Raw genomic sequence first — 56430 nt, 5'->3', positions numbered from 1 at the left:
GCCACATCGGACCGGGCGGCGATCCTCGCGGCCGTGCGGGAGTGGGAAGCTACCCCGCCGGTCGAGATCCACCATCTGTTCTCGCGTCTGCTCTATCCGATCCTCCGCTGGAGCGCCGGTGAGTCCCTGCCGCGCGACGGCTTCACCGCGTCCCGGATCGGAGCGTTCAAGGGGATCTCCGCGGGGCCGACGGGCCTCGGCCGACTGCCCTGGGCGCACGGGCTTCTCATGGCCAAGGCCCACGTGGACGACTACAACGGGCGAAACGCCGCGCTGATCGCGCACGGTGCCCTTCCTCCGCTGGAATTCCCGTTCCAGCTGACCCAGCCCGTCATCGACGGCGAGATGTTCTTCCGCCTGGTGCGCCACTACACCCGGCTCGCGAGGGCCCTCGGCGTCTCCGCGACGGACGCGGAGCAGACCGCCGGGGACGACGCCCGTCGTGGGAGGGAGAACAGGCGATTCCAGACGATCACCCGGCTCGTCCGGGCCACCGGTACCGGCGCTGGCTACCGCTACACACAGGAGCTCTACGGAGCGCTGCTGCTGGCCTACGCGGACCGGTTCGGCGACCACGACATCGAGCGCGCCGCTCTCGTGCTCGCACGGCATGCCTTCGCATTGAGAACGCGGTTGACGCGGGTCTACCCGCGTTCCGTGGAACTTCACGCGCTGGGCCAGCACGGGGCGCCGGACCTGGAGGACCGGGTGAACCTGTTCCGTCTGATGAGGAGCAGCCTGGACCCCGCCGCCGTCACCGGGCGCGTGGCGGCCCTCCCCGGGCCGTACGTGGACGAGGCCTCCCCGGTGGAGCGTCTCTACTCGGACACGCCCTGGGACACGGAGGAAGCCCACGATGCAGACTGAGAAGCACGTGCCGGAGGCGCTGACGATCGAGGAGGTCTTCACCGCCGCCCGGCACTACCGGGTGCCGGTCTACCAGCGGGCCTACGCCTGGACGCAGGTCGAGATCTCGACACTGCTCGCGGACGTGCGCCGCGCTCGCCTCCGCTCGGAAAAGCCGGATACGCAGGGAGCCTTGTCCGACTACTACCTCGGCTCGCTGGTGGTGAACCGAGCCACGACTCCCGAGGGCGTGCCGATCGACGAGGTGGTCGACGGGCAGCAGCGCCTGACCACGCTGACGGTGCTGGCGGCCGTCGCGGAGCGTGTCATCCGTGCCGGTGTCCTCGACCCCCGGGCGTTGGCCGTCCTGGATTACGAAGGGCGCCCCGAGGCCGGGGAGGACCTCGCGACCCTCCGCCATCGGGGCGCCCCCGCCGGGACGTCGTTCCAGGTGGACGCCATCGGGGTGGCCGTCGAGACGATCGCTGCGGCCTGCCGGCGGGCCATGGACCGGCAAACCCCGGCAGACGATCAGGAGGTGATGTTCGACGGCGACGACCTCGCGTACCTCTGGAAGCATGTCCGGTTGCTGCGCACCGAACTTCCGAAGGGCACGGACCTCAACCACTATTTCGAGGTGATGAACACCCGCGGTGAGCAGCTCGCCAAGCACGAGATCCTCAAGGCCACATTGATGCGGCCTCTCCAGGACCCCACGGACCGGAAGGTGTTCGCACACGTCTGGGACGCCTGCGCCGTTCTGGACCGCCACGTCCAGCTCCAGTTCTCGACGGAACGGCCGAAGGATGGCGGTGAGGCGGCAAGAGACGCAGTCTTCGGAGCGTCCTGGTCGGCCCTCCTCACACGGGATTTCGCGTCGCTGCGGGCAGCTCTCGCGCCGAGCCTGACCGCGACGGTGTCGGGCGCCCGCACCATCATTGGGGCTCTGCGGGCCGCCGGGCAGACCACCGTGGAGTCCGGGCCCTCGTCCGACCAGCGTCAGGACGACGCCGATACCGGCGCCTACGGGACTATCGTCGACTTCCCGAACTTGCTGCTGCATGTGCTGCGCGTGATGCAGGAGAAGGGTGAGGGGGCCGAGCCCGGCCTGCCGCGATGGGGCCAGGACTCAACGGGGGCCGTGCGGCTCGAGGACGGCTCCCTGCTGGAGCAGTTCGCCCAGCACGGCCATGTCGACGCGGCCTGGTCTCAGCGCTTCCTCGTGACGCTGCTCCGTATGCGCCTTCTGCTGGACACCTATGTGATCAGGACTCTGGCGACGACGGGAACACAGGCGGACGAGGAGAACTGGGTGCTCAGCCGAGCTCAGAAGCTCGAGACGGAGGCCGGCGAGCGCTCGCCGCGCCGACGGCTGGGTGTGAAGAACACCTTCCAGGATCCGCAGGTCCAGGACGCCGTCCGGAACCTTCAGGCCATGTTCCAGGTCACCGACACGCGCCGCACGTCCAAGTACTTCCTGTACCGCATCCTGCGATGGCTGGATGCGCAGCCGGTGGACTGCGTGGACGGCGAGGCCTTCCAGCGCATGCTGGAAGATCTGGCGCGGGAGCGCCTCCGCGCCTATGAGGCGGACAAGACCTGGGATGCCGGCGTCAACGTCCCCAACTTCGTCTTCAACGCCCTGGACTACATCCTCTGGGACGCAGGCCGGACATCGCCCATGGAACGGGAACATCTGCGGGAGCCCCTCAGCGATGTCGAACAGGAGGTGCTCCGCAGGCGCGCCGACGCCTTCCGGTTCCGGTACCGAACCTCGGTGGAGCACTTCTACCCCGTGGTTCCGGGTGAGGAGCAGGAGGCCTTGACCGCGGAGGACGTCAACCGTTTCGGGAACCTGTGCATCATGGGCCGACGCGAGAACTCCCAGCGGAACAACCTGATGCCCGTATCGAAGGTGAAGCAGTACTCTTCGGACGAGCAGAGCCTCAAGTTCCAGCTCATGGCCGGCATCCTTCACGCCGAGGGCGACTGGGACGTCCCTCAGATCAAGGAACACGGGAACAGCATGCGGCGGGTGATCCAGGAGTGGCAGGGCAAGCGGCCCTGACACCTCGGGACGATCTGGCCTCAGGGCCCCCGTTACGCTCGCCCCATGAAGATCGGTCTCCGCAAGCCCAGCCTGAAGAAGTCCATCAAGGCCCGCACCACGGGCCGCGCCAAGCGTGCGATCAAGCGCAAGGTCATCCCCGGCTACGGCCGCAAGGGGATGGGCTGGCTGCGCGATCCGAAGCGCGCCGCCTACAACGCCGTCTACCGGCGCACCACGGTCGGCCTGGGCGACGTCCTGAAGATGTTCAAGTGACCTCCACGCCCTCGCGGACCCGGCCGGGGTCGGCCCGCTGAACACGCGCCGCCGGCCTGGCCACTCACGGCCCGGGCTGTCGTCCGCCCCTCACCGGCCCGCGAACGCCTCCACCCGCCGCACGGCCTCCGGGTGCTCGGACGCCGCCGCGATCGACGCCGCCTCCTGCCGCACATGCGCGCGCAGCGCCTCGACGTCGGCCCCGCGCGCCAGCGCCTTCGTCGGCCCATAGGTGTGCGCCGGACCGGCCACCAGATCGTCCTCGAGCTCCGCCAGACGCGCCGCGAACGCGCCGCCGGCCACCGCCTCGGTCGCCAGGCCCCACGCGACGGCCTCGGTCCCGTTCAGGCGCCGCCCGCCGAGTAGCAGCTGCGTCGCGCGCACCGGCCCCAGCACCCGCGGCAGCCAGTAGGACACGCCCGTGTCCGGTGTCATCCCGAGCGCGGAGAACGCCGTCACCAGCTGCGCATCCTCGCGCACCAGCACGACGTCGCCGCCCAGCATGAGCCCGAGCCCCGCCCCGGCGGCCGTCCCGTTGACGCCGGCCAGCACCAGCAGGCGAGAGCCCGTCAGCGCCACCGCGACCTCGCCCGCCGCCTCGCCGAGCTCCTGGATCATCGCGCGCCGCTCCGGCCCGGCAGGCGCGGCGGCCATGGCCTGGACGTTCCCGCCGCCGCAGAAGATCCGTCCCGCGCCGGTCAGCGTGAGCACGTGCACGGACTCGTCCGCCTCGGCCGCGGCGATCGCCGCGAGCACCTCGCGCGCCATCGTCAGCCCGAGCGCGTTGCCCTTCGCGGGCCGGTTCAGCGTCAGCCGCACGACGCCGGGCCGCGTCTCGACGAGGACGGCGGGGGCGTCGTCGTGGGGGGAAGGGGTGGGTGCGGTGGTCATGTCAGCTCCTGGGGTCGGAAGGTGGGGGGCGGGTGCCGGGCACGAGAGCGGCCGGCCGGGGCTCACGCGAACGCGCTCATCCCGGTCAGGTCCCGGCCGAGGATCAACGCCTGCACGGACTCGGTGCCCTCGTAGGTGTGCAGCGCCTCGACGTCGGCGAAGTGCCGCATCACCCGGTGTTCCAGGAGGATGCCGTTGCCGCCGAGCATGTCCCGGGCGATCTGCGCCACCCGCCGCGCACCCCGGGTGCAGGCGTACTTCAGCAGGGAGGCCTGCTCGTCACGCAGCCGCCCCGCCGCCTGCAGGCGGGCCACGGCCACGCAGCGGGTCTGCATGGCGGTCACCTCGTCCAGCATCTGCGCGAGCCGTTCCTGCACCATCTGGTGCGCTCCCAGCGGCTTGCCGAACTGCTCGCGCTGCCGGGCGTAGGCGAGCGCGGCCTCGAACATCGCCGTGGCGTGGCCCAGCGCGGACCAGCCCACGTTCACGCGGGTGGCCACCAGCACGCGCGCGGCGTCCTTGAACGTCGCCACGTCCGGCAGCCGGGCGTCGTCGCCGACCCGCACGTCGGTCAGCGTGATCTCCGCCTGGTGGATGGCCCGCAGCGCGCTCTTGCCCGTGATCACCTCGGCCTCGTAGCCGGGCGTGGACTGCTCCACCACGAACCCCTTGACCTGGCCGTCCTCGGTGTCGCGCGCCCACACGATCGTGATGCCCCCGGCGGCCCCGTTGCCGATCCACTTCTTGGCGCCGTTCAGCACCCAGCCGCCGGCGCCGTCGGGCCGCGCGGACGTCTCGAGGGACACCGAGTCCGAACCGTGCAGCGGCTCCGTGAGCGCGAACCCGCCCGGCAGCGTGCCGCGCGCCACCGGCTCGAGGTACCGCTCCTTCTGCTCCGGGCTCGCGCAGTGCACCAGGGCGCGCAGCACGAGCCCGCCCTGCACCGCCGCCGCGGCCGCCATCGACCCGTCCGCGCGGGAGATCTCCATCGCCACCAGGCCCGCGGCCAACGGCGACATCACCGCGTGCCCCGGCACCTCCAGCCCGTCGGTGAGCAGGTCGAGCTCGCCCGCCCGCGCCACCAGGTCCAACGGGTACTCCGCCCGGTCCCAGTGCCCGTCGATCCGCTCGAGCACCTCCCGGCCGTAGGCACGGGCGCGGTCCCAGTGCGCGCGGTCCTCCTCCGTCGCCTCCCCGAACGCGTCCAGGTAGTCGACGTCCAGGGGCGTGACGACGTCGTAGGTCGGCTTCTGCCTGCGCGTCACCGGGCCTCCTGCGTCCGCTCGGCGCGCAGCGCGCGCTTGAGCAGCTTGCCCGACTGGTTCCGCGGCAGCTCCGCCACGAAGTCCACGCGCTTGGGCACCTTGAAGCCTGCCAGGCGCTCCTTCACGTGGGTGCGCACGGTCTCCGCGGTCAGCTCGGCGCCCTCCTTGAGCACGACGACGGCGGTCACCGCCTCGATCCAGCGCTCGTCCGGCAGGCCGATGACGGCGACCTCGGCCACCTCGTCGAGCTCGTAGATCGCGTCCTCGACCTCCCGCGGGGCGACCAGCACGCCGCCCGTGTTGATGACGTCCTTGATGCGGTCCACCACCTGGATGTAGCCGGCCGCGTCCTGGGTGACCTGGTCGCCGGAGCGGAACCAGCCGTCGTCGGTGAAGGCGTCCGCGGTGGCGTCCGGGCGGTTCCAGTAGCCGGAGAGCAGCTGCGGCGAGCGGTACTGGATCTCGCCGGGCTCGCCGGGCGCGGCGGGGGCGCCGTCGGCCGTCATCACCCGCGCCTCCACGTGGAACACGGGGCGGCCGCATGAGGCCGGCCGCGCGTCGTGCTCCTCGGGGCGCAGCACGGTGCACAGCGGGCCCAGCTCGGACTGGCCGAAGCAGTTGTAGAAGCCGATGCCCGGCTGACTCTGACGGAGGCGCTGCAGCACGGTCACCGGCATGATCGAGGCCCCGTACTGGGCCTTGTGCAGCGAGGAGAGGTCACGCGTGGCCAGGTCCGGATGGTTCGCCAGCGGCACCCAGACGGTGGGCGCCAGGAACAGGGAGCCGATGTGCTCGGTCTCCACGAGCTCGAGCATCCGGGGGATGTCCGGGGCGGCCAGCAGGCGCACCGTGGCGCCGAGGCTCAGGTAGGGGAGCAGGAACACGTGCATCGCGGCCGAGTGGTACAGCGGCATGGCCACCAGGGGGCGGTCCTCGGCCGTGAAGTCCAGCGCGATGATCGAGGAGAGGTACTCCGCCACGAGCGCCCGGTGGGACATCATGGCGCCCTTGGGGGTGGAGGTGGTGCCGGAGGTGTAGAGCAGCTGGGCCAGGTCGGTGGCCGACACCTCCGCCTCCGGGGCGGCGGCGTCCAACGTCTCGTCCTGGGCGGTCTCCAGCACGGAGGGCTCGGCGTGGCCGGCGGGGAGCATGGTCCACACGTGCCGCAGAGCCGACGCGCGGCCCTCGGCCCGGACCTGGTCGACCCGCTCGAGCATGCCGGCGTCGGCCACGAGCAGCTCCGCGCCGGAGTCCTCGAGGGCGTGGGCGAGCTCGCCGCCCTTGAGCGCGAAGTTCACGGGCACGTGCACGTAGCCGGCCGTGACGCAGGCGAGGAAGAGCAGCGCGTAGGCGTCCGAGTTGGTGGCGTAGGCGGCCACCCGGGTGCCGGCCGGCAGGCCGGTGTCCTGGAGGCGGCGGGCCACGCGGTGCGCTCCGTCCCGGAGCTGGGCGTAGGTCCAGTCGCGGTCCTCGAAGCGCAGGGCGACGGCCTGCGGGGAGCGGGCGACCGCGCGTGCGAACACGCGGCCGATCGTGTCCTCCGGGGCGGGGGAGAGGTGGCCGGCGTCGGTGGGGTGGGTGATCTGGTCGGGCATGGAAACCTCCGGGGGATGGGTCAGAGACGTTCGATCACGGTGACGTTGGCCTGGCCGCCGCCCTCGCACATGGTCTGCAGGCCGTAGCGGCCGCCCGTGCGCTCGAGCTCGTGCAGCAGGGAGGTCATCAGGCGGGCGCCGGTGGCGCCGATGGGGTGGCCCAGGGCGATCGCCCCGCCGTTGACGTTGACCTTCGCCGGATCGGCGCCGGTCTCGGTCAACCAGGCCAGCACGACGGCGGCGAACGCCTCGTTGATCTCCACGAGGTCCATGTCGTCGATGGTCAGGCCCATGCGGTCGAGCGCGTACGCCGTCGCCGGGATCGGGGCGGAGAGCATCATGACGGGGTCGGCACCGCGGGCGGAGAGGTGGTGGATGCGGGCTCGCGGGGTGAGGCCGTGGCGGCGCACCGCCTCCTCGGAGGCGAGCAGGAGGGCGGCCGCGCCGTCGGACATCTGGGAGGCGGTGGCGGCGGTGTGCAGCCCGCCGGGGACGATCGGGTCGAGCGAGGCGATCTTCGTGGCGTCCGGGGTGCGGGGGCCCTCGTCCGCGGTGAGGCCGGCGAGGGGTAGGATCTCGCGGTCGAAGCGACCGTCGGCCTGGGCGGCGAGCGCACGCTCGTGGGAGCGCACCGCGAACTCCTCCAGGGCGTCACGGTCCAGGTTCCAGTGCCGGGCCATCATCTCGGCCCCGCGGAACTGGGAGATCTCCTCGCTCCCGTAGCGGGCGGCCCAGGACTCGGAGCCGGTGAACGGGTCGGGGAAGCCGAGATCGCGGGCGGCCGTGTTGGACCGGGAGAGCGGGATCGCGCTCATGGACTGGACGCCACCGGCGACGACGAGGTCCGCCGTCCCGCTCATGACGGCCTGCGCGGCGTAGTGGACCGCCTGCTGGCCGGAGCCGCACTGGCGTTCGACCGTGGTGCCGGGGACGTCCTCGGAGAGCCCGGCCGCGAGCCAGGCGTTGCGCGCCACGTCCATGGCCTGCGGGCCGAGCTGGTCGATGCAGCCGAGGATGACCTCGTCGTATTCGGCTGAGTCGATGTCCTGGCGGCCGACGAGCTCGCGCAACGGCGCGGCCGCCAGGTCGAGGGGATGCACACCGGCGAGCCCCTTCCCTCGGCGACCCACGGGGGTGCGGACGGCGTCGATGATGTAGGCCTCGGGCATGGGGGCTCCTCCGGACGGCGGGGACGTGACGCCGATCACGCTATTGCTTGGACATCCAACGATCAAGAGTGTGACGGGATCCGTCGCGGCGGCGTGGAGGAGCGCCGTTTCGTCAACGAAAGCGGCTCGGGGCGCGCCGTTTCGGCTACGAAAGCGCCGGGGCGGGCGTCGCCTCGCCCTGGTCAGGACCCCCTGCCCCGGGCCTACCCTGAGGGCCAGCGGCACGCACCCGTGCCGCTGAGACGAGAGGAGCCGGCCATGGCCACCCCGCACACCCCCGACCCCCAGGACGCCCGGCGCGCACGCGAGGCGACGGACGAGACCTCCGGCGTCGCGTTCGACGGCGACACGCCCCCCGCCGAGGGCGCGGGCGTCGGCCCGGACAACCCGGGCATGGACGTGGAGCAGACCGGCGAGCGCTCGGCCGGCAAGATCGTCCTTGGGCTGATCATCGCCCTCGTGGTCATCGGCGTCCTGCTGTTCATCCTGGGCCGCGTCGCCGGCCTCGGCTGAGCCGCGGCGCAGACCCCTCGGGCACGCCACCGGCCCACCACGACCACGGGGCGGGCACCGATCCGTCGGTGCCCGCCCCGTGCCGTGTCCGCTCCGCGGTGATGGTGTTCAGCGGCGACTCCGCACCGTCGCAGCGGTCAGAAGCCGCCGCCCACGGTCCGGCGTCCGCCCGCCGTGCGTCGGCCGGCGGCACCGGACCGGCCGCGGGAGGCGAGGGCCCCGCCGAGCAGCCCGCCCAGCAGGCCGGTGCCGAGGCCGCCCGTGGACCGGGCCGAGGGTCCGAAGCCGCCCCGGTACGCACCGGAGCCGCGTCCGCGCGTCGTGCCCCCGGCGCCGCGGCGCGAGAGCTCACGCAGCGCCAGACCGCCGAGGGTGCCCACGAGGGCACCGCCCAGGCCGCTGGAGCGGCGTCGCTGAGAGCGGGCCTGTCGGCCGAAGCCGGGGGACCGGCCGATGTGCGCACCGATGGTGGGTCGGCTGGAGCGGCGGCCGCCGCCACCGAGGGTGCGGGTGATGCTGGAGAGGATGCCCATGGTGTCCTCCTCGGACGTCGTGCCGGCCACTCGTGCGTGGCCGGTCGGGTGCGCCTCAACCTAGGCGCCGACCCCCGCACGGTGTCCAGACCGGGCCTCCTCATGCAGCGAGGCGGGATATCCACCCCACGGCCGCCCGCGGCAGCCGGATGAGGTCGATATCCCGCCTCGAAACGCGCGGGCGGGGGCGTCAGTCCTGGAGCGGGGAGGTCTTCGGCTCGTCCCTCCAGAGGGCCACGTTCCGCGCCTCGGGCAGGTCGGAGATGTGGAAGCCCGGATCCATGCCCGCCTTGAGCTTGCGCTCGTAGTCCCGGAGCAGCTTCACGGCCAGCCCGCCCAGCGGGATGATCGCCACGAGGTTGATGGTCGCCATGAGGGCCGCGAACGTGTCCGCGAGGTTCCACACCAGCGCCACGGAGCCGAGCGCGCCGCCGACCACGCACACCAGCACGAGCACGCGGAACACGCTGATGGCCCGACCCGCGTGGCGGCCGGCCAGGTACCGGATGTTGGCCTCACCGTAGTAGGTGTTGCCCAGCACGGAGGACCAGGCCAGGAAGAAGATGATGACGGTCAGCGCCGGGCCGGCCCACGCGCCCACGGCCTGCTGGAGCGCACCCTGGGTCACCTGCATGCCGAGCGCCTCCCCGCGTCCGTAGGCCGGGTTGGAGAGCAGGATGACGAACGCGGTGGCCGAGCACACGATCAGGGTGTCGAAGTAGACGCCCAGGGACTGCACGAAGCCCTGCTTGGCCGGGTGGGAGACGGCCGCGGTGGCGGCGGCGTTCGGGGCGGAGCCCATGCCGGCCTCGTTGGAGAACATGCCGCGGCGCACGCCCTGCATCACCATCGTCATGCCGACGGCGGCGCCCGCGACCTCGCGCAGGCCGAAGGCGTGGCCCACGATCAGCGCGATCATGCCCGGGACCTCGGTGATGTTGACGACCATCACGATCAGGGCCAGGAAGATGTAGAACGTGGCCATCACGGGGACCAGCACGTTGGTCACGGCCGAGAGCCGGCGCACGCCGCCGAAGATCACGAGGCCGGTGAGGGCGGCCAGGCCCAGGCCCACGATCCACGCGGTGGTGGAGGACGCGCCCCAGTTGGCCTGCACGGACTCGGAGATCGAGTTGGACTGCACGGCGTTGAACACGAAGCCGTAGGTCACGGTGATGGCGACGGCGAACACGGCCGCCAGCCACTTCGCGCCCAGACCGTCGCGGATGTAGTACGCGGGCCCGCCGAAGTAGCCGTCCGCGCCCTTCTGCTTGTACAGCTGGGCCAGCGTGGACTCGACGAACGCGGTGGCGCCGCCGATGATCGCCAGCAGCCACATCCAGAACACGGCGCCCGGGCCGCCGATCACGATCGCGATCGCCACGCCGGCCACGTTGCCGGTGCCCACGCGCGAGGCCGCCGAGATGGTGAAGGCGCGGAACGGGCTCACGCCGTCGTTCTCGAATCCGGTCTGGGACTTGGCCGTCACCGACCGCAGCATCTCCGGGAGCATGCGCACCTGCACGCCCACGGTCCGGATGGTGAACCACACCCCGGCCACGAAGAGCAGCGCCATCACGACGTACCAGTACTTGTCGTTCAGGGCCGTGATGGCCGCTGTGATCTGTTCCACTGTCGCTTCCACAGCCCCACCTTAGAGGCTGGGGCGGAGGACGGGGAATCGGGGGCCGGGGTCAGCCGGCGGCGTCGTCCTCGACGCGGAGCTGGATCAGCTGCCCCATCCGCTCGGGCAGGTCCCCCTCGGGGGTGCCGACGCTGGCGTGGCGGGCGGCGGCCCGGGCGAGGTCGTCGGCCAGTTCGTTGCCGTGCACCCCCACGTGGCCCTTGACCCACGTGGTGTCCACCTGGACGTCCGCGGCCTGCGCCAGGTCGACGGCGGCCAGCAGGCGCCGCAGGGTGCGGCGGATGCGCTCGCCCCGGGCGCCGCCGAGGGTGAGCCGCTCGCGGCGGGCGGCGTTGAGCAGGGCCAGCGCGGCGCGCGAGTCCGAGTGGATGGTGACCCGGCCGCCGGGGGTGCCCGCCCACGCGCAGATCACGTGCCCCAGCACGAGCGCCTCGAGTTCCACCTCGAGCGGCATCGTGGCCCCGGCCACGGCCTGCACGGCCCACATGCTCGGCCCGGCGACGGCGGCCGCCCCGCCGATGCGGGAGCCGCGCAGCACGGAGCCGTCCACGTACACGTCCGTCACGTCCGCCTCGTCCGCGAACGTGAGGCTGTGGGTCACCCCGGGCAGGTTGCGGCGCAGGAAGCGGTCCGTGCGGCGGCGGGAGAGGAAGACGCCGGAGGAGCGGCGCAGCGCGTCCTCCTCCTCCTGGGCGGCCTCGATGGCCTCGAGCGGGATCCGGGCCGCGCCCGTCTGGGCGACCGTCTCCGGGTCCACGTCCGGCAGCAGGTAGCTGGAGCGCTGCGTGCCCACGGGGGACTCGTCGAGCCGGTAGGAGACCACGCGCGTGTCCACGGGGGCGAGGACCTCGAGCAGGGAGAGCAGCTCGGCGTCCCGGTCTGAGCGCAGCCGCACGATCACCGGGCGCTCCGGCGGCAGGTCGACGGTGACGGTGGACCAGAAGGCGCTCAGATGCGCCGTGCCGACCATCCCGGTGTAGACGTGGCCGCGGACGTCGTCGCCGAGCTCGCGCAGCTCGAGCTCGCGGGCCACGTAGACGATGCCCCCCGTCGTCGGATGCAGGTCCAGGCGGAGGGCGGGGCCGTGGTCCACGCCGGGCAGCATGGCCAGCGGGCTGGCCACCACGCGGACGCCGTCCCGGCGGATCCGGGTGCGCGGCGGGGAGGGGCGGGGGACGACGGGGCCGGTGCGCGTGAGGTCGACGCCGTTCCGGTCCCGCGGGGTGCCCCGAGGCCGGCGGGCACGGACCACGCGCAGCGGGCGGTGCTGCTCCTCCGCCTTGGCGCCCGGGCCACGGAAGTCCCAGCCCACGTCGACGAGCGCCGCGGGGTGTGCGGGCTCGACGTCGTGATGCAGCGTCCGGTCCACGACCGTCCGCGGGTGGTTGATCCGTGCTCCCATGGCTTCGCCGGCTGTGTCGAAGGGGACCGCGCCGGAACTGTGAGCCGGGTCCGGCGGACCATGCTGGTCCTGCGGCGGTCGGGCGGGATCGCCGTGGACGAAGGGGACGACCCGTCCCGACCTGTTCTGCTCTGGGCGACCTTACCGAGCGCACCTGTGAGGAGGCAGGTCTCCTCTCCTCGGCCTCCCGCGCGGCGGCGTCGGACGAGGGGTCAGAGCGGGTCCGTGCGGTGCCGCTGCACGTCCGGGCCGGTCGCCACGCCGAGCGCTTGCGCCTGTGCGCGCTGCTGCCGCAGGGACACGGTGCCCAGCAGCAGCGCCAGGGCCCGCTCCCCGTCCTCCGGGGTGTCCGCCGCCTCGGTGAGCAGACGGTGCAGGCCGAGGCCGCCCAGCCCGAGCGCGAGGGCGGAGAGCACCACGTCCGCCCCGTCCCGGTGCCGCAGCAGGGCGGCCTCCGCGGCCTCGGCGCGGCCCGCCAGGTCCGTGACGCGGCGGGCGCGCACGGTCTCCTCCGCCTCGGCGACGATCCGGTCCGCCACCCGCGCCAGCAGTGACTGCTTGTCCGGCACGTGCCAGTACAGCGCGGAGGCCTGCACGCCCAGCACCCCGGCCACGCGCCGCATGGACAGGTCGCCCATGCCGAAGTCCTGCAGGATCCCGACGGCGGCGTCCACCACGTCCTGGGCGGTCAGCCGGGGGCGGGGTGCGGGCGGGGTCATGCCTGAGAGGCTACCGCCGGGCCGTCCTCCTCCGCCGCGATGCGTCCCCCCGCGCCGAGGCGCACGGTGCGGTCGGCCATCACGGCGGCCTCCGCGAGGTCGTGGGTGACGACGACGCCGGTCGTCCCCGCCGCCCGCAGCACCGCCCGGATGTCCTCGGCCAGGCGCCGGCGCAGGTCCGCGTCGAGCGCGGACAGCGGCTCGTCCAGCAGGAGCACCCGCGGGGCCGGGGCCAGCGACCGGGCCAGCGCCACGCGCTGGGCCTGCCCGCCGGAGAGCCGCTGCACAGGCCGGTCCGTGAGCTCGGTCAGGCCCACCAGGTCCAGCAGCTCGGCCACGCGTGCCCGCCGCCGGGCCCGGTCCCAGCCGGCGGACTCGAGGCCGTACGCCACGTTCCGGCCCACGGTCCGGTGCGGGAACAGCTGCCCGTCCTGGAACACCATCCCCACGCCCCGGCGGTGCGTCGGCACCGCCGCCACGTCCCGCCCGTCGAGCTCCACCGTGCCCGCCACGACGTCCTCGAGCCCGGCGATCCCGCGCAGGATCGTGGACTTGCCCGAGCCGGAGGCGCCCACGAGCGCCACGATCTCCCCGGCGGCCACGTCCAGGTCCGTCCCCCGCACGGGGGTGGAGCCGTCCGGATAGCGGATCGCCACGTCCCGGAGCCGGAGGGAGGCCCCCGTCGTCGTCGGCGTCATCACAGACCTCCCGCCCCGGCCGGGCCCCGGGGGCGCAGCCGCTCGCACACCAGCATGATCCCGGCGCTCAGCACGGCCAGCACCGTGGCCGCCGCGAGCGCCATCCCGTAGTTGTCCGCGCCCGGCCGGCCCAGCAGCCGGGCGATCAGCACCGGCAGGGTGGGCGCGGACGGGCTCGCCAGGAAGCTCGTGGCCCCGAACTCACCCAGGGACACCGCGAACGCGAAGCCCGCGGCCACGCCCACGCCGCGGGCGAGGAACGGGCCGTCCACCGTGGCCAGCACCCGCCACGGGCCCGCCCCGAGGGTGCGTGCGGCCTCCCGCAGCCGCGGGTCCACCGCCGCGAGCACGGGCACGAGCGCCCGCACCGCGAGCGGCAGCGCCACCACCGCCTGGGCCAGCGGCACGAGCACGCCCGAGGCCGCCAGCTCCGGGAACGTGGCCCGCAGGGACACGACGAAGCCGAAGCCCACGGTCACCGCGGACACCCCGAGCGGCAGGAGCAGGGCGCCGTCGAGGGCCCGCTGGGCCGCCAGCGCCGCGCGTGAGCGGAAGGGCCGGGTCAGCAGCAGGGCCAGCGGCACGGCCACCACGAGCGTCACAAGCGTGGCGTCCACGGCCACCCGCAGGGACTGTTCGAGCGCCTGGGCCGGCGTCGACCCGCCCACGAACCCGCTGCCCGCGCTCGTCGCCAGCAGCCGGTAGTTGCCCAGCCCCCAGCCGTGGCGGGTGTGGAAGGAGCGCACCACGAGCGTCAGGATCGGCGCCACCACGAGCGCCACCACCGCGAGCATCACGGCCACCGGGACCGCGTCCGCGCGCGTGAGCCGGGCCGGCGGCGTCTCCCGCAGCCGCAGTGCCCGCTGGGTGCGCGCCGCCGTCACGCCGGAGACCACGACGGCGGCCAGCACCACCGCGAACTGCAGCACGGAGAACACCGCCGCGGTCCGCAGGTCCAGGTAGACGGAGGTCTGCACCCAGATCTCCGACTCGAGCGTGCCGTAGCCGGGCCGGCCGAGCGTCTGGACGATGCCGAACGCGGACGCGCAGAACAGGAACACCAGCGCCGCGCTCGCGGCGATCGCCGGGGCGAGCTGGGGCAGCGTCACGGTGCGGAACGCCCGCCACGGCGAGGCGCCCAGGGTGCGGGCGGCCTCGGTCTGGCGCGGGTCCAGCGCGTTCCACAGCGCGCCCACCTGGCGCACCACCACGGACACGTTGAAGAAGACCATGGCCAGCACGACGGCGGTGGTCGTCTGGTCCAGCCCGGTGAAGCCGAGCGGTCCGCCGGGGGCGAGCAGGGCGCGGAACGCGACGCCGACCACCACCGTGGGCAGCACGAACGGCACGAGCACGAGGGCGCGGAGCACGGCCCGCCCCGGGATGCGACGCCGGTGCAGCACGAACGCGGTCGGCAGGCCGAGCGCCACCGAGACCACCGTGCCGGCGGCGGCCATGCCGAGCGTCTGGCCGAGGATGCGCCACGTGCGCTCGCGGGCGAGGGTCTCCCCGAAGGCGGTGAGGTCCACGGCGCCGGTGAACGCGTCGGCGTCGCCGCCGATCCCGCGCCAGAGCATGGCCGCCACGGGCCACGCGAAGAAGACGAGCAGGAAGGCGACCGGCAGGACGGCGGCCACCAGCCACCACGGGCCGAGCCCGTCCCCCCGGCCGCGGGCCCGCCGGCGCGGCAGGTCCGTGCCGGGGGCCGCGACCTCGGTGAGCGCGGACATCAGCGCCGGGAGGCCTCGGACAGGGCGGTCCACTCCTTCAGCAGGTCCTCGCGGCGCTCGTCGATGCGGGCGGGGTCCGGGGTGATGGCGTCCTCGACGAGCGGCGCGTTCTGCGCCCACTCCTCGGGCAGCTGCACCGACTCGTCGATCGGGTACATGTACATCGACTCGGGCAGGGCGGACTGGACCTCCTCGGTGCGCATGAAGTCCACGAACGCCTGCGCGCCCTCGGGGTTCTTCGCGCCCTCGAGCACGCCGGCGTACTCGACCTGCGGGGTGCAGGAGTCCTCGATCACCTCGGTCTCGGGGGCGAACGCGGGGGAGGAGGAGTAGGAGAGCACCACCGGGAACCGACCCTTGCCCTCGCCGCCGGAGAAGTCCGAGTTGTAGGCGTCGGACCAGCTGTCGGCGATCTTGCCCCCGTTCTCCATCAGGCCCCGCCACCAGTCCTGCCAGCCGTCGTCGCCGTACTTCTCCGTGGTGGCCGCGAGCAGCGCCAGGCCGGGGGAGGAGGCCACGGGGGAGGTGGCGACCGTCAGCTTCGCGTACTCGGGGTCGTCGAGCTGGTCGATCGAGGTGGGGGCCTGGACGTCGTGGGCCTCGAACCATGCCGGATCCGTGTTGAAGCACACCTGGCCCTGGTCCACCGGGGTCATGCGGTCCTCCACCATCCGGTCCTGTGCGGAGGCGGGCAGGTCCTGCGGGGTGTATTCGGCGACGACGCCCTCGCGGACGAGGCGGTGCGCCGAGTGGTCCTCCACGCCGTAGACGCCGTCCACGGTGGGCTCGTCCTTGGCCAGCAGGAGCTGGTTCACCACGCTGCCGGCGTCGCCGGGGGCCGTGGTCTTCAGGGTGTAGCCGGACTCCTGCTCGAACTTCTGGACGAGCTCCTCGGGCAGGTTGAACGAGTCGTGCGTCATGATCGTCACGGTCGTCGACTCGCCGCCGCCGGCCCCGGAGGCGGCCGACGACGCCCCGTCGCCGGACGAGCCGGACACCGAACAGCCGGTGAGGGCGAGGGCGGCCACCGAGAGGGCGGCGAGGGCGCGGTGCGGGGTGCGGGACATGGCGGTTCTCCTCTGGGACGGCAGAGGGGCCGGGACGAGGCCGCCACCGGAATCCCGGGACGACGTCGACCGGGAGACTCGACTTCCTTCGCCGGTGCGGACCGGAGCAGGTTCGAGGGTCTGCGGCGGACCGCACTCTCAGCGCCGCGCGGGCGCTCCCCTGTCGATGTGGACTGGTCCCGACCCTACCCCGTCCGGCCCGCGCATAGACTGCCCGCGTGAGCGCCGCACAGCCCGCGGGGGTGACCCCGCCGCCCGCCTCGTCCAGCCCCGCCTCCGACTGGGACATCCGCCGCCCCCACCGCATGTGGCCGCGCATGCTGGTGATCGTCCTGACGCTCGCGGGCCTGGTGCTGGTGGTGCAGTTCTTCCAGGGGATCGCCTCCATCGCGGCGCCTGTGTTCCTGGGGCTGAACCTCGTGATCGTGGCCTACCCCCTGCAGGCCTGGCTCATCCGCCGGGGCCTGCACCCCGTGCTCGGGGCCGCCACCACCGTCCTGCTGGTCGTCGCGGTGATGGCCGTGTTCGGGGGCATGATGGTGTGGTCCGGCCTCGAGCTGGTGGCGGAGCTGCCCAAGTACGCGGACCGCTTCCAGCAGATCGTCCTGGACGTCTCGCACTGGCTCAACGAGCGCGGCGTGACCCCGGACATGGTGTCCCAGCAGCTGGCCTCGATCGACATGAGCGCCGTCACCGGGACGGCCGTCAGCGCCATCACGAAGATCGCCACGAACGTCTACGCGGTCTTCGGCCTGCTCGTCACCGTGATCATGGGCATGTTCTTCTTGGCCATGGACTCGATGGACGTCGAACGCCGCGTCCGCCTGCTCAGCACCGCCCGCCACGAGTTCGGCCACGCCCTGGTCGAGTTCGCCCAGGGCGTGCGCCGCTACTGGGTGGTCACCACGGTGTTCGGCCTGATCGTGGCGGTGCTGGACGTGATTGCCCTCATGCTGATCGGCGTGCCGCTCGCGCTCGTGTGGGGCGTGCTCAGCTTCCTCACCAACTACATCCCGAACATCGGCTTCATCATCGGCCTGCTGCCGCCGGCCGTCCTGGGCCTGGCGGCGGGCGGCTGGTCCGACTTCCTGTGGGTGGTGGTCAGCTACTCGGTGCTGAACTTCGTGCTGCAGTCCGTGATCCAGCCCAAGGTGGCCGGCGACGCGATCGGCGTGATCCCCACCGTCAGCTTCCTCTCCCTGCTCTTCTGGGCCTGGGTCCTCGGCCCGCTCGGCGCCATCCTCGCGCTGCCCTGCACGCTGCTGGCCAAGGCCGTGCTGATCGACGCCGACCCGAACGCCCGCTGGATCAACGCGCTCATCGCCTCGGACCTGAAGGGGATGGAGCGCCGTCAGTCCTCGCTCCTGGAACGGCTGCGCCCGGCGGCCTGGCGCTCGGACGCGCACGGGAAGGACGAGGACCGCGCCCCGACGGACGGCGGGGACGACGACGGCCCCGCGACCGACGAGGTCACGGGCGGGGCTGGAGCAGCACCAGGTCGTTGAGCGCGCCGGCCAGCCGCAGCAGCGGCGGGGCGGGGAACGACAGCTGGGGCAGCCCCGGGTGCAGTGCCGCGCACGCGGCGGCCGCGGCCTCCTCGCCCGCGGCGTCCTCGAACGCCGGCCGCAGCACCGCAGCGCCCAGCGGCAGCGTGTCCAGGAGGGAGCGGGGGCCCCGCTCGGCCGGGTCGTACTCGGCGGGCTGCGCCGCCCCGGTCACCGTGCGCACGCGCAGGGGCCGGCCGGCGGCGTCGTCGGCGCCCTGCAGGAAGCGCAGCGCCGCCGCGGCGTACGGGTGCTCGGGGTGGAACCGGTCGCCGCGCCAGTGCACGGCGGCCTCGCCGTCGCCCTGCAGGCGCACCCACGAGGCCAGGTGACCGGGCCCGCCCCACGGCCCGGTGTCCGGCCGCGGTGCCGGCGGCACCCACAGCACCCGGGTGATCCCCAGCAGGGCGGCGAACTCGGCGGCCACCTGGCCGGGGGTCCACGCGCCGTTGATCCGCCCGTCCAGCACGGGGTCCGCGGCCACCACGGCCGTCCCCTCGCCGTCGGTCACCCAGGCCCCGCGCGGGGCGCACAGCAGGGGGGTGAGCAGCGGCAGTCCCGCCGCCTCCGCCACGGCCGTCGCGGCCGCGCCGTCGAGCGGCCCGGTCCCGGTCAGTCCCGCGGCGCTGCGCCAGGCGACGGCGGCCAGGCCCTCGGGGCGGCGGACGAAGCTCGGCCCGGTGCGGCCCAGCAGCGGTGAGCCCACGGGCGCGCGCAACAGGTCCACCTCCGGGGGCACCAGCCGCGCCGCCCCGGCGTCGCGCGGGTGGGCGAGCACGGTGACCGGCAGCACGGCGGCGAGCGTCTCGGCCAGGCCCACGACGGCGTCCCGCGTCTCCTCCAGCAGCGTCGGCACCGGGTGGCGGTGGGGCAGGACGAGCCAGGCCCGCTCGGGCGGGTCCTCGGGTCCGGGCACGGGCACGACGACGTCCCGGCGCTCCCGCGCGTCGGTGGGGGCGGGGTCGACGGCGGCCATGGCGGACGGGCTCCTGGGAAGACGGCGGCGACGCGCGGGCGCGCGGCGAGGGGATGTCCATCGAGCATAGGCGTCTGACAGGAAGCCGCGGCGGTTTGACCTGTGACCCGGCACACGTGCAGAGTGCGGCCATGACCGCGATGTTCTCCGCCCAGGACCACGACGATCTCGACCGGGTCCTCGGCGCGACCGGCGGGATTCCCGACCCCGCCGACCTGCACGCCCTCGCCGACGACGCCGTCGCGCAGGTGAGGCGCTGGCTCGCCGAGTCCCGCGACCATGAGGCCGACTTCGCGGCCCGCCAGCTGGCGGGCGCCCTGAAGGAGCCGGGCGGCCTCGACTTCATCGTGCGCTTCGTGGACCACGTGGTCCGTCCCGAGGACCCCGCGATCGCCGCCCGGGCGCTGCGGGAGCTCGCCGGTCGCGCCCCCGGCTTCCTGCCCCCGGCCCTGCGCGCCGTCCTCGGCGTCGGCGGCCGCGCCGCCCCGCTCGTGCCGCGCATCGCCGTCCCCACGGCCCGCCGCGTGCTGCGGCACATGGTCTCCCACCTGATCGTCGACGCGCGGGACCGACAGCTCGGCAAGGCCATCGCGGCCCTGCGCGACGAGCACACCCGGCTGAACATCAACCTGCTGGGCGAGGCGATCCTCGGCCAGGGCGAGGCGGACCGCCGGCTCGAGGGCATCGCCGCGCTGATCCGCCGCGACGACGTCGACTACGTGTCCGTGAAGGTCTCCGCCGCCACCGCCCCGCACGCGCCCTACGCGTTCGACGAGGCCGTCGCGGACATCACCGAGCGGCTCACCCCGCTGTTCGAGCTCGCCCGGGACCGGGACACCTTCATCAACCTGGACATGGAGGAGTACCGCGACCTCGACCTCACGCTCAACGTGTTCACCGCCCTGCTCGAGCAGCCGGGCCTGCGCGACTACGAGGCCGGCATCGTGCTGCAGGCCTACCTGCCGGACGCGCTCGCGGCCATGGTGCGCCTGCAGGAGTGGGCCGCGCGCCGCGTCGCCGCCGGCGGCGCCCCGGTCAAGGTGCGCGTGGTCAAGGGCGCCAACCTGCCCATGGAGCGGATGCAGGCCTCCCTGACGGGCTGGCCGCTGGCCACGGTGGGCTCGAAGCAGGAGGCGGACACCAACTACAAGCGCGTGCTCAACTACGCGCTCACCCCGGAGCATCTGGCCCACGTACGCATCGGCGTGGCCGGGCACAACCTCTTCGACGTCGCCCTGGCCCACCGGCTGATCGAGCGCCGCGGGCTCGACCCGGCCGCGGTGGAGTTCGAGATGCTGCTCGGCATGGCCACCGGCCAGGCCGCCGCCGTCCGGGCCGACGTCGGCGCCCTGCTGCTCTACACGCCCGTGGTGCGGCCCGAGGAGTTCGACGTGGCGATCTCCTACCTCGTGCGCCGCCTCGAGGAGGGCGCCTCCCCGGAGAACTTCATGTCCGCCGTGTTCGACCTGGACGCGGACGCGGACCTGTTCGCCCGCGAGGAGGAGCGCTTCCGCGCCTCGCTGCGCCACCTGGACGCGGCCGTGCCCCGTCCGAACCGCCTCCAGGACCGGTCCCGCGGGGAGGACGGGCCGACCCCCGCCCCCGTGGACGGCTTCGCCAACACCCCGGACACGGACCCCGCGCTGCCCGGCAACCGGGAGTGGGCCCGCCGGATCCTCGCGGCCGTCCCGGGCTCGGACCTCGGGACGGACACCGTCCGCGCCCACCGCGCCACCACGGCCGACGACGCCCGCGCCGCCATCGCCGCCACCGCCGACCCCGGCGCCCGCTGGGGCTCGCTCACCGGCCACGAGCGCGCCGACGCGCTGGACGCCGTCGGACGGGCCCTGCACGCCGGCCGGGCCCGCCTGCTGGAGGTGGCCGCCGCCGAGACCGGCAAGACCCTGGACCAGGGCGACCCCGAGGTCTCCGAGGCCGTGGACTTCGCGCACTACTACGCGCGCCTGGCCCGCGGCCTGGACGCGGTGGAGGGCGCCCGCGCCGTGCCCGTCCGCCTGACCCTGGTGATCCCGCCGTGGAACTTCCCCGTGGCCATCCCGGTCGGGGGCGTCCTCGCCGCGCTCGGCGCCGGCTCGCCCGTGGTGTTCAAGCCGGCCCCGCAGTCCGAGCGGACGGGCGCGGTCGCGTGGGAGCTGATCGTGGCCGGGCTGCGGGACTCGGGCCTGTTCGACGACGGCGGCCCGCTCGCCGGGCACGACCCCGCGGACCTCGTGCGCCTGGTGACGCTGGCGGACGAGGACGAGGCGGAGGTCGGCGCGGCGCTCGTGACCGACCCGGCCGTCGAGCGGCTCATCCTCACCGGCAGCTGGGACACCGCACGGCTGTTCAAGGGGATGCGCCCCGACCTGCACCTGCTCGCCGAGACCTCCGGCAAGAACGCCGTGATCGTGACCCCGTCCGCGGATCTGGACCTGGCCACGAAGGACGTGGTCCAGTCCGCGTTCGGTCACGCCGGCCAGAAGTGCTCGGCGTCCTCCCTCGTGGTGCTCGTCGGCTCCGTGGCGACCTCCGAGCGCTTCCACCGGCAGCTGCTGGACGCGGCCTCGTCCCTGCACGTGGCGCACCCCGTGGACCCGCGCGCCGAGATGGGCCCCGTGATCGAGGCCCCCGGCGAGAAGCTGCGTCGCGGGCTCACCGAGCTCGGCCCGGGGGAGCGGTGGGCCCTGCGTCCGCGGCAGCTGGACGAGACGGGTCGCCTGTGGAGCCCGGGCATCCGCTCCGGCGTCCGCCCCGGCGCCGACGCCCACCTCACCGAGTACTTCGGCCCCGTGCTGGCCGTGATGACGGCCGAGACGCTCGAGGAGGCGATCGGGATCGTGAACGCCGTGGATTACGGCCTCACCTCCGGGCTGCACTCGCTGGACCGGGAGGAGATCGACGTGTGGCTGCGCGGCGTGCGCGCCGGCAACCTTTACGTGAACCGCGGCATCACCGGGGCCATCGTGCGCCGCCAGCCCTTCGGCGGCTGGAAGCGTTCCGTCGTCGGCCCCACCACGAAGGCCGGCGGGCCGCACTACCTGCATGGCCTCGTGGACTGGGAGGACGCGCCCACGTGGGCCGGGGGAGAGGGACGGCCCGGGGCCGAGGCCGACGGTGCGGGCGCATCCTGGCTCGAGACCGCCCGCGCCCTCGACACCCACGCGTGGACCACCGTGTTCGGGGTGGCCACGGACGTCTCCGCGCTCGAGGCCGAGCGGAACGTGCTGCGTCACGTCCCCACCCCGGTCCTCGTGCGCCGGCACTCGGGGCCCGCCGACCACCTGCTGCGCATCGTCTCCGCCGGCCTGCGCGCCGGGGCGCCCATGACCGTGAGCCTGCGCCCGACCCCCACCGCGGAGGGGCCCGACGCGGACGGGCTCTCGGCCGAGGCCGTGCGCGGCCGGGTGGAGGAGCTGGTCCGGTCCGTCCGCACGGAGGGTGCCGGCACGTCCGCGCCGGTGGACGTCGTCGTCGAGGACGACGCCGCGTTCCACGACCGCGCCCGGCGGCTGGCCCTCATCCCGCCCGCAGCGGAGGGCGGCGGCGACGCACGGATCCGGCTCGTCGCCGACTGGGCCGGCGACCGGGAGGCGGCCGAGGCGGCGCGGAGCGCGCTCCACGCGGCGCTCGGCGACACCCCCGACGTGGCGGTCTACGCTGGCCCCGTGGTGAGCGCCGGCGAGGTGGAGCTGCTGCCGTTCCTGCACGAACAGGCCGTGTCCGTGACCGCCCACCGGTTCGGCACGCCGGACCATCTGACCGAGGGGGTCCTGTGACCCCGAGGAGGAACATCCGATGCATCTGATCCCCCGCACGATCTGGGTCGTCGCCCGCGCGCGTCGCCGCCCGCGCGCCGGACTCTGGGAGCCGACGACGCTGCCGATGCGCGCCCTGCCCACGGACGTGGACATGGCCCTGCACGTCAACAACGGCCAGTACTTCGGGCTGTTCGACCTCGGCCGCTTCGACGCGATGGTCCGCACCGGCCTGTGGGACGAGATCCGCCGTCGCGGCTGGACGCCCGTGGTGCAGGCCGAGCAGATCGCGTTCCGCCGCTCGGTGACCCTGGGGCAGCGGTTCGACGTGGAGACGCGGATGATCGGCCTGGATGAGCGCGCGGTGTGGTTCGAGCAGCGCGTGGTGGTCGACGGCGACGTCGCGGTGCGCGCGTACATCTGCACGCGCCTGCGCAAGAAGGACGGCCGCCCCGTGGAGAACGACGAGGTCCGGGCGATCGCGGCGGCGGCCGGCCACGACCTCGCGGGGGAGCCGACGCTGCCGGAGTGGCTGCACGAGTGGCGGCGCAGCGTGGCCCTGCCGTCGGCCCGGACGCCCCTGCCCCACACGTGGGACCTCGACACAGTGCGGCGAGGATGAACGTTCGAGTGATATAGGGCACGATGGTCGGGTGAACAACAGACTCCTGATCGTCGCGACCCTCTCGCTGGCCGCGCTCGTCGTCGTGCTGGTGGCCGCCATCGGCGGCGGCGCGTGGTGGGTGCTGGCGGTGCTCCTGGTGGCGCTGCTCGTGCTCGCCGTGTGGGACATGACCCAGAAGCGGCACGCGATCCTCCGCAACTACCCCGTGCTCGGCCACATGCGGTATCTGCTGGAGTCGATCCGCCCCGAGATCCAGCAGTACTTCATCGAGCGCAACTTCGACGGCAAGCCGTTCGACCGGGACACCCGCTCGATCGTCTACGCCCGTGCGAAGGGACTGGACAGCCACAAGGCGTTCGGCACCGAGCGGGACACCTCGGAGATCGGCTACGAGTTCCTGTTGCACTCCACCGCCCCGGTCAACCCGCCGGAGGAGCCCCCCACGGTGCGGATCGGCGGCCCGGACTGCCGCCGACCCGTGGACATCTCGCTGATGAACATCTCGTCCATGTCCTTCGGCTCCCTCTCCGCCAACGCCGTGATCGCCATGAACAAGGGCGCCGGCCTGGGCGGGTTCATCCACGAGACCGGCGAGGGCGGCCTCACCAAGTACCACCGCGGCAACGGCGCGGACCTGTTCTGGGAGATCGGCTCCGGCTATTTCGGCTGCCGCAACGAGGACGGCACCTTCAGCCCGGAGAAGTTCGCCGAGAAGGCGCTGCTGCCCGAGGTCAAGGGCATCACCATCAAGATCTCCCAGGGCGCGAAGCCCGGCCTGGGCGGCATGCTGCCCAAGGAGAAGATCTCCCCCGAGATCGCCGAGGCCCGTGAGATCCCGATGGACAAGGACTGCCTGTCCCCGGCGTCCCACTCCGCGTTCCGCACCCCGCGCGAGATGGTCAGGTTCATCGAGCAGCTCCGTGAGCTCTCGGACGGCAAGCCGATCGGCATCAAGTTCTGCGTGGGCTCCCGCGTGGACGTGCTGGCCATGACCAAGGCCATCTGGGAGGAGCGGATCGCCCCCGACTTCATCATCGTGGACGGCTCCGAGGGCGGCACCGGCGCCGCCCCGCTCGAGTACTCGGACCGCGTGGGCACCCCGCTGACCGAGGGCCTCATGCTCGTGCACAACGCGCTCGTGGGCACCGGCCTGCGCCACATGATCAAGCTCGGCGCGGCCGGCAAGGTCGCCACCGGTTCGGACATCGTCAAGCGTCTGATCCAGGGCGCGGACTTCACCATGTCCGCCCGCGCGATGATGATGGCCACCGGGTGCATCCAGGCGCAGAAGTGCCACACGAACGAGTGCCCCGTGGGGGTGGCCACGCAGGACCCGCGTCTGATGCGCGCCCTCGACGTGGAGGACAAGGGCAACCGCGTCTTCAACTACCACCGCCTGACCGTGCGCGAGGCCGTGCAGATCATGGCGTCCATGGGCCTGACGCATCCGTCCCAGCTGAACACCCGCATGCTGCGCCGCCGCGTGGACCACCTGAGCACCCGCTCGTACGCGTCCATCTACCACTGGCTGCGCACGGACGAGCTGCTCAACGACCCGCCCGCCGGCTGGGCCATGGACTGGGAGGAGGCGGACGCGGACCACTTCGGCGAGCACGCCCGCGTGGACTACCTCACCGAGCGCGACCCCGAGTGGCGCTCCGAGCTGCTGATCCCGGGCCGCAAGGCGGCCGGCGCCCCCGTGCAGGGCTCCCCCATCTCCGGGACGGGCTCCACGCTGGTCGGCGCCCGGCAGACCGAGTCCGTGCCGCTGACCACGTCGCCGATGCCGCGCGTCAGCTCGCTGGGTGAGGGGGAGTCGCTGTCCGCGCACGGCGGCCGTCGTCGCGCCCCGCAGGACCCGGCCCCCGCCGCCACCGCCGGCGAGACGCCCGCCGACGAGAACGAGGGCCTGCCGACGGAGGCCGGCGAGCGGCCCGAGCGCCAGGACGGCGAGGAGGTCACCCAGCGCGGGACCACCGGCCGCGTGGAGGGTGAGCACCGCGGCGAGGGCCGCGTCGGCTGACCTGTCCCCGCAGTCACCCCCGCTTTCGAGGCGGGAAATCCACCTCACACGACGCCCCCGGGCGCCCATGAGATGGATTTCCCGCCTCGTCGCGTGAGGGGTCGTAGCCTGGGGCCGTGACCCCGCCTGCCCCCGTCGCTCGCCGCCCCTCCGCAGCCCTGCTGTGGGTGCTGCTGGCGGCGATGGGCGCCGGCCCCCTGTTCAACTACGGCGTCTCCGCGTCCTCCACGGTCGTGATGGAGCGGCTCGACGTCACCTCGGGCCAGCTCGGCACCGTGATGACGGTCGTGTTCGCGGCGGCCGCCGTCACCTCCCTCGGCCTCGGCCGGGCCGCCGACCGCCTGTCCGCCCGCGCGCAGCTGAGCATCATCTTCGGCGGCACCGCCGCGGCGCTCGTGCTCGGCGCCGTCGCCCCGTCCCTGCCCGTGCTGTACGCGGCGGCCGCCGTCGCGGGCGTCACGCAGGCCATCTCCAACCCCACCACGAACCGGATCATCCGGACCGTGGTGCCGCCGGAGAGGCGCATCGGGTGGGTCGGGGTGAAGCAGTCCGGCGTGCAGGCGGCCCAGCTGGTCGGCGGCCTGTTCTTCCCGGCCGCGTCCCTCGCCCTCGGCTGGACGGGCGCCGCGCTGGGGGCCGCGGTGCTCATCGGGGCGCTCTGGGTGCTCGCGCTGGTCGCCGCCCCGCCGCTGCCCGGGGCGCCGCCGCCGGCCACCGGCCCCGTCGGCGGGCGACGACGGCGGGACACCTCGCCCCTGCCGGCCACGGTCTGGTTCTTCGCGGCGATCGCGTTCCTCACCGGCCTGGGCATGCAGGCCACGAACACCTACCTGCCGCTTTTCGCGGTCGAGACGCTGGGAATGACGCTCGTGGCCGGCGGCGCCGCGGCGGCCGTGTCCGGGGTGGTGGGGGTGCTCTCCCGGATCGGGTGGAGCCGGCGGATGAGCTCCGGAGACCGGCCCACCACCCTGCTGGCCGTGATCTGCCTGGGTGCGGTGGCCGGCGTCGCGGTGTTCCTCGCCGCGGACCTGCTGGACCTGCCGGCCCTGCTGTGGGTGGGCGCCGCGGTGCACGGCCTGACGGTGCTGGGCGCCAACGTGGTGATCAACGCGGGCCTGCTGAGCGAGGTGCCGGCCGAGCGGCTCGGCCGTGCGACCGGGGCGAACTCGATGGGCATGTACGCCGGCTTCGCCCTGGGCCCACTGCTGATGGGCGTGCTGCGCGACGTCACGGGCGACTACCGGGCCGGCTTCGCGGTCGTCGCGCTCGGGTATCTGCTGGCCCTGGGCGTGGTGCTGCTGTTGCGTCGCCACGTGGGTCGGCGGGGCGCGGCCTGACGCGCAGGGCCAGGACGAGGCCCACCCCGGAGGACCGCGCCTCAGCGACATCACCGCAGTGCAGCCCTGCGGTGATGTCGCAGCGCCGCGGTCGAACGGGCGTACGGCGGAGTGCGGCGCAGTGCGCGGCGGGGCGTGGACGCCTGACACACGACGACGCCCCCGGTCCGTGTGGACCGGGGGCGTCGGAAGCCGTGCGTCAGGCGAAGATCAGAGCTTCGTCACGTTGGCGGCCTGGAGGCCCTTGGGGCCGTCCTGGGTCTCGAACTCGACGCGGTCGTTCTCCTGGAGCTCCTTGAAGCCGTTGCCCTGGATGGCGGAGAAGTGCACGAACACGTCCGCGGAGTTGTCCTCGGGGGCGATGAAGCCGTAGCCCTTCTCAGCGTTGAACCACTTGACAGTACCGACAGCCATGATGGTGTCCTTTCGATGTGCCCCCGCGGTGCGGTGGCGGTGTTGGACCGCGGCCCGGATGTGGGACGCGGGTGAAGCGGCGAGACTGAACCGCTTGCCCAACACTCATCGACGCCGGCGATGCCGGGCTGACGAGCAGTGAAGATGGCGGGATACAGCTTGATCAACTTCAGGCTCCATCATTGCACGGATCTCGCCGACCGGGAACCAGGGGCCCGATTGTTCACCTGGAGTTCGCTCAGAGCGCGCGCAGGCCGTGGAAGAGATTGCGGTGCAGGGCGGCCGGGGGAGCGGCGTCCGTGTGATCCGCGAAGGCCGTCACCTCCAGCAGCACCACCGTGTGGTCGCCCGCCGGGACCTCGGCGTGCACCCGCGTCTCGAGCCAGAGCGAGGAGCCCCCGATCAGCAGGGCGTCGTGCGGGCTGCGGTGCACGTCGAGACCGGCGAAGCGGTCGCCCTCGCGGGAGGCCAGCTGGCGGCACAGCGGCGTCTGGTCCGCCGCGAGCAGGGAGACGCCGATCGCCCCGGCCCGGCGCAGGCGCGGCCAGGTGCGGGAGCTGTTCTGCGCGGAGAAGGACACGAGGGCCGGCTCCCAGGAGATGCCCACGCCGAAGGAGGAGGAGACCATCACCTCGGGGACGCCGTCGGCGAGGCCTGCCAGCGCGACGACCCCGGTGGGGAAGGCCGAGAGGCCGGAGCGGAGGTTGCCGAGGGACAGGTCGGTGTCCCACGTGGCGGTGTGGGGTTCGTGGGTCAGGGTCATGGCGCGCGTCCTCTTCCGATGACTGGCGCGGCTCCGCAGAAGGCGGGAACGCGGATCGCCCGGATCCGCGGAGGCGCGGTACTTGCCCGTCGGGGTGTCCGAGGGGCCGAATCATCACCTGGAGCACCCCACTACTGCGTGAGAGGGTTGCCGTCCCGCCGGCCAGGGCCGTGAATGACGGGAACTCGTGATTCTGGGGTCAGCCTACGGAGGGGTCCGTGGGGTGGTCAAAGCGCGGCGGTCGCGCGGCGTCATCCGAGCTGCCCGATGTGATGCTTGACACACCGCGCATCGCCAGCCAGGATCAAGCCACTCGAGAGGGGGGCTCGAGACCGCAGCCCGCGGCCCCGCAGTCGGTTCTCTGAGAGGGATCGGATCATGCGGATGGACATCGAGAAGAAGCGTGCGGCATTGTCGGCCGCCGTGGTCGTCGCGGCTCTCCTCGGTCTCGCCATCTCGGGATGCTCCGCTTCCCCGGGCAGCGTCTCCTCCACCGCGAAGGCATCCACCGCTGCGGCGTCCTCCGTCACCGTGACGTCAGCGGCCCCCTCGGCAACCCGGTCGGCCTCCGCCACCGGTTCGTCCGCGTCGTCACCCGCCGGTGAAGAAGCACTCCCCGCCGCGCTGTTCGAGGAGGACGGGATGACGTTGGTCGAGTACACGCGCCGGCATCCGGATGCGGGCTATCTCGACCCGGAGAAGGAGTCCGTCCTGGAGGAGGCGGTCGGGACGGGCACACAGCAGATCACCGTGGACGCTCAACAGGGTGCGGTCCTTCGGGTCATCGTGCTGTGTCCTTCGGATGCCACCGGTGAGACGGAGATCCTGACCTCACGGGGTGGCGGGGGAACGAAGACCTGGATGGCCGGATCGGAGGCGCTGTGCGGCGGCTGGTCGGCGGCGACTCCCCCCGTGGATGAGGCGGGGCCGATGACGTTCACCGTCACGGTGGACAACGACAAGCCGTTCCGGATGGTGCTGACCGCACCCTCCGCATGAGGCCGCCATCACGACGGCGGATGACGGCGCGGGGAGGACTGAGACGCTCAGCGTCGGTCGCGGCCGCGCAGCGCGTCCAGCTGCCGGCGGTCCCGTTTGGTGGGCCGGCCCGCGCCCCGCTCGCGGTACGGCACCGCGAGCAGCTCACGCGGCACGGGCGGCGGGGAGTGGTCCACGTACTGCTGCCGGGCTACGGGGGCACCCACCCGCTTGGCGATCAGCCCCGTGACCTCGAGGATCCGCTCGCGTCCGTCCTGGCGCACCCGCACCCGGTTCCCGACGACGACGGGCGTCGCCGCCTTCACGGGCTCGCCGTCGATGCGCACGTGGCCTGCGCGCACGGCCGCCGTGGCCGCCGACCTGGTCTTGTACAGCCGCACGGCCCACAGCCACGCGTCGATGCGGACGCCGCTCACGCCCGCCCCCTCACGCGAAGCGGGCGCGGATCGCGGCGCCGTGCGCGGGCAGGCGCTCGTCCTCGGCCAGCACGCCGATCCCGTCCGCGACCTCCTTGAGCCCGGTCTCCGTGTAGCGGATGCGCTGCTGCAGGCGCAGGAACGTCACCGTGTTCAGACCGGAGGAGTGCCGGGCCGTCCCCGAGGTGGGGAGCACATGGTTGGACCCGGCCGAGTAGTCGCCCAGCGGCACGGGGGCGTGCGGGCCCACGAACACGGCGCCGGCGTTGCGGATGCGCCCCACGAGGGCCTCGGGGTCGCGCGTCTGGATCTCGAGGTGTTCGGTGGCGTAGCGGTCGGAGACCTCCACGGCCTGGTCCATGTCCCGCACCAGCAGCACGCCGGACTGGGGGCCGGTGAGGGCCTCGCGGATCTGGTCCTCGTGGAACGCCCCGGGCACCTGCGCCTCGATCGCCGCCAGCACGTCCCGGAGCAGGTCCTCGGAGTCCGTGATGAGCACGGAGGCGGCCAGCGGGTCGTGCTCGGCCTGGCTGATCAGGTCCGCGGCCACCCAGTCGGCGCGGGCGGTGCCGTCGGCGATCACGGCGATCTCGCTCGGCCCGGCCTCGGCGTCCACGCCGATCACGCCCTGCAGCGCGCGCTTGGCGGCGGCCACGTACACGTTGCCGGGCCCCGTCACCAGGTCGACGGGCGCGCAGAGCCACCCGCCGTCGTCGTCCTGGACGCCGTGCGCCAGCATGGCGACGGCCTGGGCGCCGCCGGCCGCGTAGACCTCGTCCACACCCAGGAGCGCGCACGCGGCGAGCACGGTGGGGTGGGGCAGGCCGCCGTGGTCCCGCTGCGGGGGCGAGGTCACCGCGAGGCTCCCCACGCCGGCCGCCTGCGCGGGCACCACGTTCATCACCACCGAGGAGGGGTACACGGCGCGGCCGCCGGGCACGTACAGGCCCACGCGGCCCACGGGGAGCCAGTGGTTCTCGACGACGGCGCCCTCGCCCAGCTCGACCGTGGAGTCCTGGGGGTGCTGGGCGGCGTGCACGAGCCGGGCCCGGCGGATCGACTCCTCCAGCGCCGCGCGCACCCGCGGGTCGAGCCCGGCCAGGGCGGCCTCGAGCGCCTCCGCGGGCACGCGCAGGGCGGGCGGACGGACGCCGTCGAACCGCTCGGCCAGCTCCAGCAGGGTCTGCTCGCCGCCGTGGCGGACCTGCTCGATGATCGGGGCGACCACCGGCACCACGGAGGACACGTCCACGTTCGCCCGCGGGATGATGCGGGACAGGTCCGCGGTGGCGGTGTCGAGCGGGCGCAGGTCGGTGACGGAGAGCATGGATTCCTCCAGAGGGGCGGCGGCGGGCCGGCGGGACGGGGCGCGACGACGGCCGGGCCCGGACCGCGCGGACGGTCAGGCTCCATTGTGCTCTTCTCCGGGGCGCGTCCGGGGGCGGGTGTCAGACTGTCGTCATGGTCTTCCCCGTCCTGCCCGCCCTCGCGACCCCGCCCCTGCTGACCGCCCTGGACCGCCTCCTGGCGGGCGAGACCGTGCCGACCGGGGTGGAGGGGGACTTCCAGGACGGGGCGGCCGCCACCACGCGGGCCTTCGGCGTGGAATGGGGGACGCTGCTGACCGTGCTGATGGCGTTCGCGATCGGCGCGGCGGTCGTGTACCTGGCCCTGCAGGTGGCACGCGTCGTGCTCGTGCGCCGCCCCGCGTTCCAGCAGGGCGCCGCGCGGCTGAGCCTGCCGGCCGCCGTCGCCGCCGGCCTGCTGGCCTCCCGGATCTGGCTCGGGGTCATGGCCGAGGAGCAGACCTGGTACCGGCCGGCGTCGTTCCTGATGCTCATCGCCGTGGCCGCGGCGGTCGCATGGGCCGCGTGGCGCCTGGTCGGCGTGATCGAGAAGGGGATCCTCGGCCGCTACCAGGAGACCAGCGTCGAGCACCGCCGCGAGCGACGCATCCGGACGCAGACCATCCTGATCCGGCGCATCCTCAACGCGGTGATCGTGGTGGTGGCCGTCGCCGTGGTCCTGCTGGGGGTGCCCGAGGTGCGCTCGCTCGGGGCCGGTCTGCTCGCCTCCGCCGGTGTGATCTCGGTGATCGCCGGCCTGGCCGTGCAGTCCACGCTGACCAACGTGTTCGCCGGCTTCCAGCTCGCCTTCACGGACGCGATCCGGGTGGGCGACGTGGTGGACATGGAGGGCGTGTTCGGCACCGTCGAGGAGATCACCCTGTCCAACGTGGTGCTCAAGCTCTGGGACGGTCGCCGCATGGTCTACCCGTCCTCGCACTTCACCACCCAGCCGTTCGAGAACTGGACGCGGGTGGGCGCCGAGGTCTCCGGCGTCGTGGAGCTGGACGTGGACTGGCGCGTGCCCATGGACGTGCTGCGCGCACGACTCACCCAGCTGCTCGAGTCCACGGACCTGTGGGACGGACGCGAACACGCGCTGCAGGTGACCGACGCGACCGGCGGCGTCGTGCGCATCCGCGCCGTGGTCTCCGCCCGCAACTCCGGCGACCTCTGGGACCTGCGCTGCCTCGTGCGCGAGGACCTCGTGGCCTTCCTGCGCCACGAGCACCCCGAGGGCATCGTGGTGCAGCGCATGGTGGTCCGGCACCCCGCCCACGGCGACGCGTCACCCGCCTCCGAAGGCTCCGACGCGGAGGCCCGCGGTGGCGACCGGACGGGTGAGCCGGGCCCGGACGGCTCCGGGGTGGCGGCCCGCGAGCCGCGCCCGCGCACCGCGCCGCTGCCGCGCGTCGACGGCGCCGATCCGCGCCCGGACACCCTCACCACACCGCTGACCCGCGTGGGCGACCACTCCGGCCTGTACACCGGCTCGATGACGGCGGTGCAGCGCAACCGCGAACTCGCCGGCCCGGGCGAGGAGGCGTTCGCCGAGCGGCGCGCGCAGCAGGCCAAGCAGGCGGCGGAGGCCGCGGCGGCGGACGAGGCCGGACGGCGCAGCGGCGCCGGCTCCCACGCGGACGGCCTCCTCGACGACGCCGTCACGCGCCGCCGTCAGGACGACGAGGACTGAGGCCCGGCGGGAGCGCTCAGCGCTCGAGCGTCGGGTCCCCGGAATCGACGGGTGTGAGCCGACGCCGCTCGGCCATCGGCTCGGACGCGGGCAGGCCGTGGGCGGCCGGGTCCGTCTCGGCGACGTGGCTCACGGCCTCGGGCGTGTGGTCCCCGTACTGCCGGTACTCCTTCACGCACAGCACCGGCTGATCGATCTCCTGCAGCAGCTCGTCCGAGACCGATCCCATGACGAACCGGCCGAAGCCGCCGCGGCGGCGCACGCCGATGACCACGATGGACGGGTCCAGCTCCGCGGCCACGTCCTTCATCTCCTCCACCGTGGACCGGCCGCGCGCGTACTGACGGAACTCGGCCGTCACGCCGGATGCGTCCAACCGGGCCTGCACGCCGCGCTGCTGCTCCTCCGTGACGAGGGACTTGGTGCGGTGCTCGCCGCCGGGGCCCGCATTGACCACCACCACGTGCTCGCCGGTGGAGCGGGCGATGTCCAGGGCGGTGTCCAGAGCGGCGTCCGCGGCCTTCGAGGGGGCGTAGCCGACGAGGATGGTCATGGGGTGCCTCCGCGGGGTCGAGGGGATGGGTCTGAGGTCAGCGTAGTGCGGGCCGGGCCCGCGGCGGAGGGGCTCAGCCCTCGCGCAGGTGGCGCAGGTGCGCGGCCACCGTCTGGACGGCCACGCGGGCCACGGTGCCGGTGAGGCCGGGGTAGATGCGCGGGGCCAGGTCCTCGGGTGTGATCGTCGCCGCCTCGGTCTCGGGCAGCGCGGCCAGGGCGGCGCGGATCTGCTCCAGGCGGCCCTCGCGGTGGTGCCGGTAGTCGCGGGCGACGACGTCCATCGGCTCCGGCACGGGCCCGTGCGCAGGCAGCACCGTGAGCGGGCCCGCCGCCTCGAGGCGGCGCAGGCTGGCCAGGTAGTCGGTGAGGGTGCCGTCCGGGTGGTCGAGCATGGTGGTGCCCGAGCCGAGGATGGTGTCGCCCGTGATGACCGCGCCGTGCGCGCCCGCGTCCGGGACGGCGAACGAGTAGGAGTCCGAGGTGTGGCCCGGGGTGTGCCACGCCAGCACCGGGGTGCCGGCGACGTCGATCCGTTCGTCCGGCGTCAGGACGGCGGCCCCGCCGCGGCACCAGTCCGGGTCCGCGGCGCGCACGGGGGCGCCCGTGGCCGCGTGGAACGCGTCCACCCCGCCGGTGTGGTCGGCGTGCCGGTGCGTCACCAGGATGAGCGCGATCCGGCGCCCCTCGGCCGCCGCACGCACGCGCTCGAGGTGGGCGGCGACGTCGTCCTCCGGGCCCGGGTCCACCACGACGGCCGCGTCCGAGTCCGGTGCGGCGACCACGTACGTGTTGGTGCCCGCGAGGGTCATCGGGGAGGGGTTCTGGGCGGTCACGCAGCGCACCAGCGGGGCGGGCGTGGGGCCGGGCGTGGCGGTGGTCGTCGTCATAGGCTCGAGTGTATGGAGAACCAGCAGACCGGCCAGGCCGCGGACCGCGGCACCATCGACACGCGCGAGGGGCTCACGGGCAACTACGTGCAGTCCGGGGCGGAGTTCACGCGGGACACGAACTACATCGCGGACCGGATCGTGGCGGATCCGGAGGCCGTGCGGGCCCTGCCCGTGGCCGAGCCGTCCACGGTCGGCCGCGTGGGCGGCGGGCTCACCGAGGGGGCCGAGGCGTGGCCCGTCGAGGCGGGCCGCTACCGGCTCGTGGCGGCGCGGGCGTGCCCGTGGGCGAACCGGACGATCATCGTGCGTCGCCTGCTCGGCCTGGAGGACGCGATCTCGCTGGGCACCCCGGGGCCGACCCACGACGAGCGGTCCTGGACCTTCGACCTCGACGAGGGCGGGAAGGACCCCGTGCTCGGCACCGAGCGGATCCAGGAGAACTACTTCACGCGGTTCCCCGACTACCCGCGGGGCATCACGGTGCCGGCGATCGTGGACGTGCCGACGGGCGGCGTCGTGACCAACGACTACCCGCAGATCACCCTCGACCTCTCGACGGAGTGGACCGCGTTCCACCGCGACGGCGCCCCGCAGCTGATCCCCGACGCCGGGCCGGAGCGGGACGAGATGTTCGAGGTGATCGAGCGCGTGTTCACCGAGGTGAACAACGGCGTGTACCGGTGCGGCTTCGCGGGGTCCCAGGAGGCGTACGACGCCGCGTACGAGCGGCTGTGGACCGCGATGGACTGGCTCGAGGAGCGCCTGACGACGCGCCGCTTTCTGATGGGGGAGCGGATCACCGAGGCCGACGTGCGGCTGTTCACCACGCTGGTGCGGTTCGACCCCGTGTACCACGGGCACTTCAAGTGCAACCGGAACAAGCTGACCGAGATGCCGGCGCTGTGGGGCTACGCGCGCGACCTGTTCCAGACCCCGGGCTTCGGCGACACGATCGACTTCGCGCAGATCAAGGAGCACTACTACGTGGTCCACGAGGACATCAACCCGACGCGCATCGTGCCCGCGGGCCCGGAGCTGGGGAGCTGGCTGAGCGAGCACGGGCGCGAGGAGTTCGGCGGTGACCCGTGGGGTGGCGGCACCGCACCCGGGCCCGTGCGCGAGGACGAGCGCGTGGACCCGGAGCACACGCCGCTGCGGTGAGGTCGCCCGGCCCGGCCCGCAACGCGGGTTGAGTTATCGCGGGTGGCGCGGCTGAACACCCGCGATAACTCAACCCGCGTTGCCGAGTGGACCGGGTGAGCGTCAGAAGGGCGCGCCGAGGATTGTTGAACAATCCCCCCTCATGCCTCAAGATTGTGTGACCGGCACCTCAGCCGGGCCCGATCCGAGAGGACTGCACCGTGTCTCACGCGCCGCAGATCGACCTGAACTCCGACGTCGGCGAGTCCTTCGGCTCGTGGACGATGGGGGACGACGCCGCCATCATGCCCTCCGTCTCCTCTGCCAACGTCGCGTGCGGCTTCCACGCGGGCGATCCCTCGGGGATCGCCCAGACCTGCCGTGACGCGGTCGCCGCAGGCGTCACGATCGGCGCGCACGTGGGCTACCGCGACCTCGCCGGCTTCGGCCGCCGCTTCCTGGACTGCACGCCCACCGAGCTGGCCGACGACGTCCTCTACCAGATCGGCGCCCTCGACGCGCTCGCCCGCGCGGCCGGCGGCCGGGTCCGCTACGTGAAGCCGCACGGCGCCCTCTACAACACGATCGTCCGTCACGAGGCGCACGCCCAGGCCGTCGTCGACGGCGTCAGGGCGTTCGGCTCCGACCTCCCGCTGCTGCTCCTGCCCGGCTCCGTCGCCCTGGACAAGGCGGCCGCCGCGGGGCTGCGCGGCGTCGCCGAGGCCTTCGCGGACCGCGGCTACAACCCGGACGGCACGCTCGTCTCCCGCCGCGAGCCCGGCGCGGTCCTCCACGACGAGGACGACGTCGCCGCCCGCATGGTGCGCCTGGCCACCGAGGGCGTCGTCGCGGCGGTGGACGGCACGGACGTGCGCGTCGACGCCGAGAGCATCTGCCTGCACGGCGACACGCCCGGCGCCGTGGCCATGGCCGCGGCCGTGCGCCGCGCGCTCGAGGGCGCGGGCGTGTCCATCAAGGCCTTCGCATGAGCGCCCCACATCACCCCGCCGCCGAGCCGCCGGCCCGCCCGATCCGCTGGGTCGGCACCCAGGGCTTCCTCGTCGAGTGCGCCTCGCTCGAGGACGTCATGGCCGTCCACGCCCACCTCACGGCCCACCCGGAGCGCGGCCAGCGCCAGGTCATGGCCGCCGCCGCGACCGTCCTGGTGACCTTCACCTCGCAGGCCGCCGCCGAGCACGCCGCACCGCGGGTCAGCACTCTCACCCCCGACGCCGGTGAGCTGACGGGGGGCCGCGTCGTCGAGATCCCCGTGGTCTACGACGGTGAGGACCTCGCCGAGGTCGGCCGGCTCACCGGGCTCGGCGTCGACGGCGTCATCCGGGCCCACAGCGAGGCCGACTGGTTCGCCGCGTTCGGCGGCTTCGCGCCGGGGTTCATGTACTGCGCCTCCGAAGCGGCCCCGTTCGAGGCGCCCCGCCGCAGCTCGCCCCGCACGGCCGTCCCCGCGGGCGCCGTCGCCGTCGCCGGGGCCTTCTCTGCCGTCTACCCGCGCACCTCGCCCGGCGGCTGGCAGCTGCTGGGGCACACCACCGCGGCCCTGTGGGACCTCGGCCGCGAGCAGCCCGCCCTGCTGCAGCCCGGCGACCGTGTCCGCTACGTCCCCGTGCGCCCGACGGCGTCCGTCACCTCCGGCACGGACGCGGCGGTCGACGCCACCCCGCCCGCCGACGCCGCGGCCGGCCTCCCGTCCGTGGCCGGCCGCCGCGGCGTCACCGTCGTGGACCCGGGGCTCCTGACCCTGGTCCAGGACCTGGGCCGCCCGGGCCTGGGCGACCTCGGCGTCGTCGTGTCCGGCGCGGCCGATCGGGACGCGGCGCGCCAGGCGAACCGGCTCGTGGGCAACCGCTCACGCGAGGCGGTGCTGGAGACCGCCCTGGGCGGCCTCACCCTCACCGCGCACGGCCACCAGGTGATGGCCCTGGCCGGCGCCGAGGCCGGCGGGACGATCACCGCGGCCGACGGCGCCACGCGCCGGGTGCCCGCCCGCACGCCGTTCGTCGTGCTGGACGGCCAGACGCTGACGGTGGACGAGCCGGTCGGCGGCCTGCGCGTGTACGTGGGCCTCCGGGGCGGGATCGACGTGCCGCCCGTGCTCGGCAGCCGCTCGACCGACACCCTGTCCGGGCTCGGCCCCGCCCCGCTGACGGCGGGGGACCGCCTCGCCCGCCGCGTCGGCCCGGATGCGAGGGGCGCCGCCGGCGCCTCCGCCGCGAGCCCGACCGCCGCCGGCGCCCCCGCCTCGGCGGAGGCCGGCGTCGCGACGGTGGGGGACCCGGAGACCTCGCTGCGCCCCATGCCCGCGCCCGGCCAGGTGGCCGTGCTGCGCGTGGTCCCCGGCCCCCGCGACGACTGGTTCGGCGAGGCGGGCCTGGAGCGCCTGTTCACGCAGGACTGGGACGTGAGCCAGCAGACCGACCGGATCGGGGTGCGCCTCACGGCCCCCGACGACGGCGCGCCGCTCGAGCGCGTGCGGGAGGGCGAGCTGAAGTCCGAGGGCGCCGTGCGCGGCGCGCTGCAGGTGCCGCCCTCGGGTGAGCCCGTCCTGTTCCTCTCCGACCATCCGGTCACCGGCGGCTACCCGGTGATCGGCGTCGTGGCCCGCGCGGACCTCAGCCTGGCGGCCCAGCTGCCGCCGGGCGCCCGCGTCCGCTTCGTCCCCCATCCCCGCCCCGGCGCCGAGACCGTCGTCGACTCCGCATCGCCCTCCGAGGAGACCCCCGCATGACCACCACCCCCGCCGCCCGCCCCGTCACGCGGGTGCTCATCGCCAACCGCGGCGAGATCGCCGTGCGCGTGGCCCGCGCCGCCCGCGACCACGGCATCGCCTCGATCGCCGTCTACTCGGATCCGGACGCCGACGCCCTGCACGTGGCCGTCGCGGACGAGGCCTTCCACCTGCCGGGCGCGTCCTCGGCGGACACCTACCTGAAGATCGACGCGGTCCTCGACGTCGCCCGCCGCGCCGGCGCCGACGCCGTGCACCCGGGCTACGGCTTCCTCTCCGAGAACGCCGACTTCGCGCAGGCCGTGATCGACGCCGGGATGACCTGGATCGGCCCGTCGCCGGACGCCATCCGCGCCCTCGGCGACAAGATCACCGCCCGCTCCCTCGCCCAGCAGGCGGGCGCCCCGCTCGTGCCGGGTTCGGACGGCCCCGTGCCGGACGCCGCCGCCGCGCGCGCGTTCGCCGAGGAGCACGGCCTGCCGATCGCCATCAAGGCGGCCTTCGGCGGCGGCGGCCGCGGCATCCGCGTGGTGCGCGAGCTCGGCGACGTCGAGGACGCGTTCGAGGCGACCGTCCGCGAGGCCGTCGCCGCGTTCGGCCGCGGCGAGTGCTTCGTGGAGCGCTTCCTGGACCGCCCCCGCCACGTGGAGGCCCAGGTCCTCGCCGACGAGCACGGCCACGTGGCCGTGCTCGGCACCCGCGACTGCTCCCTGCAGCGCCGCAACCAGAAGCTCGTGGAGGAGGCCCCGGCGCCGTTCCTCACGGACGAGCAGCGCGAGCGCATCCACACCTCCGCCCGCGAGATCTGCCGCGCCGCCGGGTACACCGGGGCCGGCACGGTCGAGTACCTCGTGGCCCCGGACGGCCTCATCAGCTTCCTGGAGGTGAACACCCGCCTGCAGGTGGAGCATCCGGTCACCGAGGAGGTCTTCGGCGTGGACCTGGTGCGCGAGCAGTTCCGCGTCGCCGCCGGCGAGCCGCTGAGCATCCCCGAGGACCCGACGCCGCGCGGCCACGCCCTCGAGTTCCGCCTCAACGCTGAGGACCCGGCGTACGGCTTCCTGCCCGTGCCCGGCCCGATCGACGCGTTCGAGGCCCCCACCGGCCCCGGGGTCCGCATGGACTCGGGCGTCCGCACCGGCTCCGTGGTGCCGGGCGAGTACGACTCCCTGCTCGCCAAGCTCATCGTGTGGGGCGAGGACCGCGCCCAGGCCATCGCCCGCGCCCGCGACGCCCTGGCCGAGCTGCGCATCGACGGCGTGCCCACCGTGGTGCCGTTCCACCGCGCCGTGCTCGAGCAGGACGCCTTCACCTCGGGGGACCGCCTCGGCGTCTACACCACGTGGATCGAGTCCGAGTTCGCCGAGCCGCTGGCCGAGTCCCCCTACCTGGGCGCCGAGGTGCCTGCGGGCGGCCGGACTGCCGTCACCGTCGAGCTGGACGGCCGCGCCGTGCGACTGGGCCTGCCCGCCGATCTCTACGCGGCCCTCCTCGGAGGCGGCGGCGCGGGTGCCGCGGCCCCGGCCGGCGCTGCCGGCGCCGGGAAGCCCGACGACGACGGCACCGTGGCCTCGCCGGTCACCGGCACCCTGGCCTCGTGGAAGGTCGAGGACGGCGCCGAGGTGGCCGAGGGTGACACGGTCGCGATCGTCGAGGCGATGAAGATGGAGACGCCGATCCGTGCCCCGCGTGCGGGCCGGATCCAGCTCCTCGTGGCCGAGACCCCGGCCTCGGTGACGCGCGGCCAGGCGATCGCCCGGCTGGGGGCGTGAGGGTGCCGGCGCGCGGCGGTGTCACCGGGGAAGGCATCGTGCCCGGCGCCGGCGGCGGGGAGTCCGCCCCGGCCCCGGCTCCCGTGGCCGCGGCCGCGCAGCTGCGGCAGCGGATCGCGGCGGCCGGACTCGTGCCGGGGGAGCGGCTGGGAGAGGTGGCGCTGGCCGCCGAGCTCCAGGTCAGCCGCAACAGCCTGCGCGAGGCGTTCACCATGCTGGCCTCGGAGGGCCTCGTGGAGCGACGGCCGCACCGCGGGGTGTTCGTGGCGGCGCCGGGTCCGGAGGACGTGCGCGGGCTGTACCGCACGCGTCGGGTGATCCAGCTCGGCGCCCTCGAGCACGGAGAGCTCACCCCCGGCGCGGCGCGCCACCTGCGCTGTGCCCAGGACCTGCTCTCGGGCGGCCCGGACACCCCCGCGCGGGTCCTGGGCGACGCCAACCATCGCGTCCACGTCGGTATCGTGGACCTGGCAGGCGCCCCCGAGCTCACGCGGCTCATGGCGTCGGTGCAGGCCCGCGTGCGCCTGGCGTTCCACCCCATGGACGAGCAGACGCGCCTGCACGTGCAGTTCGCGGACCGCAACCGGTGGATCGTGGAGCGGCTGCTGGCCGGCGACCTCCCCGCGGTGCACGCCATGTTCGGCGACTACCTGGACGAGGCGGAGCAGTTCGTCCTGGCGCACCTCGCCGCCGTGGGGGACTGACCGCCTGCCCGGGCCCTGACGGTCACGGGACCTGGAACATCCGGTCCGGCAGGTCCGTGATGAGCATGTGCCCGGGCGCGTGCGTGATGGCCAGCGGCGGGCGGGACTCCATGATCGCCGCCTGCGGCGTCACCCCGCACGCCCAGAACACGGGCAGGTGGCCCTGCGGGACCTCGACGGCGTCGCCGAAGTCCGGTGCCGACAGGTCCGTGATCCCGAGGCCGGCCGGGTCGCCCACGTGCACGGGCGCGCCGTGCACCGCGGGGTAGCGGGAGGTGATGCGCACGGCGTCGGCCACACGGTCGGCGGGGATGGGGCGCATCGAGACCACGAGCGGGCCCGAGAGGCGGCCCGCCGAGGCGCAGCGCCGCGTGGTGCGGTACATCGGCACGTTCACACCGGCGTCCTGGTGGGCCATCCGGATGCCCTCGGCCACCAGGGCGGACTCGAAGGTGAACGAGCAGCCGATCACGAACGTCACGAGGTCGTCCCGCCACACGTCGAGCAGATCCGTGGGGCGGTCCGTCTCGACGCCGTCGCGGTACACCACGTACTGCGGCACGTCCGTGCGGACGTCGCCGTCCAGCGCGGGGCCGTTGACCTCGCCGGCCTCGAACACGCCGAGCAGCGGCAGGGCCTGGGGGTTGCGCTGGGCGAAGAGCAGGACGTCGTAGGCGTGGTCCTGCGGGATCGAGACGAGGTTCGCCTGCGCGTAGCCGTCGGCGATCCCCGAGGTCGGCCGCACGAGCCCCGCGCGGAACCGCTCGCGGGCCTGCGCGGGGGTCGTGGCGCCGTCCAGCGGCGGCAGCGGCGTCGTCGTGGTCATCTCAGGCACCGGTGATCATCTCGACCATGGGGATGAACCCGCGCACCGCGATGAACACGGAGACGATCCACGCGAGCGCGCCGATCACGAGCAGCCACCCGGGGTAGCGGTAGCCGTGCAGCAGGTCGCGGCGGCGCCAGGCCACGTACAGGAGGGCGGCGAAGCCGACCGGCAGGATCATGCCGTTGAACGCGCCGGCGAACACGAGCAGCGTCTGCGGGGCCTGGCGCAGCGCCAGGTAGAGGGCGGTGCAGACCACGATGAAGGCGACCGTCAGCAGGTTGCGGGTGCGGGCGCTGGTGGTGGAGCGGGTGACGAAGCTGATCGAGGTGTACGACGCGCCGATCACGGAGGTGACGGCGGCGGCCCACAGGACGATGCCGAACATGCGCAGGCCGATGTCGCCGGCGGCGGCCTGGAAGGCGGAGGCGGCCAGGTTGTCCTTGGACAGCACCGCCCCCGAGGCGACGACGCCGAGGATCGCCAGGAACAGGAGGGCGCGCATCAGGCCGGTCACGAGGATCGAGGCCACGGAGCTGCGGGTGATGTCCTGGACGTCGTCCACGCCCTTCACTCCGGAGTCGATCATGCGGTGGGCACCCGCGTAGGTGATGTAGCCGCCGATGGTGCCGCCCACGAGGGTGACGATCACGAAGAAGTCGACCTCCTCCGGCATCACGGACTGGCGCAGGGCCTCGCCCACGGGCGGGGCGGAGGTGATGGCCACGTACAGCATCAGCAGGATCATGACGGCGCCGAGCGCCACCACGATCCGGTCCAGGGCCACGCCGGCGCGCTTGGAGAGGAAGATCAGCAGCGCGATGAGCGCGGAGACGCCGCCACCGATCAGGGGGTCGACGCCGAGCATGGCGTTCGCGCCGAGGCCGGTGCCGGCGATGTTGCCGATGTTGAAGACCATGCCGCCGAGGAACACGAGCGCGGCGAGGACCCAGCCGAGGCCGGGCAGGACGCGGTTCGCCAGCTCCTGGGCGCGCATGCCGGAGACGCCGATGACGCGCCACACGTTCATCTGGACGGCGATGTCGATGAGGATCGAGACCAGGATGGCGAACGCGAACGCGGCGCCCATCCGGACGGTGAACGTGGCGGTCTGCGTGATGAAGCCGGGGCCGATGGCCGAGGTGGCCATGAGGAACATGGCGCCGAGCAGTGCGGTGCGCCGGGTGGCGCTCGCGGCACGGGAGTCCGTCTTCGGTGCGGTGCCCGAGGGGGTCGCGCCGTCCGGCCCGGCGTGGGGGATGTCTGCGTGGGACACGGTGGTCACCTTCGTCGAGGGCGCCGGGCGAGGTGACGGGCGTCACGAGGCGCTGGGGGAGACGGTAGCTGTTGTTGAACAATCCTGGCAACAGCGAGACCGGGTGTCGTGGCGTCCCCGTCCGAAGGAACGCCTCACCTGTCTGGCGCGCCCCGCCCGGCGCCGCGAGCATGGAGACATGTCGCACACGTCTGAACAGTCCTCGCCCCTGGCAGATCAGCTCCCGCCGGGCGGTCCCGACGAGCCGCACGCCACCGGCGGCGTGCATGCCCGCCTCAACTGGCTCCGCGCGGGCGTGCTCGGTGCCAACGACGGCATCGTGTCCGTCGCGGCCACCGTCGTCGGTGTCGCCGGTGCGACGACGGCGTTCACCCCGATCCTGCTGGCCGGCGCCGCGGCCGTGGTCGGCGGCGCCTTCTCCATGGCGCTGGGCGAGTACGTGTCCGTCTCCTCGTCCTCCGACTCGCAGAAGTCGCTGATCGCCAAGGAGCGCCGTGAGCTCGAGGAGGATCCCGAGGGTGAGCTGGAGGAGCTCGTGCAGCTCTACGAGGCGGACGGCCTGAGCCGGGCCACGGCCGAGGCCGCCGCGCGGGAGCTCACCGAGAAGGATGCGCTCGCCGCGCATCTGCGCATGGAGCTGGGCATGGCGGAGGAGGACGTCGTCAGCCCGTGGGCCGCCGCCGGGGCGTCCTTCCTTGCGTTCCTCGTGGGCGCGCTGCTGCCCTTCCTGACGGTCGTCCTGGCGCCGGTGGGCCTCCGCGTCCCGTTCACGTTCGCCGTCACCCTCGTGGCCCTCGCCGTCACCGGCTGGGTCGGGGCCCGGCTCGGCGACGCGCCCGCGCTGCGGGCGGCCGTGCGCGTCGTCCTCGGCGGCGCCCTGGCGCTCGGCCTGACCTTCGCGGTGGGCTCGCTGCTGGGGGCGTCGGTCGCCTGATCCACGCCGGAGGGGTGGGCCGGCCCAGCGCCCGTGGCCGCGCCGTGGCGCGCGCGGAGCGGCCCCGGGGGCCGAGGACCGTGCGCATACCACAGGCGCCCCCCCGTCGAGTTGAAGCGACGCCCACGGTTCGCGTAAGGTGGGACGGCGCACGCCGCGTTGTTCTCGTCGTTCCATCGGTCAGGTGACCGGGCGGACGGCGGGTCGGAAAAGCAACGCGCTCCCGCAGACCGGATCCCGGGACGTCCTCAGGGCGGACCGGGGCTCACCGTCCACACCAGCGATCCCATAAGGAACTTCGGTTGGCTCTCACCCAGCCTGGTCCCCCTTTTCGAGAAGTCGCAGTAAGAGTGCGGTGTCCACACCCGGGGCGGGGCTCACAACAGGTGTCCGCGGACAGGTCCGCGGCTCGCCGCCATGCGGGTTCCGCCCGTCCTTTTACTACTACTTGCCACGAGGAGTGATCATGGCAGCTCACTGCCAGGTAACCGGGGCTGGGCCGGGATTCGGCCACAGCATCTCCCACTCGCACCGTCGCACCAAGCGCCGGTTCGACCCGAACATCCAGAAGAAGACCTACTGGGTCCCCTCCCTGCGCCGCAACGTCACGCTGACGCTGTCCGCCAAGGGCATCAAGACCATCGACGTGCGCGGGATCGACGCCGTCGTGGCGGACCTGATCGCGAAGGGAGTGAAGCTCTGACATGGCCAAGGACAAGGACGTTCGTCCGATCATCAAGCTGAAGTCCACCGCCGGGACCGGGTTCACCTACGTGACCCGCAAGAACCGCCGGAACAACCCGGACCGCATCACCCTGAAGAAGTACGACCCGGTGGTCCGCAAGCACGTCGACTTCCGAGAGGAGCGCTGAGATGGCCAAGAAGTCCAAGATCGCCAAGAACGAGCAGCGCAAGGCCATCGTCGCCCGCTACGCCGAGAAGCGTCTCGAGCTGCGCAAGACCCTCGTGGACCCGAACGCCTCGGACGAGGCCCGCGAGGCCGCTCGCCTGGGCCTGCAGAAGCTGCCCCGCGACGCCTCCCCGGTGCGCGTGCGCAACCGCGACGCCATCGACGGCCGTCCGCGCGGCACCTTCCAGCGCTTCGGCATCTCCCGCGTGCGCTTCCGCGACATGGCGCACCGTGGCGAGCTGCCCGGCGTGACCAAGTCCTCCTGGTGACCCGCGGCCCGGTCTCCGGGCGTTAGGCACCACCACGACGGCGGCGCCCCTCCTTGAGAGGGGCGCCGCCGTCGTCGTGCATCGGGGGCGAAGGCCGTCAGGGTCACAGGAAATCGCGGATTCTCGCCGTTCGGGGGGCGAATCGCCGGCCCGGAGGTGGTACGTTCACAACTGGCAGCCCGGTCCGAACGGTCCGGGAACCGTAACCGACGTCCCATAGGGAGGACCCATGGCCATGAACCGCAAGGAACTCGTCGCCGCCGTCGCAGAGCGCTCCGGCAACACCCAGGCCGCTGTCAGCGACGTGCTGGACGCCCTTTTCGAGGTGTTCACCGCTCAGGTCAAGAAGGGCGAGAAGGTCTCGATCCCGGGCTGGCTGGCCGTGGAACGCACCGAGCGCAAGGAGCGCACCGGTCGCAACCCGCGCACCGGTGAGGAGATCACCATCCCGGCCGGTCACTCCGTGAAGGTGACCGCCGGCTCCAAGCTCAAGGCCGCCGCCTCCGAGTGATCCCGGTCGCGACGCGGGTCCCCGGACCCGCGTCGGACACCGCAGGACGGGCGCCCCACCCTCGGGTGGGGCGCCCGTCGTCGTGTCCGGCCGCGTAGGATGGGCGGACGATCGTCCGGCCGACGTGGACCGGGGCCGTCAGGAGAGGAGTCGTGGCATGCGCAGCGCCGTCGCCGCCGCTCCGTGGGCCCCGTCCGGCCTCGAGGACGCCCCTCCGCGCGTCGTGCGTGGGCCGGCCCGTCTGGCCCGGGGCTGGGCCGGGGCCCTGGCGATGACCGCCCTGGCCGCGCTGTTCCACACCGCCGCCGAGCCCGGCCACGGGTTCCCCGAGGTCGGCGTGGTCGCCTTCGCGGCCGTCCTCGCCGCCCCGCTCTGCACCGCCCTGGCGGGCCGCGCCCTCTCGCTGTGGCGCACCGCCGCCGCCGTCGCGATCGCCCAGGGGCTGTTCCACGTGCTCTACGGGCTCGCCGCCGGCGGCCACGCCGTGGCGCCTGCCGCCGGCGTCGACCCCGCCCACCTCGGCCACGCCCGTCCCGGCGCCGGGGCCCTCCTGGCACCGGGGGAGGCCCTGTCCGGCGCCCCCGCCGGCCACCTGACCGACCTGCGCATGCTCGCGGCCCACGTGATCGCCGCGGTCCTCACCGTGCTGGTGCTGCGGCGCGGTGAGGCCCTCGTGCTCACCATCGCCGAACGCGTGGTGGCCGTCGTCTGCCCGCCGCCGGCAGCGCACGGCCCCCTGCCGACGCCGGCCCGCCTCCGTGTCCCCGTCCCGCCGGTGCTCCGGCCGGTGACGTCCCTCGCCCTCCTCAGCTCTCCGGGGCGGCGCGGCCCGCCGTTCGCCCTCGCGGCCTGAGGACGCCGGCTCCGTCCGCGTCTCGAGCCCCGACCGCGCCCGACGACCCTTCGGAACGGTCCGCCCGCGACTCCCGTCCGGGACCGCGGCAGACCCGTGAGGACACCACCATGCATCACCAGACCACCCCTGTCCGCCGCGCCGCTCGCGCCGCAGCCGGACTCACCCTGCTGCCCGCCCTCGTCGTCGCCGGAGCCGCCCCCGCGGCCGCGCACGACGAGCTCATCCGCACCGCCCCCGCGGTCGGCGAGACGGTCACGACGGCGCCGTCGGAGGTCTCACTGACCTTCAGCGGCGAGCTGATCGACGGCGAGGGCATCCAGAACCTCGTGCAGGTCCGCGACGCCGACGGCAACCAGTGGCAGTCCGCCGCCGGCACCGGGGACGGCCCCACCTTCTCCGCGCCGCTGTGCGAGGGCCTGCCCAACGGCGACTACGAGGTCGCCTACCGCGTCGTCTACTCGGACGGACACTCCGAGGAGCGCTCGTTCGACTTCGCGGTGGACGACCCGGCCGCACCGGCCGCCGGCACCGCGCCCCAGGGCTGCGGCACCGCCGTCGCCGGGGCCTCGACCGCCGCCTCCCCGGAGGCCACGGCAGGCCAGGGCGACGCCGCCTCGGCCGATGCGACCGCGCAGGCGGACGGCTCCGACGCCGCGCAGCCCGCGGACTCCGACGCGCTGCCCGCCTGGGTGTGGGTCGCCGGCATCGCCGGCCTGGCCGTGCTCGTGGTGGCCTTCCTCCTGATGGGCCGCCGCGCCCGCGCACTCGGCCACCTCGACGACGGCCGCTGACCTCTGATCCCCGGCCGGCCCCCTGAGGGGACCGGCCCCGCCCTCGCGCGCCCGCACGCCCCGCGCGTCGTCGCGCGCCCGCATGACAAGGAACCCCACAGACATGACCACCACCTCCCCCCGCGTCCCTCGCCGCCTCGGCGCCGCCGCCGTGCTCGCCGTCGCCGCCCTCGGCCTGACGGCCTGCGCCGGAGACGACGTCGGGTCCGCCCCGAGCGCGTCGGACGCCTCGAGCGTCGCGCCGGCCACGGACGCCTCGTCGGCCGCGTCCACCGCGGACGGCCAGGCCGCCGGCCTCACGATCACCGACCCGTGGACGAAGGCCACCGAGGAGGGCATGACCGGCTCCTTCGGCATGCTCGAGAACTCCTCGGACCAGGACCTGCACATCGTCGGCGTCCGCTCGGAGCTGGGCGAGACGGTCGGGCTCCACGAGATGGTCTCCGACGAGGACGGCCAAATGGTGATGCAGCAGTCCCCGGACGGCTTCACGGTGCCCGCCGGCGGGTCCTTCGAGCTGGCCCCCGGCGGCGCCCACGTGATGCTGATGGGCCTGACCGAGCCGATCGAGCCCGGCGAGGAGGTCGCCTACGAGCTCGAGCTGGAGGACGGCTCCACCATGGAGGTCGTCTCCGTGGCCCGCCCGTTCGGCGGCGCCAACGAGTCCTACCACGGCGGCGAGGCGGAGGAGTCGGACGAGCATGCCGACCACTGACCCCGCCGAGCACCCGGACGCCCCCCGCGGGGAGGACGCCCGCCAGGCGTCCCCCCGCGGGGAGGACGCCCGCCCGGCCCTCCCGGCCGGGCCCTCCCGCCGCGGCCTGCTCTTCGGGGCGGGCGCGGTGGGCGGCGGCCTGCTGGGCACCGCGCTCGGCTACGGCGCCGGCCACGCCTCGGCCACCCCGGACGCGCCCGCCGCGTCGGGGGCGGCCGGGGCGGGGGCCTCGCCCTCCGAGGTCATGGGCGACACCGGCATCGAGGGCGAGGTCGGCCGGGCCGGCTGGGCCGAGCCCGGCGGCCAGTCCGCCCGGGTGGCCGTCAGCTCGCCCGTGGGCACGGACACCGTGCCGTTCCACGGGCCGCGCCAGGCCGGCGTCGACACCCCGGCCCAGGCCCACGCGGTGTTCCTCGCCCTCGACCTGCTCCCGGACACGGACCGGCTGGGGATCGAGCGGATGCTGCGCCTGCTCACCGACGACGCCGCGCGCCTCACCCAGGGCCGGGCCACGATCGCGGACACCGAGCCGGAGCTCGCCGCCGCCCCCGCACGGCTCACCGTGACGTTCGGCTTCGGCCCGGAGCTCGTCCGCCGCGTGGCCCCGGACCGGGCCCCGGCCTGGCTGCGCCCGCTGCCGGCGTTCGAGCAGATCGACCGCCTGGACCCCGCGTTCAGCGACGGCGACCTGCTGCTGCAGATCTGCGGCGACGACCGGATGTCCGTGGCCCACGCCCGGCGCATGCTCCTCAAGGCGGCCCGGCCGTTCGCCACCGAGCGCTGGGTGCAGGAGGGCTTCCGCTCCGCCCGCGGCGCCCATCCCACCGGCACCACCATGCGCAACCTCTTCGGGCAGGTGGACGGCACCGGCAACCCGGCGGCGGACACCCCGCATCTCGACCGCGTGGTGTGGGGCGTGGGCGCCGAGCAGGTGGGCGTCACCCCGTGGATCGCGGACGGCACGTCCGTGGTGATCCGGCGCATCGAGATGCTCATGGACACGTGGGACGAGCTCGACCGCCCGGCCAAGGAGAAGGTCATCGGCCGTCGCCTCGGCACCGGGGCGCCGCTCACCGGCGAGCAGGAGCACGACGAGCCGGACTTCGCGGCGCTCGGCCCCGCCGGGTTCCCCGTGATCCCGGACATCTCCCACCTGCGGCGCGCCCGGATGGACGTGCCGGAGTACGGGATGCTGCGCCGCGGCTACAACTACGACGACCCGCGCGGGGCGCTGGAGGCGGGCTCCGGCCTGATCTTCGCCGCCTACCAGGCGGACGTGGACCGGCAGTTCGTCCCGGTGCAGGCCCGGCTCGCCGAGTCGGACCACCTGAACCTGTGGACCGTGCCCGTGGGCTCGGCGGTCTTCGCGATCCCGCCGGGCTGCGCCGAGGGCGGGTTCGTGGGCGACGCCCTGTTCGCCTGACCCAGGGGCCCGACGACGGCGGGGCCGCTCCCGCCGTCTTCGGGCGTCCGCATGCTTTGAGAGGATGGACCCCATGTCCGCCGCCACCGCCCCCGCCCGGGGCAGCCACCCCGCCGAGAACGACGACGCCGCCCGCCCCGGTCCGTCGGGGCCGGTCGGCGTGCCCCGGTGGCTCTGGGTGCTCGTGGCCGCCGCGGGAGCCGCCGGCCTCGCCGCCGCCGGCTGGCTGACCGGCGTCACCGCCGCGCGCCAGCTCTCCGACCCGGGGTGGATCACCCGCTGGGGCGTGCCCGTGGGGGAGCTCGTCTCCAACGTGGCGATGTCCCTGACCATCGCCGCGCTGATCTTCGCGGCCGGGGTCCTGCCGCCGCACGCGGCGGGCACGGAACGGTGGCACCGCTCCGCCCGGCAGCGGCGCGAGGACGCGGACGCCGCACCGCTGCCCGAGCACCCCGCGTTCACCCGCGTGATGCAGATCGCCGCCGTCAGCGCCGGCGTGTGGACGGTGGCCGCGCTGGCCGTCGGCGTGCTGTCCTACTCGGATCTCGCCGGCGTCCCCGTCACGGCGGGGCAGAGCTTCACGGACGGCCTGGCCGCCTACGTGGTCGGCATCTCGGTGGGCCAGGCGTGGTTCTGGGTCACCGTGATCGCCGCCGTCGTGACCACGTTGGCGATCGCCGTCCGCTCCCACAACGGCCTGTTCTGGACCGGCATCCTGGCGATGCTCGCCCTCGTGCCCCTGGCCCTGATCGGGCACGCGGCGGGCGGTGACGACCACAACGGCGCCGTGAACTCGATCGGCCTGCACCTGCTCGGCGTCGTCGTGTGGGTGGGCGGACTGCTCGTGCTCGTCGCGATCTCGGACACCCTCGTCGGGCCCAACGGGGCGCAGGGGCGGGGCCGCAGCCTGCGCCGGCAGGGTCCGGCGCCCCTGCTGCACACGGTCCTGACCCGGTACTCCGTGCTCGCCGGGCTGGGCCTGGTCACGGTGGCGCTGTCCGGTGTGGTCAACGCGTCGATCCGCATGGACGATCCGGCTCAGCTGCTGAGCCCCTACGGCATCCTCGTGTCGGCCAAGTTCCTGGCGGCCCTGGGCCTCGGCCTGATCGGCCTGCTGCACCGCCGGTGGGTGATCCCCCGCCTCGACGCCGGTCCGGACCGTCCCAGCCCCGCCCCCGCGCGTCGCCTGCTGTGGCAGCTCATCGCCGTGGAGGCCGTGATCATGGGCGCCGTCATGGGCGTCTCCTCCGTGCTCTCCCGGACGGCCCCGCCCGTGCCGGAGGAGATCGCGCCGGACGCCTCCCCGGCCCGCATCCTCACCGGCTACGAGCTGCCGCCGGCCCTCGAGGGCGCCCGGTGGATCACGATGTGGCGGTTCGACTGGCTGTGGGTCGCGATCATCGCGTTCCTGACCCTCTGGTACCTGCGCTCCGTGTGGCAGCTGCGCCGCCGCGGCGACCGCTGGCCCGTGCTGCGCACCGTCGCGTGGCTCGCGGGCCTGGCCGTGCTGCTGTGGGCGACCTCCGGGTCCCCGGCCGTGTACGGCCGCGTCCTGTTCAGCGCGCACATGGTGGGCCACATGACGCTGACGATGCTCAGCCCCGTCTTCCTCGTCCTGGGCGCGCCGATCACCCTGGCGCTGCGGGCCCTGCCGTCCCGCACGGACGGGACGCGCGGCCCGCGCGAGTGGATCCTGTGGATCGTGCACTCCCCGTGGGGTCGGTTCATCACGAACCCGATCGTGGCGGGGGTCAACTTCGCCGGCTCGATCCTGGTGTTCTACTACACGGACTTCTTCCGGTTCTCGCTGGAGACCCACGTGGGCCACGAGTTCATGAACGTCCACTTCCTGCTGACCGGGTTCCTGTTCGCCCTGGTCATGATCGGCTCGGATCCGCTGCCGCGCCGGCCCCCGTACGCCCTGCGGCTCGTGCTCCTGATGGCCACGATGATCTTCCACGCCTTCATCGGCGTGGCCATGACCACCTCCACCGGCCTGATGCAGGCGTCCTGGTTCGGCAACATGGGCCGCGACTGGGGTCCCACTGCCCTCGAGGACCAGCGGATCGGCGGCGCGGTGATGTGGGGCATCGGCGAGTTCCCCACCGTGATGATGGCGGTGATGGTGGCCGTGCTCTGGTATCGCAGCGACCGCAAGAACGCGGTCCGGCTGGACCGGCAGGCCGACCGCGACGGCGACGCGGAGCTGCGTCGCTGGAACGAGATGTACGCCCGCATGCACGGCACCCCGGTCACCGACGCCCCGAGCGGTGCCGAGCCCGCGGCCCGTGACTCCTCCACCGGCCCCGAGGAGGCCCGTGATGTCCGCTGACCTCCTCCCTCCCCTCGGCAGCCCGGCCGCGCCCCGGCGTGGTCGGCTGCGCCTCGTGGCCGCCGTCGCGGCCGGTCTGCTGGCCCTGACGGGCTGCGGGGCCGGGGACGGCGATCCGGCCGCCGCGTCCGCGCCCGCGGACGGAGTCCACGACGACGCCGGCACCGCGGCGCCCACGGAGTCGGCGGCCCCGGAGGGGCTCGGCCTGGGCGACCGTCAGGACGAGCGCATGGCGGAGGCCGCGGCCGAGCGTGCGGCCACATTCGGCTTCGTCCGGCAGCGGGCCGCCACGGCGGAGGAGATCGACGCGGCCCGCGAGGACTCCCGGGACCGGCGTGCGGACGCGGACCGGACCACCGTGCAGCCGGCGCAGTGCAAGGCGCCGCTGACCGCCCTGGACTTCTCTCCGATCATCCTCGACGCGGCCGAGGCCACGCGGGTGGACGTCGGCGCCGACACCTTCACGGGCACGGGCACCGTGGAGGTCGCCCGGCTCACGGGCCAGGGCCGCCAGGACGTCGAGCGGCACCTCCAGACCGTCAACGCCCTGCGCGCCGACTGCCGCGAGATGACCATGACCGTGCAGGAGGGGGACGCGACCGTCGACTACCGCCTCGAGGTCTCCGACGCGCCGCTGTCCGACGGCACCCCCGCGCAGTCCGCCCTCGTGTGGGAGCGGACCCTGGCCTCGGAGTCCGAGCCCCAGCTCACGGCCCAGGTGCTCACCGCCGTCACCTCCGACGCCGTGGTCATGGTCTCCTTCGTGGGCCGGCCCGAGGCCGGGCGCAAGGAGTTCACGCTCATCGCCGAGGAGATGCTGGCCGCCGCCCTGGCCGCCGACTGAGCCGGGCCCGCCCGGCGGCGTCGTCTTTCCCCCTGTGACGCCGCCGGCGTCCGCTCACGGCTGACGCGTCCGGGACGTGCGCCATGATGGTGGGCATGACCGCACCGCAGACCCCGAACCCCGCCCCGTCCGCTGACGCCCCCGCCGCCGTGCCGCGCGCGGCCACCCGGGTGCGCGCGTCCGAGCTCGTGGGCCGCGGCTGGCTGAACACCGGCGGCGAGCAGGTGGCCCTCGAGGACCTGCGCGGCAAGGTCGTCCTCCTCGACTTCTGGACGTTCTGCTGCATCAACTGCCTGCACGTCCTGGACGAGCTGCGCCCGCTCGAGGAGGAGTTCGCGGACGTGCTCGTCACGGTGGGCGTGCACTCGCCCAAGTTCGAGCACGAGGCGGACCCGGACGCGCTCGCGGCCGCCGTCGAGCGCTACGCCATCGAGCACCCCGTGCTGGACGACCCCGAGCTGACCACGTGGCAGGCGTACTCGGCGCGCGCGTGGCCCACCCTCGTGGTGGTGGACCCGGAGGGCTACATCGCCGCGCACCTGTCCGGCGAGGGGCACGTGGCCGGGCTCTACGGGCTCGTGCGCGAGCTCGTGGCCGAGCACGAGGCCAAGGGCACGCTGCACCGCGGCTCGGGCCCCTACGTCCCGCCCACGCCCGTGGCCCGGGACCTGTCGTTCCCCGGCAAGGCCGTGTCCCTCGGCGGCCGCGGCTCCCGCCCGGGCACGTTCCTCGTCTCGGACACCGGCCACCACCGCCTCCTGGAGGTCGCCGAGGACCTGACCACGGTGCTCCGCGCGTTCGGCGGCGGGGACCCCGCCGCGGCGGACGCGGGCCAGGCCGAGCTCGCATTCCCCACGCCCGGGGAGAAGGGCCACGCGGACGGCGGGCCGGACCAGGCGCTGTTCAACGAGCCCCAGGGCCTGGCGCTGCTGCCCGAGGACGTCGCGGGGCGCGTCGGCTACGACGTCGTCGTGGCGGACTCCGTCAACCACCGGCTGCGGGGCCTGCGCCTGTCGGACGGGCGCGTCAGCACCCTCGCCGGCAACGGCGTGCAGAAGCTCATCGACTCCGAGCGCGCCAAGGAGGCCGCCGCCGTCGACGACGAGGGGGACGTCGCCGTCGACCTCGCGGACCTGCCCGGGGAGCCGACCGCGATCTCGCTGTCCTCCCCGTGGGACGTCGTGTGGCACCCCGCCCTGGGGCGTGTGGTGATCGCGATGGCCGGCACGCACCAGCTCTTCGACTTCGACCCCGTCACGGGCGCGCTCGCGGTGCACGCGGGCACGGCGCTCGAGGGCCTGCTGGACGGTGACGCCGGACGGGCCTGGTTCGCGCAGCCCTCGGGGCTGTCCGTGGGCGCGGACGGCACGCTGTGGGTCGCGGACTCGGAGACCTCCGCGGTGCGCTGGGTGCGGACCGGGGAGGACGGGCGCCGCGAGGTCGGGACCGCCGTCGGGGCGGGCCTGTTCGACTTCGGCCACGTGGACGGGGAGGCGGACCGTGCGCGCCTGCAGCACGCGCTGGGCGTCACGGCCCTGCCGGACGGCTCCGTGCTGATCGCGGACACGTACAACGGCGCGATCCGCCGGTACGCCCCCGCCGGCGAGGACGCCGCGGGCCGGGCGGTCCCGGCCACGGTGACCACGGTGGCGCGCGGGCTGCTCGAGCCCTCGGACGTGCTCGTGGAGCACGACGCGGACGGCGACGACACCGCGATCGTGGTGGTCGAGTCCAACGCCCACCGGCTCACGCGGCTGGCGGTGCCGGAGGAGTTCCTCACCGTGGACGAGGGCGCGCGGCAGACGCAGCGTCCCCGCACCCCGGTGGTGGCCGGTGACCTGGACCTGACGATCGGCTTCGCCGCGCCCACGGGGCAGAAGCTGGACGACCGCTGGGGCGACCCCACGCAGCTGAAGATCTCCTCGTCCCCGGAGGAGCTGCTGCTCGAGGGCGCGGGCACGTCCACGGGGCTGCACCGGACGCTGCGGCTGAACCCCGAAGTCGAGGAGGGCGTCCTGCACATCACCGCTCGGGCCGCCGCGTGCGACGGGGAGAAGGGGCAGCCCATCCCGGACCACGCCGCCTGCCACCTGTACCAGCAGGACTGGGGCATCCCGGTCACGGTGCACACCCCGGACCGGGCCCCGGAGGGCGCCGAGACCCGCCTGGACCTGGACCTGCGCGGGATACACTGAGCGCGTCGTCCGCCCCCGACCCCGAAGGCTGCGCCCCACCATGACCACGCTCATCGTCACCTCGTCCGCCCACGGATCCACGCGAGAGATCGCCGAGCGTGTCGCGGAGGTGCTGCGCACGTCGCAGGCCGTCCCGACCGTGGTGGAGGACGTCGAGGGCGCCGCCGCGTGGCTGACCACGGCGGACGCGGTGATCGTCGCGGCCCCGGTCTACACGGGCTCGCTCGCCGCCGACGCGCGGGCGTTCCTCGACACCCGTCGGGCCGAGCTGGCGGACCTGCCGCTCGTGATCCTGGCCTCCGGCGGCGCGCCCGAGCTGGCGCGGCCGGTGCGGGAGAAGCTCGAGTCCTACGGTCCGCGCGAGGTGGCGTACTTCCGCGGGGCGCTCGTCGAGGAGCGCCTGGGCCGGCTGGAGAAGCTCAAGCTCAAGCTCTCCCGCAACGAGTACTACGGCGACTACCGCGACTGGGACGCCATCGAGGCCTGGGCCAAGACCCTCTCCGGCGCCGGCGTCCGCTGACCTCACCCACCGCGCTCGTCGACGAGACGGCGGGGGCGCAGGAGCCTCCACAGCCGCTGTCGTTGACGAAACGGCGCCGGATGCTCTCGTGTCCGCAGCGGAGGCGAGCGGTTAGCCTGGCCGCATGTCCCCTTCCGCCCGTCGCCCCGCCGCGTCCTCCCGCCCCGCCCGGCCCCGCCCGACGACGGCCCCCCTCGCCCTGCCCGACCGGCCCGGCTGGGTGCGGCTCGCCGCGGGTGCGGTGGTCCCGGGCGTCGTCGCGGCCGTCGCGGCGCTCGCGGCCCTGCAGGTGTTCGTCCTCAACCCGTTGGCCGCCGCGCCCGGCGACCGCGGCCTCGGGAGGATCTACGCGGACCTGAGCGCGGCGGGCCAGCTCGGCGTCCCCTTCGTCCTTCCGGCCGTGATCCTGGCGGCCGGGCTCGGTGTGGCCGCCGTCCTGTGGTTCCTCACGTGGCGTCGCGAGGAGGTCGACCCGCTGGCGGTCCTCGCCCTGGGCCTCGCCTCGCTCGTCGCCGCGTCTCCGGCCTACTTCATGGCCTCGTTCGGGCCGGGCATGGCGCTCGCGGACACCTACGGCGTCGGCGGGGGCGACCACAGCCCGTGGGCCTGGCCGATCTACGTGGTCAGCGTGCTGGCGTTGGCGGGGCTGGTCGCCGTCGTCGTGCTCCTGCTGCGCGGTCCGGCCGGCGGACTCGGCGCCCCGCGGCGCCGGGCCTAGGCTGGCGGGACCGACCTGACCACGACCCCTCCAGGAGGACGCACATGACCATCCGCGCCGGCATCGTCGGATACGGGAACCTCGGCCACAGTGTGGAGAAGCTCGTGAAGCTCCAGCCGGACATGGAGCTGGTGGGCATCTTCTCGCGCCGCACCGGCCTGGACACGGACACGCCCGTGCTCCCGGCGGAGCGGGCCGCCGAGCACGCCGGGGAGATCGACGTGCTGTTCCTCTGCCTCGGCAGCGCCACGGACATCCCCGAGCAGGCGGCCGGCTACGCGCGGCACTTCACCACCGTGGACACCTACGACAACCACCAGCTCATCCCGCGGCACCGCGCCGAGATGGACGCCGCGGCCCGGGAGGGCGGGCACGTGGCGATGATCTCCACCGGCTGGGACCCGGGCCTGTTCTCGGTGAACCGGGTGCTGGGCGCCGCGCTGTTCCCGCAGCCGCAGCAGAACACGTTCTGGGGCAAGGGTCTCTCGCAGGGCCATTCCGACGCCGTCCGGCGGGTCCCCGGCGTGCGGCGCGGCGTGCAGTACACGATCCCCAGCGAGGAGGCGATCGCCGAGGCCCGCGCCGGACGGGGCGCCGAGATCACCGGCGCCTCCGCGCACGTGCGTGAGTGCTACGTGGTGGCCGACGAGGCCGACCACGCGGCCATCACCGAGGCCATCACCACGATGCCCGACTACTTCGCCCCGTACGAGACCACCGTGCACTTCATCTCCGAGGAGGAGTTCGAGCGCGACCACCAGGGCATGCCGCACGGCGGCCACGTCGTCACCTCGGGCGACCTCGGCGGCTCGCGCAGCGCTGTCGAGTTCGTGCTGGAGCTGGAGTCCAACCCGGACTTCACCGCCGCCGCGCAGGTCGCCTACGGCCGCGCCGCCGCGCGTCTGAAGGCCCAGGGGGAGACGGGGGCGCGCACCGTGCTCGAGGTCCCCCCGTACCTGCTCTCGCCCACGGGGCTGGACGAGCTGATCCGCCGGGACGTCTGAGCCGCGGCGAGGCGTCCGGCGCGGGGCACCGGGCCGGGCGCCGCCGTCGTCGGCCTCAGGCCAGCAGCAGTGCGACGGCGATCATCGCCGGGATCGCGACGATCGTGGTGACCAGGATCGTGTCCTTCGAGACGCGCAGGCCCGTGTCGTAGCGGACGGCGGTGACGAACACGTTCTGTGCGGTCGGCAGGGAGGCCAGGACGACGGCGACG

General features: G+C 74.1%; 52 protein-coding genes and 2 riboswitches (2 of these 54 running past the window's edge). Of the genes, 31 read left to right on the top strand and 21 right to left on the bottom strand.

What is annotated here, in order from left to right; genetic code table 11:
* The 3 genes in view from DE149_RS02105 to DE149_RS02095 are tightly spaced (at most 45 nt apart) and all read left to right on the top strand, a layout consistent with a single transcriptional unit that may run on beyond the window.
* Positions 1-867, top strand: the 3' portion of a protein-coding gene (locus DE149_RS02105) for a DUF262 domain-containing protein (protein ID WP_158530774.1). Its footprint begins 564 nt before the window's first position; the window shows 867 of its 1431 coding nt (coding positions 565-1431); its start codon lies beyond the left edge, outside the window; it ends in the stop codon at positions 865-867.
* A gap of 7 nt (positions 868-874) precedes the next feature.
* Positions 875-2914: a DUF262 domain-containing protein gene (locus DE149_RS02100; RefSeq protein ID WP_158530773.1), complete on the top strand. Its 2040-nt coding sequence runs from the start codon at positions 875-877 to the stop codon at positions 2912-2914.
* A gap of 45 nt (positions 2915-2959) precedes the next feature.
* The gene (locus DE149_RS02095) at positions 2960-3169 is read left to right on the top strand and encodes a hypothetical protein (RefSeq protein WP_002857973.1); all 210 of its coding nucleotides are present in this window, start codon (positions 2960-2962) and stop codon (positions 3167-3169) included.
* Positions 3170-3259: 90 nt separating this feature from the next.
* Here DE149_RS02095 and DE149_RS02090 read toward each other — a convergent pair whose 3' ends face one another.
* The 4 genes from DE149_RS02090 to DE149_RS02075 all read right to left on the bottom strand — a co-directional run bounded on the left by DE149_RS02090 (position 3260) and on the right by DE149_RS02075 (position 8089).
* Positions 3260-4060, bottom strand: coding sequence for an enoyl-CoA hydratase/isomerase family protein (locus DE149_RS02090; protein ID WP_069941412.1), 801 nt, complete (start codon positions 4058-4060; stop codon positions 3260-3262).
* Between the two features lie 62 nt (positions 4061-4122).
* On the bottom strand, positions 4123-5325 hold the full coding sequence (locus DE149_RS02085) for an acyl-CoA dehydrogenase family protein (RefSeq protein WP_113913861.1): 1203 nt from the start codon (positions 5323-5325) through the stop codon (positions 4123-4125).
* Complete coding sequence (locus DE149_RS02080) at positions 5322-6920, bottom strand: fatty acyl-CoA synthetase (protein ID WP_100057876.1); 1599 nt, start codon at positions 6918-6920, stop codon at positions 5322-5324. Before DE149_RS02080 ends, DE149_RS02085 begins: the two co-directional genes overlap by 4 nt.
* A 20-nt stretch (positions 6921-6940) precedes the next feature.
* Complete coding sequence (locus tag DE149_RS02075; RefSeq protein ID WP_036317622.1) at positions 6941-8089, bottom strand: acetyl-CoA C-acetyltransferase; 1149 nt, start codon at positions 8087-8089, stop codon at positions 6941-6943.
* A gap of 258 nt (positions 8090-8347) precedes the next feature.
* Between DE149_RS02075 and DE149_RS02070 the strand changes: the two genes are divergently transcribed.
* Positions 8348-8602, top strand: a complete 255-nt coding sequence (locus tag DE149_RS02070; protein WP_010080161.1) for a DUF6480 family protein — start codon at positions 8348-8350, stop codon at positions 8600-8602.
* A gap of 137 nt (positions 8603-8739) precedes the next feature.
* On the opposite strand, the gene DE149_RS02065 is transcribed toward DE149_RS02070, so the two are convergent.
* The 7 genes from DE149_RS02065 to DE149_RS02035 form a co-directional block, all read right to left on the bottom strand.
* A complete protein-coding gene (locus DE149_RS02065) occupies positions 8740-9135 on the bottom strand; it encodes a hypothetical protein (protein ID WP_113913872.1) in 396 nt (131 codons plus the stop codon).
* A gap of 190 nt (positions 9136-9325) precedes the next feature.
* Positions 9326-10768, bottom strand: a complete 1443-nt coding sequence (locus DE149_RS02060) for a sodium:alanine symporter family protein (RefSeq protein ID WP_113913860.1) — start codon at positions 10766-10768, stop codon at positions 9326-9328.
* A 61-nt stretch (positions 10769-10829) separates the two neighbouring features.
* Positions 10830-12182: an RNase H family protein gene (locus DE149_RS02055; RefSeq protein WP_113913859.1), complete on the bottom strand. Its 1353-nt coding sequence runs from the start codon at positions 12180-12182 to the stop codon at positions 10830-10832.
* Between the two features lie 212 nt (positions 12183-12394).
* Entirely contained in the window at positions 12395-12901 is a 507-nt protein-coding gene (locus DE149_RS02050; protein ID WP_036316161.1) for a TetR family transcriptional regulator, read from the bottom strand.
* Complete coding sequence (locus DE149_RS02045; RefSeq protein ID WP_036316162.1) at positions 12898-13599, bottom strand: ABC transporter ATP-binding protein; 702 nt, start codon at positions 13597-13599, stop codon at positions 12898-12900. The genes DE149_RS02050 and DE149_RS02045 overlap by 4 nt, the downstream gene beginning before the upstream one ends.
* Positions 13599-15329 carry an iron ABC transporter permease gene (locus DE149_RS02040; RefSeq protein ID WP_113913858.1) on the bottom strand — a complete coding sequence of 577 codons (1731 nt, stop codon included), beginning with the start codon at positions 15327-15329 and terminating at the stop codon, positions 13599-13601. The genes DE149_RS02045 and DE149_RS02040 overlap by 1 nt, the downstream gene beginning before the upstream one ends.
* Positions 15329-16396, bottom strand: coding sequence for a thiamine ABC transporter substrate binding subunit (locus tag DE149_RS02035; RefSeq protein ID WP_113913857.1), 1068 nt, complete (start codon positions 16394-16396; stop codon positions 15329-15331). The genes DE149_RS02040 and DE149_RS02035 overlap by 1 nt, the downstream gene beginning before the upstream one ends.
* Positions 16397-16462: 66 nt before the next feature.
* Positions 16463-16568: riboswitch (TPP riboswitch) on the bottom strand.
* A 46-nt stretch (positions 16569-16614) separates the two neighbouring features.
* Here DE149_RS02035 and DE149_RS02030 point away from each other — a divergent pair.
* Positions 16615-17901: an AI-2E family transporter gene (locus DE149_RS02030; protein WP_078025500.1), complete on the top strand. Its 1287-nt coding sequence runs from the start codon at positions 16615-16617 to the stop codon at positions 17899-17901.
* On the opposite strand, the gene DE149_RS02025 is transcribed toward DE149_RS02030, so the two are convergent.
* Positions 17867-18916: an agmatine deiminase family protein gene (locus DE149_RS02025; RefSeq protein WP_113913856.1), complete on the bottom strand. Its 1050-nt coding sequence runs from the start codon at positions 18914-18916 to the stop codon at positions 17867-17869. The genes DE149_RS02030 and DE149_RS02025 overlap by 35 nt on opposite strands.
* Before the next feature lie 131 nt (positions 18917-19047).
* Here DE149_RS02025 and DE149_RS02020 point away from each other — a divergent pair, with 131 nt between their 5' ends.
* The 4 genes from DE149_RS02020 to DE149_RS02005 all read left to right on the top strand — a co-directional run bounded on the left by DE149_RS02020 (position 19048) and on the right by DE149_RS02005 (position 26656).
* Positions 19048-22692 carry a bifunctional proline dehydrogenase/L-glutamate gamma-semialdehyde dehydrogenase gene (locus tag DE149_RS02020; RefSeq protein ID WP_113913855.1) on the top strand — a complete coding sequence of 1215 codons (3645 nt, stop codon included), beginning with the start codon at positions 19048-19050 and terminating at the stop codon, positions 22690-22692.
* A 19-nt stretch (positions 22693-22711) separates the two neighbouring features.
* Positions 22712-23293, top strand: coding sequence for a thioesterase family protein (locus DE149_RS02015; protein ID WP_036316171.1), 582 nt, complete (start codon positions 22712-22714; stop codon positions 23291-23293).
* A gap of 31 nt (positions 23294-23324) precedes the next feature.
* Positions 23325-25319 carry an FMN-binding glutamate synthase family protein gene (locus tag DE149_RS02010; protein WP_170079696.1) on the top strand — a complete coding sequence of 665 codons (1995 nt, stop codon included), beginning with the start codon at positions 23325-23327 and terminating at the stop codon, positions 25317-25319.
* Between the two features lie 116 nt (positions 25320-25435).
* Positions 25436-26656 (top strand): MFS transporter, encoded by a 1221-nt coding sequence (locus DE149_RS02005; RefSeq protein WP_113913854.1) that lies wholly within the window; start codon positions 25436-25438, stop codon positions 26654-26656.
* A gap of 210 nt (positions 26657-26866) precedes the next feature.
* On the opposite strand, the gene DE149_RS02000 is transcribed toward DE149_RS02005, so the two are convergent.
* Together DE149_RS02000 and DE149_RS01995 are read right to left on the bottom strand one after the other, a co-directional pair.
* Positions 26867-27070, bottom strand: a complete 204-nt coding sequence (locus DE149_RS02000; RefSeq protein WP_010080175.1) for a cold-shock protein — start codon at positions 27068-27070, stop codon at positions 26867-26869.
* A gap of 238 nt (positions 27071-27308) precedes the next feature.
* Positions 27309-27833 carry a flavin reductase family protein gene (locus tag DE149_RS01995; RefSeq protein WP_020628180.1) on the bottom strand — a complete coding sequence of 175 codons (525 nt, stop codon included), beginning with the start codon at positions 27831-27833 and terminating at the stop codon, positions 27309-27311.
* Between the two features lie 73 nt (positions 27834-27906).
* Positions 27907-28026: riboswitch (SAM riboswitch) on the bottom strand.
* A 191-nt stretch (positions 28027-28217) separates the two neighbouring features.
* Between DE149_RS01995 and DE149_RS11750 the strand changes: the two genes are divergently transcribed.
* Positions 28218-28832, top strand: a complete 615-nt coding sequence (locus DE149_RS11750) for a hypothetical protein (protein ID WP_233490688.1) — start codon at positions 28218-28220, stop codon at positions 28830-28832.
* 47 nt (positions 28833-28879) lie between these two features.
* On the opposite strand, the gene DE149_RS01985 is transcribed toward DE149_RS11750, so the two are convergent.
* Complete coding sequence (locus DE149_RS01985; protein WP_002855797.1) at positions 28880-29248, bottom strand: RNA-binding S4 domain-containing protein; 369 nt, start codon at positions 29246-29248, stop codon at positions 28880-28882.
* 10 nt (positions 29249-29258) lie between these two features.
* Positions 29259-30575, bottom strand: coding sequence for a histidinol dehydrogenase (gene hisD, locus DE149_RS01980; RefSeq protein ID WP_113913853.1), 1317 nt, complete (start codon positions 30573-30575; stop codon positions 29259-29261).
* A gap of 134 nt (positions 30576-30709) precedes the next feature.
* Here hisD and DE149_RS01975 point away from each other — a divergent pair, with 134 nt between their 5' ends.
* A complete protein-coding gene (locus tag DE149_RS01975) occupies positions 30710-32287 on the top strand; it encodes a mechanosensitive ion channel family protein (RefSeq protein ID WP_233490687.1) in 1578 nt (525 codons plus the stop codon).
* 16 nt (positions 32288-32303) lie between these two features.
* Here the strand turns inward: DE149_RS01975 and DE149_RS01970 are convergent, their stop codons facing one another.
* Together DE149_RS01970 and DE149_RS01965 are read right to left on the bottom strand one after the other, a co-directional pair.
* Positions 32304-32840, bottom strand: coding sequence for a universal stress protein (locus tag DE149_RS01970; protein WP_049147497.1), 537 nt, complete (start codon positions 32838-32840; stop codon positions 32304-32306).
* Positions 32841-32913: 73 nt separating this feature from the next.
* Positions 32914-33729: an MBL fold metallo-hydrolase gene (locus DE149_RS01965; protein WP_113913852.1), complete on the bottom strand. Its 816-nt coding sequence runs from the start codon at positions 33727-33729 to the stop codon at positions 32914-32916.
* A gap of 12 nt (positions 33730-33741) precedes the next feature.
* Here DE149_RS01965 and DE149_RS01960 point away from each other — a divergent pair, with 12 nt between their 5' ends.
* The 5 genes from DE149_RS01960 to DE149_RS01940 all read left to right on the top strand — a co-directional run bounded on the left by DE149_RS01960 (position 33742) and on the right by DE149_RS01940 (position 40094).
* Complete coding sequence (locus tag DE149_RS01960) at positions 33742-34893, top strand: glutathione S-transferase family protein (RefSeq protein ID WP_113913851.1); 1152 nt, start codon at positions 33742-33744, stop codon at positions 34891-34893.
* A 200-nt stretch (positions 34894-35093) separates the two neighbouring features.
* Complete coding sequence (locus DE149_RS01955; protein WP_060973977.1) at positions 35094-35861, top strand: LamB/YcsF family protein; 768 nt, start codon at positions 35094-35096, stop codon at positions 35859-35861.
* The gene (locus DE149_RS01950) at positions 35858-37618 is read left to right on the top strand and encodes a carboxyltransferase domain-containing protein (protein ID WP_101967506.1); all 1761 of its coding nucleotides are present in this window, start codon (positions 35858-35860) and stop codon (positions 37616-37618) included. The genes DE149_RS01955 and DE149_RS01950 overlap by 4 nt, the downstream gene beginning before the upstream one ends.
* Complete coding sequence (locus DE149_RS01945; RefSeq protein ID WP_101967507.1) at positions 37615-39390, top strand: biotin carboxylase N-terminal domain-containing protein; 1776 nt, start codon at positions 37615-37617, stop codon at positions 39388-39390. Before DE149_RS01950 ends, DE149_RS01945 begins: the two co-directional genes overlap by 4 nt.
* A 38-nt stretch (positions 39391-39428) precedes the next feature.
* Positions 39429-40094: a GntR family transcriptional regulator gene (locus DE149_RS01940; RefSeq protein ID WP_233490686.1), complete on the top strand. Its 666-nt coding sequence runs from the start codon at positions 39429-39431 to the stop codon at positions 40092-40094.
* Between the two features lie 22 nt (positions 40095-40116).
* On the opposite strand, the gene DE149_RS01935 is transcribed toward DE149_RS01940, so the two are convergent.
* Both DE149_RS01935 and DE149_RS01930 read right to left on the bottom strand, forming a co-directional pair.
* Entirely contained in the window at positions 40117-40929 is an 813-nt protein-coding gene (locus tag DE149_RS01935; protein ID WP_070709385.1) for a putative hydro-lyase, read from the bottom strand.
* Complete coding sequence (locus tag DE149_RS01930) at positions 40922-42205, bottom strand: NRAMP family divalent metal transporter (RefSeq protein ID WP_070709387.1); 1284 nt, start codon at positions 42203-42205, stop codon at positions 40922-40924. The genes DE149_RS01935 and DE149_RS01930 overlap by 8 nt, the downstream gene beginning before the upstream one ends.
* Positions 42206-42374: 169 nt before the next feature.
* On the opposite strand from DE149_RS01930, the gene DE149_RS01925 reads away from it, so the two are divergent.
* The 15 genes from DE149_RS01925 to DE149_RS01855 all read left to right on the top strand — a co-directional run bounded on the left by DE149_RS01925 (position 42375) and on the right by DE149_RS01855 (position 56218).
* Positions 42375-43130 (top strand): VIT1/CCC1 transporter family protein, encoded by a 756-nt coding sequence (locus DE149_RS01925; RefSeq protein ID WP_095353969.1) that lies wholly within the window; start codon positions 42375-42377, stop codon positions 43128-43130.
* Positions 43131-43596: 466 nt separating this feature from the next.
* The gene (rpmB, locus tag DE149_RS01920; protein WP_002858335.1) at positions 43597-43833 is read left to right on the top strand and encodes a 50S ribosomal protein L28; all 237 of its coding nucleotides are present in this window, start codon (positions 43597-43599) and stop codon (positions 43831-43833) included.
* Position 43834: 1 nt separating this feature from the next.
* Positions 43835-44002 carry a 50S ribosomal protein L33 gene (rpmG, locus tag DE149_RS01915; RefSeq protein WP_002858336.1) on the top strand — a complete coding sequence of 56 codons (168 nt, stop codon included), beginning with the start codon at positions 43835-43837 and terminating at the stop codon, positions 44000-44002.
* Position 44003: 1 nt separating this feature from the next.
* A complete protein-coding gene (gene rpsN, locus DE149_RS01910) occupies positions 44004-44309 on the top strand; it encodes a 30S ribosomal protein S14 (RefSeq protein WP_002858338.1) in 306 nt (101 codons plus the stop codon).
* 229 nt (positions 44310-44538) lie between these two features.
* Positions 44539-44820 carry an HU family DNA-binding protein gene (locus DE149_RS01905; RefSeq protein WP_002858339.1) on the top strand — a complete coding sequence of 94 codons (282 nt, stop codon included), beginning with the start codon at positions 44539-44541 and terminating at the stop codon, positions 44818-44820.
* A gap of 157 nt (positions 44821-44977) precedes the next feature.
* Positions 44978-45673, top strand: coding sequence for a hypothetical protein (locus DE149_RS11890; RefSeq protein ID WP_036316817.1), 696 nt, complete (start codon positions 44978-44980; stop codon positions 45671-45673).
* Between the two features lie 110 nt (positions 45674-45783).
* A complete protein-coding gene (locus tag DE149_RS01895; RefSeq protein ID WP_020626118.1) occupies positions 45784-46467 on the top strand; it encodes a copper resistance CopC family protein in 684 nt (227 codons plus the stop codon).
* 103 nt (positions 46468-46570) lie between these two features.
* Positions 46571-47182 (top strand): copper chaperone PCu(A)C, encoded by a 612-nt coding sequence (locus DE149_RS01890; RefSeq protein ID WP_041104502.1) that lies wholly within the window; start codon positions 46571-46573, stop codon positions 47180-47182.
* Positions 47169-48605, top strand: a complete 1437-nt coding sequence (locus DE149_RS01885; RefSeq protein WP_041104504.1) for a Dyp-type peroxidase — start codon at positions 47169-47171, stop codon at positions 48603-48605. The genes DE149_RS01890 and DE149_RS01885 overlap by 14 nt, the downstream gene beginning before the upstream one ends.
* A gap of 73 nt (positions 48606-48678) precedes the next feature.
* Positions 48679-50937, top strand: coding sequence for a cytochrome c oxidase assembly protein (locus tag DE149_RS01880; RefSeq protein ID WP_041104506.1), 2259 nt, complete (start codon positions 48679-48681; stop codon positions 50935-50937).
* Positions 50927-51781, top strand: a complete 855-nt coding sequence (locus DE149_RS01875) for a hypothetical protein (RefSeq protein ID WP_205804840.1) — start codon at positions 50927-50929, stop codon at positions 51779-51781. The genes DE149_RS01880 and DE149_RS01875 overlap by 11 nt, the downstream gene beginning before the upstream one ends.
* A 95-nt stretch (positions 51782-51876) precedes the next feature.
* Positions 51877-53976, top strand: a complete 2100-nt coding sequence (locus tag DE149_RS01870; RefSeq protein WP_113913850.1) for an NHL domain-containing thioredoxin family protein — start codon at positions 51877-51879, stop codon at positions 53974-53976.
* 40 nt (positions 53977-54016) lie between these two features.
* Positions 54017-54496, top strand: a complete 480-nt coding sequence (locus DE149_RS01865; RefSeq protein WP_020626112.1) for a flavodoxin domain-containing protein — start codon at positions 54017-54019, stop codon at positions 54494-54496.
* Positions 54497-54620: 124 nt separating this feature from the next.
* A complete protein-coding gene (locus DE149_RS01860; protein ID WP_113913849.1) occupies positions 54621-55214 on the top strand; it encodes a hypothetical protein in 594 nt (197 codons plus the stop codon).
* A 44-nt stretch (positions 55215-55258) separates the two neighbouring features.
* On the top strand, positions 55259-56218 hold the full coding sequence (locus tag DE149_RS01855) for a diaminopimelate dehydrogenase (RefSeq protein ID WP_113913848.1): 960 nt from the start codon (positions 55259-55261) through the stop codon (positions 56216-56218).
* 55 nt (positions 56219-56273) lie between these two features.
* Here the strand turns inward: DE149_RS01855 and DE149_RS01850 are convergent, their stop codons facing one another.
* Positions 56274-56430 carry the 3' portion of an AEC family transporter gene (locus DE149_RS01850; RefSeq protein WP_113913847.1) on the bottom strand. It continues 824 nt past the right edge of the window, so 157 of the gene's 981 nt are visible here — the last part of the coding sequence; the start codon falls outside the window, past its right edge; it ends in the stop codon at positions 56274-56276.

Source organism: Micrococcus sp. KT16 (assembly GCF_003315015.1).
Lineage (GTDB): Bacteria > Actinomycetota > Actinomycetes > Actinomycetales > Micrococcaceae > Micrococcus > Micrococcus luteus.
Note: the sequence above shows the minus strand (reverse complement) of the source record. Positions and strands in the feature narration are given on the sequence as shown.

What these genes read in the sequence shown, in the direction of transcription:
- DE149_RS02040 (WP_113913858.1), bottom strand. Translation starts at nt 15,329, where the DNA reads ATGTCCGCGCTCACCGAGGTCGCGGCCCCCGGCACGGACCTGCCGCGC.
- DE149_RS01945 (WP_101967507.1), top strand. Translation starts at nt 37,615, where the DNA reads ATGACCACCACCCCCGCCGCCCGCCCCGTCACGCGGGTGCTCATCGCC.
- DE149_RS02070 (WP_010080161.1), top strand. Translation starts at nt 8,348, where the DNA reads ATGGCCACCCCGCACACCCCCGACCCCCAGGACGCCCGGCGCGCACGC.
- DE149_RS01995 (WP_020628180.1), bottom strand. Translation starts at nt 27,833, where the DNA reads ATGACCCTGACCCACGAACCCCACACCGCCACGTGGGACACCGACCTG.
- DE149_RS01885 (WP_041104504.1), top strand. Translation starts at nt 47,169, where the DNA reads ATGCCGACCACTGACCCCGCCGAGCACCCGGACGCCCCCCGCGGGGAG.
- DE149_RS11750 (WP_233490688.1), top strand. Translation starts at nt 28,218, where the DNA reads ATGGACATCGAGAAGAAGCGTGCGGCATTGTCGGCCGCCGTGGTCGTC.
- DE149_RS02000 (WP_010080175.1), bottom strand. Translation starts at nt 27,070, where the DNA reads ATGGCTGTCGGTACTGTCAAGTGGTTCAACGCTGAGAAGGGCTACGGC.
- DE149_RS02035 (WP_113913857.1), bottom strand. Translation starts at nt 16,396, where the DNA reads ATGTCCCGCACCCCGCACCGCGCCCTCGCCGCCCTCTCGGTGGCCGCC.
- DE149_RS01925 (WP_095353969.1), top strand. Translation starts at nt 42,375, where the DNA reads ATGTCGCACACGTCTGAACAGTCCTCGCCCCTGGCAGATCAGCTCCCG.
- DE149_RS01895 (WP_020626118.1), top strand. Translation starts at nt 45,784, where the DNA reads ATGCATCACCAGACCACCCCTGTCCGCCGCGCCGCTCGCGCCGCAGCC.
- DE149_RS01890 (WP_041104502.1), top strand. Translation starts at nt 46,571, where the DNA reads ATGACCACCACCTCCCCCCGCGTCCCTCGCCGCCTCGGCGCCGCCGCC.
- DE149_RS11890 (WP_036316817.1), top strand. Translation starts at nt 44,978, where the DNA reads ATGCGCAGCGCCGTCGCCGCCGCTCCGTGGGCCCCGTCCGGCCTCGAG.
- DE149_RS01865 (WP_020626112.1), top strand. Translation starts at nt 54,017, where the DNA reads ATGACCACGCTCATCGTCACCTCGTCCGCCCACGGATCCACGCGAGAG.
- rpsN (WP_002858338.1), top strand. Translation starts at nt 44,004, where the DNA reads ATGGCCAAGAAGTCCAAGATCGCCAAGAACGAGCAGCGCAAGGCCATC.
- DE149_RS02075 (WP_036317622.1), bottom strand. Translation starts at nt 8,089, where the DNA reads ATGCCCGAGGCCTACATCATCGACGCCGTCCGCACCCCCGTGGGTCGC.
- DE149_RS02065 (WP_113913872.1), bottom strand. Translation starts at nt 9,135, where the DNA reads ATGGGCATCCTCTCCAGCATCACCCGCACCCTCGGTGGCGGCGGCCGC.
- DE149_RS02050 (WP_036316161.1), bottom strand. Translation starts at nt 12,901, where the DNA reads ATGACCCCGCCCGCACCCCGCCCCCGGCTGACCGCCCAGGACGTGGTG.
- DE149_RS02045 (WP_036316162.1), bottom strand. Translation starts at nt 13,599, where the DNA reads ATGACGCCGACGACGACGGGGGCCTCCCTCCGGCTCCGGGACGTGGCG.
- rpmB (WP_002858335.1), top strand. Translation starts at nt 43,597, where the DNA reads ATGGCAGCTCACTGCCAGGTAACCGGGGCTGGGCCGGGATTCGGCCAC.
- DE149_RS02025 (WP_113913856.1), bottom strand. Translation starts at nt 18,916, where the DNA reads ATGGCCGCCGTCGACCCCGCCCCCACCGACGCGCGGGAGCGCCGGGAC.
- DE149_RS02015 (WP_036316171.1), top strand. Translation starts at nt 22,712, where the DNA reads ATGCATCTGATCCCCCGCACGATCTGGGTCGTCGCCCGCGCGCGTCGC.
- DE149_RS02055 (WP_113913859.1), bottom strand. Translation starts at nt 12,182, where the DNA reads ATGGGAGCACGGATCAACCACCCGCGGACGGTCGTGGACCGGACGCTG.
- DE149_RS01905 (WP_002858339.1), top strand. Translation starts at nt 44,539, where the DNA reads ATGGCCATGAACCGCAAGGAACTCGTCGCCGCCGTCGCAGAGCGCTCC.
- DE149_RS01975 (WP_233490687.1), top strand. Translation starts at nt 30,710, where the DNA reads ATGGTCTTCCCCGTCCTGCCCGCCCTCGCGACCCCGCCCCTGCTGACC.
- DE149_RS01960 (WP_113913851.1), top strand. Translation starts at nt 33,742, where the DNA reads ATGGAGAACCAGCAGACCGGCCAGGCCGCGGACCGCGGCACCATCGAC.
- DE149_RS01970 (WP_049147497.1), bottom strand. Translation starts at nt 32,840, where the DNA reads ATGACCATCCTCGTCGGCTACGCCCCCTCGAAGGCCGCGGACGCCGCT.
- DE149_RS01880 (WP_041104506.1), top strand. Translation starts at nt 48,679, where the DNA reads ATGTCCGCCGCCACCGCCCCCGCCCGGGGCAGCCACCCCGCCGAGAAC.
- DE149_RS02095 (WP_002857973.1), top strand. Translation starts at nt 2,960, where the DNA reads ATGAAGATCGGTCTCCGCAAGCCCAGCCTGAAGAAGTCCATCAAGGCC.
- rpmG (WP_002858336.1), top strand. Translation starts at nt 43,835, where the DNA reads ATGGCCAAGGACAAGGACGTTCGTCCGATCATCAAGCTGAAGTCCACC.
- DE149_RS02020 (WP_113913855.1), top strand. Translation starts at nt 19,048, where the DNA reads ATGACCGCGATGTTCTCCGCCCAGGACCACGACGATCTCGACCGGGTC.
- DE149_RS01950 (WP_101967506.1), top strand. Translation starts at nt 35,858, where the DNA reads ATGAGCGCCCCACATCACCCCGCCGCCGAGCCGCCGGCCCGCCCGATC.
- DE149_RS02090 (WP_069941412.1), bottom strand. Translation starts at nt 4,060, where the DNA reads ATGACCACCGCACCCACCCCTTCCCCCCACGACGACGCCCCCGCCGTC.
- DE149_RS01875 (WP_205804840.1), top strand. Translation starts at nt 50,927, where the DNA reads ATGTCCGCTGACCTCCTCCCTCCCCTCGGCAGCCCGGCCGCGCCCCGG.
- hisD (WP_113913853.1), bottom strand. Translation starts at nt 30,575, where the DNA reads ATGCTCTCCGTCACCGACCTGCGCCCGCTCGACACCGCCACCGCGGAC.
- DE149_RS02080 (WP_100057876.1), bottom strand. Translation starts at nt 6,920, where the DNA reads ATGCCCGACCAGATCACCCACCCCACCGACGCCGGCCACCTCTCCCCC.
- DE149_RS01965 (WP_113913852.1), bottom strand. Translation starts at nt 33,729, where the DNA reads ATGACGACGACCACCGCCACGCCCGGCCCCACGCCCGCCCCGCTGGTG.
- DE149_RS01870 (WP_113913850.1), top strand. Translation starts at nt 51,877, where the DNA reads ATGACCGCACCGCAGACCCCGAACCCCGCCCCGTCCGCTGACGCCCCC.
- DE149_RS01860 (WP_113913849.1), top strand. Translation starts at nt 54,621, where the DNA reads ATGTCCCCTTCCGCCCGTCGCCCCGCCGCGTCCTCCCGCCCCGCCCGG.
- DE149_RS01855 (WP_113913848.1), top strand. Translation starts at nt 55,259, where the DNA reads ATGACCATCCGCGCCGGCATCGTCGGATACGGGAACCTCGGCCACAGT.